Here is a 44,076-nt window from a genome sequence, read left to right on the forward strand (position 1 = left end):
ATCAATTTTAGGTTCGATTTCCTTTTTTGTCTTCCCTCTTAATTCAGCAAAGTAAATCAATTGCTCTTGAATCGAGACTTTTGGATATAACCCACGCTCTTCTGGCAGATAACCGATATCATTGTAATCTTTCCCACTTAATTGATGTCCATTCCACAATACCACACCACTATCTTGGGTTAAAAAGTCCAAGATCAAACGGAAAGTCGTCGTCTTGCCTGCTCCATTTTGACCGATTAATCCAAGGATTTTGCCATCTGGGATTTCAAAAGACATATTATCTACGGCTGTATAGTCCCCAAATGTTTTAACCAAATTCTTTACTTCTAACATTTTCCGTCCTCCTGTATTCAAATTAAATCAACTCTTTATAAAAAAAGTGAATTATTCATTTTATTGGGCGAAGATTTCTTCGATCCTTTATAAATTTTATCATGTATCAATAGTTTTTAAAAAGAATTCTTTAATAAGATACTAAGTAGCACACCTACGACAAAACCGATGATTGTTAAAAATATAGCATCTCTAACAATTTTTTGTCTTTTCGCAAAACGCTCTGGCTGATTATAATATTTTGTGCGATCACTGTAGATAACTAATGAAAAAAGCACACTGATGACTACGCCAATCGGCAATGCTGTAAACAACGTACCTAAAAACAGCAAAGTACCTCGAACAACTATGTTTGATAACATACTATTTTCAGTTGCTTTTGTTAACAAAAGCAACACCAGAAGACCAATTCCCACAGGTAAGTAGATAAGCGTCCGAACCAATAGCCACAGCCATTCCTTCTTCATACGAATCCAGTAACTTTCGGAATCGGAATAAATCGTTGGCGTATCACAATCAGCTTTAAAATAAAAATATTTGTCTTTATAATTCGTTATATATTCCCAACCAGCCTGTTCATAGATTACCAAATATTCAGACAATTCTTCCGATGAACCATCAAAAAAATCTACCGAGAACGCTTTTTCTTCCGATCGTCCTTTTTCAAAGACAAGAAAACCAGCTTGATTCATTTTTTTAAACTGCCAACCCTTTTCTGCTTGCTTTTTTAAAACTTGCATTTCTTTCTCAGGATAAAATGCAACCCCTCTAGAACAAATATATTTTTTCCCCTTAAACATGTTCATTCATTTCTCCCTTTTTCAGCTAACAGACGGTTTCCAGCTTGGTAAAGAAGTTTACGACGCTTGATATCTCGCTTTAAATTTTCAAGACCCTTCTCCGTAATTAAATAGATCTTCTTTCGTTCACTGCTCTCCTCTAATGTAATCAATTCACTTTTCTGTAACTTTTTTAAAATTGTATACATACTTGCAGGACCAATATCTACCTGCCCGTTTGTTAAACTGTTCACTTCTTTCATGATAGCGTAGCCATGTTGCGGTTCTAGCAAGGCCAGTAGAATCAAATAAGTGGAATCCGTCAGTGTATCTTCCAAGATATCTTGCCCCTTTATATCATTCAGTGATATATCATCTAATGATATAGTATCGCGTGTTACTAGCTGTGTCAAACTTTTTCTCAGAAACAAGCGTTTTTCTTGACAAGTTTTTTTATACATAAAAACGAAAAAAACTAAAGCCATTTTCATGAGCTTCAGTTTTTTATTCAATGATTAAGTCGTTTCCTCTGAATCAGATTCTTTTTGATGTAAATGATCATACACATTCTTAGCGACATTTTTCGGTAATCCAGAAGCGTTTAGTTCTTCGATTGAAGCGGCTGTAATATATTTCAATGACTTAAATTGCTTTAGTAATTCTTTTTTCCTTTTTGGTCCCAATCCTTCTATATCATCTAAACGTGAGGCAAAACTATTTTTACTACGCAGTTGACGATGAAAAGTAATTGCAAATCGATGTACTTCATCTTGAATACGCTGCAATAAAAAGAATTCTTGTGAATTTCGTTCTAAAGGAACAACGTCTAAATGAGGACCAAAAAGCAGTTCGCTGGTTTTATGCTTATCATTTTTAGCAAGTCCAGCTATCGGAATATCTAAGCCTAATTGGTTATCCAAAACTTCTTTGGCTGCATCTATTTGCCCTTTACCTCCATCGATCAAAATCAAATCAGGAAATGGCAGATTCTCTTTTAGCACTCGTGAATAGCGGCGATAAATCACTTCACGCATTGAAGCGTAATCATCTGGACCTTTAACTGTTTTGATTTTGTATTTACGGTATTCCTTCTTATCTGGACGGCCATCAATAAAAACAACCATTGCGGAAACTGGATCGGTTCCCATGATATTCGAATTATCGAACGCTTCAATTCTTATAGGCGTGGGGATATTCATGGCATTCCCCAACTTCTCGACCGCTCCAATTGTGCGTTCTTGTTTTCGTACAATTAAATCAAATTTTTCCTGTAGTGCAACCGTTGCATTTTTGCCAGCTAATTTGACTAATTTCTTTTTTTCTCCACGTTGTGGTTGCAACACCTTAGTTGAAAGCATTGCTTCTACACTCGCAACGTCGATATTATCTGGAATCAAGACTTCTCTAGGAATAAAGTGTTCGTTTTCTTGGTAAAATTGCCCGATAAAGGTTAAAAAATCTTCTTCTTCTTCATTGTAAAAAGGAAAAATTGAAACATCTCTTTCAATTAATTTACCTTGACGGATAAAGAAGACCTGAACACACATCCAGCCTTTATCAACAGCATAACCAAACACATCACGATCCACTAAGTCCGCGCTTGTCATTTTTTGACGGGTCATCACAGTTTCGATTGCTTTGATTTGATCACGATATTCTGCAGCTTTTTCAAATTCCATGTTTTCCGCAGCTTCATTCATTTTTCTTTGTATCTCTTCTTGAATCACTGGATGGCCACCGTTTAGAAAACTTTTGATTTCAGCGACCATCTTAGTGTAGGTTGATTTAGGAATATCAAAAACACATGGCGCTAAACATTGTCCCATATGATAATAAAGACAAACCTCTTTCGGTAATACTCGACATTTTCTAAGTGGAAACAGCCGATCAAGTAAACGTTTTGTTTCATTAGCCGCTCCCACATCAGGGTACGGACCAAAATATAGTGCTTTATCTTTTGAAACTTTTCTGGTAATCAATAATCGTGGATAATCTTCATTTGTTATTTTGATAAACGGATAACTTTTATCATCTTTCAACATGATATTATACTTAGGATTATTTTTATGAATCAAATTAATTTCCAACAGTAGCGCTTCAATGTTGGATTCTGTCACAATATATTCAAAATCTTCAATTTCGCTGACTAGCCGTTCTGTTTTAGTATCATGGCTACCAGTAAAATAAGAACGTACACGGTTTTTTAATACTTTTGCTTTCCCAACGTAAATGATTGTACCATTTTTATCCTTCATCAAGTAACAACCAGGTTGATCAGGAAGCAATGCTAATTTATTTTTGATTCTTTCGTTCATAATACTTCCTTTCTAATCCATTGATAAAACATATTATACCATTTTCTTGATGCTTAGACATAAAAAATAGGATGAAGAACTTCTCCATCCTACCTTTAATTTTACAAATATTTGTCGATCATTGCACGTAATTGTTCTTTTGAATGAACACCTACTGCTTTTTCTACAACTTCTCCGTCTTTTTTCAAGAGCAATGTTGGAATACTCATAATGCCAAATGAAGCTGGAGTTTCTGGATTTTCATCAACATCCATCTTCGCAATTTTAACTTCACTTTCATCATATTCTTCACTTAATTGTTCTAAAATCGGTGATTGCATACGACAAGGACCACACCAAGTCGCCCAAAAATCAATCAATACAAGACCGTTATCTGTTTCAGTTGAAAAATCTTTATCAGTAATTACTTGTGTCATATTATAGACCTCCTACTTATTAAAGCTGAACAGGCTCGCCCAGCCTTGACAGAAAAATAGGAAAAAATTGATTGAGCTACTTTTTGTCTCACTCCATTTTTATCTTTTTTCCGAAAGGTTAGCCTGTGAAGCTTGATGATGATTTCTAAACCAATTATAACACTCGTTTACTTATCCGACTAGTTTCCTGCTTACTAAAGGTAAGCATCCTATTTAAATTTCACGATCGTTGCTCCATTACCACCTTGATTTCCTGGAGCAAATTCATAACTGCTCACACTACGATGATTCTTTAAATAATCCGTAATCCCAGTGCGTAAAGCCCCGGTTCCCTTACCGTGTACAATCGTTACTTGAGGATAACCGGCTAAGATTGCAGCATCTAAATACTGATCAACTTCGGCCAACGCTTCTTCATAACGCTTCCCGCGTAAATCTAATTGGTTCGCTACGTGGCTAGTTTCACTTGAACGAATAGCCGTCACTCTTTGTGTCGGTTCTTTTTCTGGTGCAACGGGTGTCATATCACTTTCGTCAACAGACATTTTTAAAATCCCCAACTGCACTTGCCATTCATGATCGCTGGATTTACGGATCAAGGTTCCACGTTGTCCAAAGGTATTAACGATGACTTCATCACCTGATTTTAGTTTCTTTTGTTCTTTCGCTTTTTTCAAGACTTTATTTTTTTCTAAATGCGTTTCTTCCTGATGAAGTTTGGAAAGCTTAGACTTGGCATCAATCAACTGATGCTCTTTCACACCACCTTGATTTCCACCTGTCAACTGCATTTTGCGAATGTCAGAGATAATGCCACTGGCTTCTTCTTCTGCTTGGGAGACAAGTTCATTGGCTTTTTGACGTGCTTTTGCCATTTCTTTTTCTCGTTCATCAAAAAAGTATCCGTAAGCTTCTTTTAGTTCGCTATGCAGTCGTTTTGCCTCATCTACATAATGACGAACTTCTAAATATTCCGTTTCTGCCATTTTACGACGATTTTCTAAATCAGCAATCATTTCATTGAGATCTTGGCTTTCGCCATCCATGATGTGTTTTGCTTCATCGATGATCGTGGTATCTAAACCTAGACGCTTAGAGATTTCAAAAGCATTACTGCGTCCTGGAACGCCAATCAATAAACGATAGGTCGGACTCAAGGTATCTACATCAAATTCCATACTGGCATTAATAGTACCAGCACGATTGTACCCGTATACTTTTAATTCTGGATAATGAGTTGTAGCCATTACATATGCACTTTTACTACCTAACGCATCTAAAATCGAAATAGCTAAAGCAGCACCTTCTTGTGGATCCGTTCCGGCACCTAGCTCATCAAACAGCACTAAACTGTGACGATCAACTTTCTTTAGCACATCAACAATATTTGTCATATGGGACGAGAAAGTACTTAAACTTTGTTCGATCGACTGCTCATCGCCTATATCAGCAAAAACCTCATCGAAAATACCCATGCGGCTTTCTTCACCAGCTGGGATGGGTAAACCTGATTGTCCCATCAATTGAAGTAACCCTAATGTTTTAAGTGTGATGGTCTTACCACCAGTATTTGGTCCTGTGATCACAATTGCTTGATATTCTTGACCAATAGTGATGTCATTTGGAACAGCTTTCTCTTGATCAAGTAATGGGTGTCTAGCTTGTTTGAAGTAAATATGATTCTCTTCACTAATTTCAGGCACCACTGCCTTTATTTCTTTACCAAAACGAGCTTTAGCATTGATAAAATCCAATTTACCTATGACATAAGCATTATGCATGATATCGTTTCGATGAGGAACCAACTCAGCTGATAATTCAGACAAAATCCGCTCAATTTCATTGCGTTCGGCAATTTGATGCTGACGGAGACGATTATTTAAATCGACGATTTGTTTGGGTTCAACGAATAACGTTTGCCCTGAAGAACTTTGATCGTGCACTACTCCGCCAAAGACACTCTTGTATTCTTGCTTAACAGGAATAACATATCGTTCGTTTCTCATCGTCACGATTGCATCACTTAAATATTTAGCATTTTTCCCTCTGACAATGCCATCTAATTGTTCGCGAATCGTTTGTTCACTTTTACGAATATTGTTTCGTATGATTTTTAGTTCTGGTGAGGCTTCGTCTGTCACGCGTCCATCTTCATCGATCGACTCTTTCAAACGACGACTCAATTCTGGCAACACAATTAATTGATCGATCCAAGAATAAAGTCTTAAGAGTTCGATTTCACTATCTTGCAGATCATTGAAAAAGCGAATGATTTCAGAAGTTGTTGACAGTACGCGTCCCACATGTGCTAATTCAAGACCATTTAAGTCGGCACCGATCTCGATTCTTTTCATATGAGGACGAATATTCTCTAACTTAGGAATCGGGATTCCGCCGCGTAAACGTTGGATTTTCAATCCATCTTCCGTTTCTTGTAGCCACGCTTGGATACTTGTTGCATCATTTATAGGAACTAAGTGTTCGATCTCTTCCAAGCCTTGTGCTGTAACCACATATTGAGAAATCAGCTGTTTGACTTTATCAAAACCTAACGTTGTTAAAATTCGTGTGTTCATTTTTTCACCTTCTGTTCTTGTAATACTTGATAGGATATAATCCATTAGAAAATAGCCTTATTTAATCATCTGTTCAATCCACAAATGATAGATTTGTTTTGAGAAAATAGGTGTATCTTTGATGATATATCTTGCAAAGCCGCTATTTTTAAATTGATTTTGAACAGCGTCAACTGGTAACATCGATAACGTGCTCAATACTAAAAAGATGCCTATATACATCACTATCAAACTAATTAATCCACCAGCTAACCAATTTGCTTGCTTTAAAACAGGTACAAAAACCAGACCGTGAGCAAAAATCGCCAAAAATCGGACAACTAGCCAGCCTACTATTAAAATAAGTAAAAAGGCTATAGCACCATAAAAAGCTTGATCCAAATCAAGTGTAAGCTCCTGATTGAAAAAGACCAATTTAGTATCAGCTGTTGGTGAAGGATACGGAATGTATAACTCCAGATGAGAGGCTAAACTCTTATAATACGTTCTAGCTATAAAATAGGTACAAAAATAACCAACTGTATATAAAACTTGTAGAATTAGTCCGCGTCTAGCGCCTGTATAAAAGCCAATGGCTAATAGTAGTAAAATGAGTAATGTTAACATCCTGTCATCCTCTCAGATTATTGGTCTTGAGTGCTTTTACTCTGAATCTGTTGTTTGCGATTTTCGTTTAAGATTTGCTGAGCTTCCATATGGTTATGGATTTCGACATCTTCTTGACCATTCTTTTTCAGCACGCCTCTTGCTTCCTCTTCGATTGCTTCAATTCGCTTGATGCGGTTTTCAAGTTCAGCCAATCTGATTGTCCGTTTTTTCAGTTCAGCCACTTCTTGTTCTAAATTAAGCACTTTTTCTTGTTTTTTAAGCTGATCAGAAATAGCATTGATTGCTAATAAAACAGATGCTTGTTCATCATTCGTTTGTGGTGAAATATGTTTTAATTCAGCTAATTGTTCATTGACTAATTTTGTCACCAAATCCATATGTTGTTTGCTTTCTTGTCCGATAATCGTATACGTATGATCGGCAATCACAGCTTTATATCTTGTCTTTTCTTTAACCATGATGGTGTCCCCTCCTATAATAATCCATTATGTTATTGTACCATGAAAATCATAGTCTGTGTTTTTTCAAATAACCCTTTCTTATTATATGCTACTAAACCGAAAAATTAAAGGTTTAGTGTTATTATTACAACTTTTATTAGATTTTTGTTCCTGCTCTTAACTTAAAGAACCTACTATAAAAAAATTAAACAAATGGATCTGGTGCATAACCTTTCAAGTTATGTACCAGATCCATACAATTAAATAAATGTTCGACAAAAATTTATGCCTCATTTATTTGTCAAAATTAAACATTTTTGATTATTTCATTCCTTTTAAAGCATATCAAACAATGACAGTTGATTTTCATCAGGTAAGTCTTTCAAAACACCATTTTCAGTCATATACTCAATCAATGTTTTTGAAACTTTACCGCGACTAGCAAGATCTTCCTTAGACAAGAACGGTTCTGCTCTGGCTTCAACGATTGATTTAGCCACGTTGAGACCTAGACTGGGAACAGCTCTAAACGGAGCAATCAACGTGTCACCATCAATTACAAAATTTTCTGCATCCGATTTATACAAATCGATCATACCGAATTTAAAGCCTCGCTCGATCATTTCATTCGCAAGTTCCAAAACAGTCAACAGATTTTTTTCTTTAGTCGAAGCTTCCAGACCTTTATCCTGAATCTCTTTCATACGCGCTTTCACCGCTTCTTTTCCTTGTGACATCGCAACTAAATCAAAGTCATCTGCACGGACAGAAAAGTATGCGCAGTAATAAAGAATTGGAAAATACACTTTAAAGTAGGCAACTCGCAAAGCCATTAAAACGTAAGCTGCCGCATGGGCTTTCGGGAACATATATTTTATTTTTGAACAAGAATCGATATACCAATCTGGCACATTATTCTCTTTCATCGCTGTCAAATATTCATCTCTTAACTCATCAGGAATTTTATTCCAAAGTCCTTTTCGCACTGTTTCCATGATTTTAAATGCCATACCACTATCAAGTCCAGCATGAATCAAGTAAACCATGATATCATCCCGACAACCAATCACTTCAGCAAGATTGGCTTCTCCTCGACGAATCAATTCTTCCGCATTACCCAGCCAAACATCCGTACCATGAGACAGCCCTGATATTTGCAATAACTCAGCAAAGGTCGACGGATGTGTCTCTTCCAACATGCCTCGGACAAAACGTGTACCAAACTCTGGAATCCCCAATGTTCCAGTCTTAGAATATATTTGTTCTGGTGTTACACCTAGAACTTCAGGACCTGCGAAAATCCTCATCATCTCAGAATCATCAGTGGGAATGGTTTTGGGATCAATTCCTGATAAATCTTGCAACATCCGAATAACAGTTGGGTCATCATGCCCTAGGATATCAAGTTTTAAAATATTATCATGAATTGAATGGAAATCAAAGTGAGTCGTTTTCCATTCAGAATTTTGATCATCCGCCGGATATTGGATCGGAGTAAAATCATAAACATCCATATAATCAGGAATAACGATGATTCCTCCGGGATGCTGACCGGTCGTCCGCTTCACACCAGTCGAACCTTTGGCTAAACGATCCACCTCAGCTCCTCTAAAATGAAGATTGTGATCGCGCTCATACCCCTTTACATAACCGTAAGCCGTTTTATCTGCGACTGTACCAATTGTTCCTGCACGATAGACATACTCCTCACCAAACAAGACTTTCGTATAGTTATGGGCTTCTGCTTGATAATCACCAGAGAAATTCAAATCAATATCAGGTACTTTATCGCCATGGAAACCTAAAAAGGTTTCAAAAGGAATATCGTGACCATCTTTAAATAAACGCTGACCACAATTTGGGCAATTCTTCTCAGGCATATCAAAACCTGAACCGTATGATCCATCTTCAAAAAACTCAGAATGCTTGCAATTAATGCAATGGTAATGCGGTGCCAACGGATTAACCTCAGTAATCCCGGTCATTGTAGCTACAAAACTTGAACCTACAGAACCCCTGGAACCAACTAAATAGCCATCCTCCATACTTTTATGCACTAATTTTTGCGAAATCAAATAGATAACCGAAAAGCCATTTCCGATAATACTATCCAATTCTTTTTTCAATCGTTTCTCAACTATATCTGGTAATGGATCACCATAAAGTTCTTTGGCACGAGTGTAGCTTAAATTTCTGATTTCATCTTCTGAACCAGGAATTTTCGGCGTATATAGATCATCTTTAACAGGCGTGATTTCCTCACACATATCAGCAATTGCATTAGGGTTTTCCACAACAAGCCGATGAGCCGTTTCTTCGCCTAAAAACTGAAAGGCTGTTAACATTTCGTCTGTTGTTCTAAAGTGAACTTCAGGCAGGCTGTGGCGATTCAATGGATTAGCTCCACCCATCGACCCTACCAAAATTTTCCGATAGATGCTATCTTCTTCGTTTAAATAGTGAACGTTTCCGGTTGCGACTACTGGTTTTTCCAGCTCATCTCCGATTTTCACTAGATTTGCGATGATTTCTTCTAAGTCGGCTTCACTTTTCACCAATTCTTGTTCCAACAATGGTGCATAGACCGCTTTTGGCATGACTTCAATATAATCATAAAACTTCGCTCGATTTTTTGCCTCTTCTACACCTTTTTGCATCATCGCTTCAAAAATCTCACCACTTGAACAGGCCGACCCAATAATCAAACCCTCACGCAATTTATTTAGTTGAGAGCGTGGAATTCTGGGGATTCTGAAAAAATAATTGATATTCGACATTGAAATCAGCTTAAAGAGATTTTTCAAGCCAGCTTGAGTCGTTGCCAAAATAGTTGCATGAAACGGTCTCGCACGCTTGTATGAATCCCCTTCGCCAATGTGCATGTTCAATTCATCATGATAGTTCATATTATGATTTTCTTTTGCGTCTTTCAAAAAGATCCAACATAAATGCCCAGTTGATTCAGAATCATAAATTGCTCGGTGATGTTGCTCCAAGTTAACACCGAATTTTTTAGATAAGGTATTTAGTCGATGACTCTTGAACGTTGGATTTAAATAACGAGATAATTCCAATGTATCGATTACTGGATTTTCAGCTTCTGGAATGTCATATTTTCCATAGCTAGTATTTAAGAAACCCATATCAAAGGAAGCATTGTGCGCAACTAAAATCGTATCTTCAGAAAACTCTCTAAACAAGCGTAATACTTCTTCTTCTGATTTAGATCCGCGAACCATCTCATCTGTGATCCCCGTCAAGTTGATTGTTGTTTGAGATAAGGGATGACCTGGATCGATGAATTCTTCGAAGGTCTCAATAATATTTCCTTTGTGCATTTTAACAGCAGCCAGTTCAATGATCGTATCATATACAGCTGATAACCCCGTTGTTTCCACGTCAAATACTACATAAGTCGCTTCACTTAATTCGATATGCGCTTCATTATACGCAATTGGCACACCATCATCTACGACATTGGCTTCTACACCATATAAAATCTTGACTCCTGCTTTTTTTCCAGCACTATGCGCATCGGGAAATCCTTGTGCTCCGCCATGATCAGTGATAGCAATGGCTTTGTGGCCCCATTTTCCAGCTTGAGCAACGTAGTCAGCAACGTTGTTTGTCGCATCCATTGTACTCATATTGCTGTGTAAATGTAGCTCTACACGCTTATCCCCTTCTGGCGCATAATCTTTACGCGGCGCATGTTTGACTTCCATCAAATCTTGACAGTTCATCACTAAATCACGCATGAATGTATCTTCTTGGATGCTGCCGCGAACACGAATCCAGCTATGTTTTTGAATCGCATCGAACACTTGCTCGTCTTTTTCTCCGTTTGAGAATTTTTTTACGATAAAAGATGACGTATAATCCGTAATCTTCAAAATTAAAATTTTTCGTTTGGAACGTAATTCCCGCACTTCTACATCAAAAACGAAGCCTTCAATTGTCACTCGACGTTCTTCTTCTAAGATATCCCCCATTGCCATGATCGGTTCATCATTTGGAATATTACGGCCAAGGCGGATGGGACCTTCAAGTGCCGGACCTTGCTGTTGCTGTTGTTTTTTCTTTTGTTCATGTTTAATGAGCGATTCTGCTGCTTGTTGCTGGAAAGCCGCATCTTGTTCTTGCTTACGTTCTTCAAACAGTGCCAATACTCGTTTTGCTTGCTGTTCATCCATTTTAGGTTCGATATGGAATTTTTGAAAGCCATAATTGATATATAGATCTTCAATAATCGGTAAATACTGTTGTTTCAAATAAGGAATAACCGCTTCGTTATCAACCGGTAAAATAATTTTTTTATCTTCAATAATTGGCGTTTGCGTTTTGATCACGCGTTGAACTAGCGGAGTATCACACTGACTATTCAATAGTGCTAGTTGCCAATAATCGGTCAATTGTTCTTCTGTAAATTCACTTTTGTCAGCTGATATTTTTACAGTCACACCAGCGATTTGCTGAAAAGAAAGCTCCAATTGCTGAATAAATGACTGATAAAGCATCACAGGCAAAATCTCAGTGAAACCTAAATGAAATTCCCATAAACGGCTTTGTTGATGCACCACTACTTTGTCAATTCTTCCTTGTTGAATGAGCGGATGCTGCCGCTCTTGTTCATTTAATTGAATTTGATCGATCAACTTTGCAAATAATTCTTGTGCCTTCTCTGCCACTAAATGAACCTCCTTATAATAAAAGCGGAACAGGCTCGTTCAGCCTTGACTGAAAAATAGGAAAAAACAACTGAGGTGTTCTTTACCTCATTTATTTTTTATCTTTTTTCCGAAAGGCTAGCCTGTAGAGCTAGATAAATAAAAGCGGAACAGGCTCGTTCAGCCTTGACTGAAAAATAGGAAAATAGAACTGAGGCGTTCTTTGCTTCATTTTTATTTTATCTTTTTTCCGAAAGGCTAGCCTGTAGAGCTAGATAGATAAAAGCGGAATGAGCTCGTTTAGTTCTGACTGAAAAATAGGAAAAATTAACTGTGGCGTTTTTGCCACTTTTAATTTTTATCTTTTTTCCGAAGAACTAGCTCATGCAACTCAATATAGTCAAAATCCACCAGTTTTTAACTGGATATCTTGATAAGAAAGAGGCCCTTAGACATTTCTGTCAAGTGCCTCGCCACAGTTAAGTATACTATTTTTTCTTCCGAAATACAATGTAAACAAGAAGTGAGCTGATAGCATTAATTCGATGCAGTAACAATCAAAGAAAACAAAGTTGGGACATAACTCTTTGAGCTACATCCCAACCTCAATTTCAAATTTAGTCTTTATCTGCATTCAATAAAATAGATAATGTGCTTTCAAGCTCTTCCTTACGAACTTCGACCATTTCACCCGTCCGTTTGATTTTCACCTCTACAACACCGTCAACAGCCTTTTTACCAACTGTAATTCGGATTGGACAACCAATCAAATCTGCATCTGCAAACTTCACGCCTGCGCGTTCATTACGATCATCAACTAAGACCTCGTAACCTGCTGTAGACATCATTTCTTCCACTTCATGAGCTAGGCTGGTTTGATATTCGTCTTTTATGTTCATTTGAACAACATGTAAATCGAATGGCGAAATACCTGCTGGCCAATTAATACCATTTTCATCGATATTTTGTTCAACGATTGCAGACAATAAACGACTAACACCTATACCATAACAACCCATGATCACATGTTTTTCTCTGCCGTTTTCATCCAGGACTGTCGCACCCATGGCTTCGCTATAACGAGTACCTAGTTTGAAGATATGACCAATCTCGATCCCTTTAGTAAATTCTAACACGCCATTACCGTCAGGAGAAGGATCACCTTCTTGGACAAAACGTAGATCTTCATAACTAATTGGTGTGAAATCGCGTCCTGGATTTACATTGCTTAGGTGGAAACCTGTTTCATTCGCTCCAGTAATTGCATTAGCTAGATCTTGGACATGAAGATCTGCGAACAACTTCACTTCTTCAGCTAATTCAACTGGACCGACTGAGCCAAAGTCAGCCCCTAGATATTTACGCGCATCTTCATCTGTTGCTTCTTCCAAGAAATCAACACCTAAGAAGTTTTTCAGTTTAACATCGTTCACTTCGTGGTCACCACGAACTAAAACTAAAACAGGTTCCTCATCTGCCATAAATAAAACAGATTTGATGATTCGTTGCGGTTCAACATTGAAAAATGCGGCAACTTGCTCAATCGAGCCAACATCTGGTGTTGCTATTTTTTCAACTTCCAATTGTGTTTCATGTGATTTTTTAGGTGTATATAGGCTGGTTGCCATTTCCAAGTTTGCCGCATAATCACCATCTGTAGAGAAACAAATCGTATCTTCACCGATTTCAGAAATCGCCATAAACTCTTTAGAATCTTTGCCGCCCATAGCGCCACCATCACCAATAATCGCACGGAAATTTAAGCCGCAGCGTTCAAAAATAGCTGAGTAAGCTTTTTCATAATCACGGTATGATTGATCCAGACTTTCTTCATTAGCGTGGAAAGAATAACCATCTTTCATGATGAACTCCCGGCCTCTTAACAAGCCAAAACGTGGTCGTTTTTCATCACGGTATTTTGTTTGAATTTGATATAGATTTAAAGGTAAACGCTTATACGAATTGATTTCATCACGAATCAGTTCAGTAAATGTTTCTTCGTGTGTTGGACCAAGAATATAATCACGCTCATTGCGATCTTTTAAACGATAAAGATTTGGACCATACGTTTCATAACGTCCCGATTCTTTCCATAATTCAGCTGGTAGTAATGCAGGCATCAACATTTCAATAGCATCAATCTTATCGAATTCTTCCCGCATGATTTTTTTCAATTTTTCAAGCACTCGATTTGCGAGTGGTAAATAAGAATAAATTCCCGCTGATACTTGGCGAATATACCCTGCTCTAAGTAACATTTGGTGGCTCAAGACTTCTGCGTCATTTGGCACCTCACGTAAAGTTGGGATTAGCATTTTTGACTGTTTCATTAGAACTCTCCTTTGTTTAAACGAATGTGTTGAAACTCCTCAAGTGATTCGCTAAAAATCAAATTAATTATTTAAAAGAAAAAACGTTGAATATCATTCCAGGTCACTAACACCATCAATAACATAATGAACCCAAAACCAATAAGTGTTAGCAAGCCTTCTTTTTCTTGACTTAAAGGTTTTCCTCTAAGTCCTTCGAAGATGTTCAATACGATCTTACCACCATCTAAAGCTGGGATTGGTAATAAGTTGATGATACCAAGATTGACTGATAACATCGCCATTAGCCAGATTACCATATTCAATCCTGCTTTTGAAGCCTCTGAAGACATCTGGAACATCATTACTGGACCACCCAATTTGTCTAAACTAAATCCAGTAAATAATGATTTAAGAGCTTTAAAAATCTGCATAGAATTATCAATCGTCGCTTGAATACCACCTAGTAATTTGTCTGCTAATCCAGTTTTCATAGGAGGTACAATGCCAATTATACCGATTTCTTGTTTGCCAGACTTCTCTTTTTTAGGCGTTATATCAACTTCTCTAGTTTTACCATCTGACTCAACAAGTAAGTTTAATTCTTTTCCTGGACTATCTTGAATGATTTTTGTGAAATCAGTCCAATCAGAGACCGACTTTCCATCGATAGACACAATTTTATCATCTGCTTTTAAACTAGCTTTAGCTGCTGGACTATCCGCTTGGACTCCTCCAATCAAATTTGTATTCGTGTATGTCACTCCACCTTGCATAAAGACATACACCGTAAATAATACAAAAGCCAGAATGAAATTATTCATAGGTCCGGCAAAATTGGTCAACATCCGCTGCCATAACTTAGCTGATTGGAATTGGACATCAATTGGCGCAATTCTAACTTCGGTTCCATCTTGTTCAATGATCGTTGCATCATGGTTTACCTTATACGTGATTTCTTCTGATTCATCACCATTAACATATCCTTTGATAAATAGTTCTTTTTCAAGATCCGCTTCCAACATTTCCATTGGAATGCTATTAGTCAGTTGGACTTTTTTACTTGTATTGATTTTTACAACTTCTTCTTGTTCATTTAGCTCAATAGACAACGTCATGCCAGGCGGCAATTCCGTATCTTCTTCCCCTTGTCCTGCCATACGTACATAACCGCCGATAGGTAGAATCCGAATAGTATACGCTGTGCCGTCTTTCCCTTGATGAGCAAAAATCTTTGGTCCCATCCCAATCGCAAATTCACGCACTAAAATGCCTGAACGCTTTGCGAAGAAAAAATGTCCAAATTCGTGTACTAAGACAAGAATCCCAAAGACAATAATAAATGTAATGATTGTTTTCATAACTGACCTTCTTCCTTTATCCATCTTTCTACGATAGTTCTTGTTTGTTTATCGATTTCAATCACTTCTGTTAACGTGACTTCAGTAGTTTCACTGTAATTATCTACTGCTCGTTGAACCAACTGTTCAATTTGCAAATACGAAATTTTACCTTCAATAAATGCGGTCGCGGCAATTTCATTTGCAGCGTTATAAACTGTTGGATAAGCGCCGCCTTTTTTTCCAACTGTAAAAGCTAAAGCCAACATTGGAAAACGGTCAAAATCCATCGGTTCAAAATTTAGTTGACCGATTTCTGTTAAATCAAACTTCTTTTCATTTTTGATTGGCAAACGCGTGGGATACGTCAATGCATATTGAATCGGCTCGCGCATGTCGCTTGGCCCCAATTGTGCTAGATATGCACCATCCTTTAAAACGATCATTGAATGAACAATACTTTCTTTATGTAAAACAACTTTTATTTTATCATAATCTGTACCAAATAACCAATGGGCTTCAATAACTTCTAACCCTTTATTCATCATTGTTGAAGAATCTATCGTGATTTTTTTACCCATTGACCAATTGGGATGTTTCAACGCCTGCTCTAAAGTGACAGATTCTAGCTCTTCACGAGTCAAATCTCTAAAGCTTCCGCCAGATGCTGTGATCACTAACTCTTTTACACTGCCCTCTTTTTGTCCTTGTAAACATTGAAAAATCGCGGAGTGTTCGCTGTCGACTGGCAATATAGTTACATTCTTCTTTAAAGCTGCCGCCATGACCCATTGGCCTGCCATGACCAAAGTTTCTTTGTTCGCTAGAGCGATATTCTTTCCCGCGTCAATCGCTGCCATCGTCGGATTTAGCCCTACACTTCCTGTAACAGCGGTCAAGACAACATCGACTGCTTCAAGCGTAGCAGCTTTTACAAGACCTGTTTCACCTACACCGAATTCAACTTCTGGAAACCGGCTGGCTAAATCTGTTTTCATAGCTTGTGAGCCAACACCTACATATTGTGGTTTTAATTGCTCTATCAACTGCGCACCTTTGTCACTATTCGAATGAAACGTCAGTGAAACAATTTGAAATCGTTCAGGATAAGCTAGGACTACATCTACTGTGTTTGTACCAATCGAGCCTGTCGCCCCTAATAATGCGATTTTTTTCATATTAAAAAGAAAAACCCTGAACATTCAGAGTTTTTCACCTTCCCTTCTTGTTAGAAATTAAAATAGTCCGAATAAATGCATGATTGGAAAAACAAAAAGTAAGCTGTCAAAACGATCTAATATGCCACCGTGTCCTGGTAAAATAGTTCCTGAATCTTTTACATCATAATGTCGTTTGATCGATGACTCCACTAAATCACCAAATTGACCTACAATTGAAAAGACTACAGTTATCAGTAGCATGATCGGTAAATTATATACGAATAACTCTTTATTTGGCGTCAATAATAAAAATAACAGTGCTACAACAACCGCACAAAGAATACCACCTAATGAGCCTTCGATCGTTTTGTTAGGCGAGACTTCTGGCCATAATTTTCTTTTACCAAAACGTTTTCCGATAAAGTATGCACCAATATCGGTTGCCCAAACAACAAATAATGCATAAAGCAACACGACAAAACCAGTATCTCTAGCACTTACAAAGTTTTGAAAACCAACACCAACGTATAAACTTGTAATAACTGGAAATCCCGCTTGGGAAATGGTATACATATTTTTAGAAGCAACTAGTCCGCCTAATAATACCATCACAGTTAAATAGAATAAAATAAAATTATCCGCTTTTTCTGGTAAAAAGAAAAACCAGCGATCTTTTGGTAATACGAGAAATACTGCTCCTAAGGCCGAAAGCACACCTTCAAAACTAGTGATTTCTAAGCCCTTCATTCTAAATAGTTCATACACTCCAACCACTGCCAGTAATGCGGCTGCCAATTCAATCACAAAACCGCCATACCAAATGATCGGTATAAAAACCACCAAGGCTACGGCCGCTGTAATAACACGCTGTCTCATTTCTCTTCCTCCTCAGTTTCTTTTAGACCGCCAAAACGACGATTTCTATTTTGAAAGGACGCTAAGGCATGCTCCAATAATTCATCATTGAAATCAGGCCATAAGGCATCCGTAAAGAACAATTCACTATAGGCAATCTGCCATAATAAAAAGTTGCTGATACGCTCTTCGCCACTGGTTCGAATCAATAATTCTGGATCTCTTAACTCCTCAGTCAAAAAACCTGTCATTAAATGTTCGGCAATCGTTTCATCCGTAATATCTGCTGGTGAAAGCTCATTGTTTGCCGTTTTTTCAGCAATTTCTTTTACAGCGGTAATAATTTCTGCTCTTGAGCCATAATTCAATGCAAAATTTAGCACCATACCAGTATTATTTTTGGTTTGCTCAATTGCCCGTTCCACTGCATCTTGGGTGTGTGCTGGTAAAAATTCCTTGTAGCCCATTACATGAACTTTCACATTTTCTTTGATCAACTCTGGCACAAATGTATCAAAAAAATCAACTGGTAATTGCATCAAAAAACTGACCTCATCGGTTGGCCGTTTCCAATTTTCAGTAGAAAATGCATATAAGGTTAGGACTTTGATGCCTAGTTTACTTGCATGTTTCGTGATTTTTTTCACTGTATTCATACCTTCTTTATGCCCAGCAATTCTCGGTAAACGACGATTTTGTGCCCAGCGTCCATTACCGTCCATGATTATTGCAACATGTTTAGGGATCACCCCATCGCTATTAAAGGTAAATGAACTCTCTTCTTGTATGTATTTATTCTTTTGCGGAAAAAAACGTAACATATTTTCCCCTCCATTCAAAAAATCTATCTAGACTATTATAGCAATATCTTTCAGAAAAGCCTATGCAAATGAAAAAATTTCGACATTATTTAATAATTCTATGGCAGATTTACCATGATTTGCAGCTTTTTTTGTCGATCATCGGTCATCTAGCCAATCAGTCATACATAAAAATTAAAAAAAGAAAGTGAGGCTAAACGTAAAAAGCGTTTTGCCTCACTTTCTAAAAATAAGTTTCACACTGAAACATCATAGTAATTTGATTATTCTTCTTTATCGGCAGGTTTATTTTCTTCAGGTTTTAAATTCCCTTTACTGATACCGATTTGGATAACAGAATTAATTGGGATAAATTCATTATAGTTACTCATCTTAACAACCGTTCCTTTTGTCACAGTAGAGTCTACATAATAAACTTGATAGGTGATATTCGCACCTTTTGATTGATATTCTTCATAAAAAATCTTTTGAAGATCACCTTCCAGCGTATTATCACGTAAATCTTTCATATACGGCTTTCCAAATGAATAAACCACTTGAATCACCGGTTTTTCATCTTTTTCAGTATATTTTTTGCCGACTTCCACAGATTGACTGATAAATCGGCCATATGGAATCTCATCATTGAACAGTTGCTTCACTTGAACTTGCAGACCATTTGCTTTTGATTCAGCTTCTTCAGCAGTAAATTGTGAAAAGTCTGGCACTACTAATGCTTTACCTGTTGAGGCAGTGATCGACAGTGTATCTTTTTTGGCAACTTTCGTGTCTTTTCCAATACTTTGGGAAATCACTTTGCCATTTTCCACAGTGTCAGAGTCTGCTTCTTCTACATTTAGCGTAATCTCATTTTTCTTAGCCCATTCTGTTGCTTCTTCTTTGGGCTTGCCAGCAAAATCTGGCATTGAAATGTCTTTTTCAAATACTTCTTTTCCTTTAGAAAAATAGAGTTTCGCTTTGTCCTTGCGTTTATACGTATCGAATTTGACATCTTTATTTGTGATTTCAAATTTCAGATAGTCTCCTGCCGGTACTTTATCACTATACTCTTCGATGATTGCTAAATTATCTGCTTTGTGTTCATTAATCCAGCTTTTAGCATCTTTGAGTTTCATTGGTTTAAAGTCTGGTAAAGCTACCGCTTCCTCTGGATCTGCTCCTAAACTAGCATCCACCGTTAATTCTTTGCCCTTTTGGATCTTTTTGTTTTTCACCGTCTGATGAATGATCAAATTCGCTTCTTTATCAAAATCATATTTTTGCTCTACTTGAAGTTTCACACCATTTTCAGCGGTCCACTCACGAACTTCAGATAATTCCTTACCTTCAAAGTCTGGTACTTGAACATGGGTCATTTGATAATAACCAAAATACAATAAGGCAACGGTTACCAGGCTGCCTAATCCAATATAAATATATTTTCTGATTTTTTTATTTCTATATGTCGGGTCAGTCTCAATCACTTCTTCGGTATTTCTGGACTGATCTATTGCGACTGGCTCAGAAACTTTTGCTGTTTCTTTTTTAGGTTCATACTTTTTCTTTTTTGTTCGTTTTTTAGTATAAATTATCTCTTCGGGATGCTCTGCTTTAGAAACAGAATCAGGAGTCACTTCACTTTGTTTCATAGTTTCTGGCGCATTGTCTGGACTATTTTGCGGCCCGATTGCAACATCTGAACTGATGTCCTGCTGCTTTTCAGCACGTTCACTCTTATCTGTCGGCCCTTTTTCTGACCTTGTTTTCTTTTTTTGTTCTTGTTGTACTGTCTTATCTTTTAATTCGTTTTTTTCCTGGCGGGTTTTATTATAATTTTCTCCGCTGAAATTTGATAAAAAATCACTCATACTTTTTTAACACACCTTTTTTCAGGTAATAGGTCTCGTCAGATTGATCTGCAATATCATTTGAGTGCGTTACGACAATCACACACTTATTATGAACTTTAGCAAGATTTTGAAAAATATCGACAATCTCCTGTTCCATTCCTTCATCTAAATTTCCTGTTGGTTCATCTGCTAAAATGATATCTACATTCGTAGCTAAAGCTCTAGCAATCGCAACACGTTGCTGTTCACCACCAGAAAGCTGATTCACCAGCCGATCTGCTTTCTCACTTGTAATACCAATATAATCTAAAAGATTGTAGGCAACTTCTTTTTGATTCGGTGGCAGTTCATTATCTGTAATCGACATTGCTACCAAAACATTCTCTAAAGCTGTCAGGTAAGGAACTAAATTATAACTTTGAAAAATAATACTGATAGCATCACGACGATATTTTTCATAGCCGATTGATTTAATATCTTTTCCGTTTAATAAAACTTGCCCTTCCTTTGGTGTGTCTAAAGCACTGATCAATGAAAGAAACGTTGTTTTTCCGGAACCAGATTGTCCTAAAATACTATAAAATTTTCCTTGTTCAAAGGAAACATTGGTATCTTTTAAAATGAAACGGCGCTGATCGCCATCTTGATAAAAATAACTAAGATTTTTTGTTTCTAAAATCGCCATTTTCCATACCTCCTACATCATGATTTTCTTTGGATTCAAACGGACAATATACAACAATGGTAAAATTGCTGCCAACAATACCGTACCTAATCCAACAACTAAATACGTGATTATATATCCTAATGAGAATTTTACTTCATAAGCATTCATGATGTCATCTGTTGTAAGCTCGGTCGAACCTAACCCATCAAAGCCCATAAACATATTCATTTGATCATTCGTACTACTCAAAATATCACTATTCAATAAAGATTCTGAGACCATTTTTCCTAAAAAATTACCTGTAATCAATGAAAGAATCAAAGCGATTCCACTGATGATCAGCATCTCTATAATAATTTGTCCCATGACATGACTACGCTTATCCCCTAAAGACAGATAGATACCCAGTTCGTGTTTACGATCACGCATGAATAATAAAACAACCAATGAAATGATCAATAACGTTGCAATAACTGCAATCAAGACAACATAGCCTGAAATTTGAGACATTTTTTTCATACTGCCGCCAATTTGCTCATACTGATCCGTTGAGGCGCTTACTGTATATAATTTTGGCAAGAGCGGTTGTGTTTCTTGCTTAAAAGCCTCTACGTCGTCTGGGCTATTGAGTACGTAAACAGGTGTATAGTATTCCCCCTCATCGTCATCTGATATAAATGGACTTTCTGGATTAACTTTTTTTAGTTTTTCTAAATAGTCTTTATTGATTTCCAAGACCGTTTTATTCGGCAAATAAACTGTATTAATCTGCTGCAATGACATGTATTGCTGATTCATATCTTGCTCTTTTTTTTCTTCTTTATCTTTCATCTCGACCGATGTTGGTTCAAAAATTCCGATGATTTGGATTGGTATATCTATTTTAAATAATTCTTTTTGCCCACCATCTTCACTATAGTCATAGCCACGGCTATCTATGACCATTTGGTCGCCGACAGATAATCCGTTTTCGTCTGCAACTTTTGAAGAAATAAGTCCGACATTTTTTCCATTGTCAATATCTTCTTGAGTGAAAACCTTACCTTCAACTAATTTGACTCTATTTTCCTCAACATCCAAAATTTTATGATAGTTCGAACCTTTTAAGTTAAGTCCTTCCATCATTGCTCCGGATTCCTCTGAATCTAATGTCGCACTTTTCAGCTCTTTTGTTTGTACCATCGTTCCGGCGTTATAATCATAATATTTTACATAAGAAGACTGCCCAATTTTTTTCATCAAATCAACTTTAAGTGGTTCAATTTTTAGATCTTCTTTGGCAAATTCATCTTGGTTATTTTCATAATCCAATTGAATCGTAGCCAATCCACCCAATTGTTTTTTGACGCTTTTTTCAACATTTTGTGTAGACTGCTGGATCGCGATTGATCCTGCAATAACATTACCCAATACAAATATCACTGCAAATAAAATGAGTGATTTTCCCTTTTTTCTAGTTACGCTGCACAGCGCACGCTTCATAAAATTCACTTTCTCATCTCCCTTTAAGAAAAAATATAGTTACTATCATTATTCCATAACAGTTGAGGTTTAACAAGATGTTTTTTACACTCTCGCTTAAACTAACAATTTCTTTAGATCATAATTTTATAACCACATATTATATATCGTTAAAATAACAATTATATTTAAAAAAATAAAAAAACACCCTCACTTTTTTAAAGTGCGGATGCTTTTCTTCTTACTTTTAATGAAATTATACTTCTAGAAGTTCTTTTTCTTTTTCAGAAGTGATCGTATCAATGTTTTTCACACTATCATCTGTTAATTTTTGCGCTTCTTTTTCTAGATTGCGCAACTCATCTTCAGTGATATCATTGCTTTTTTGTTGCTTTTTCAATTCATCAATAGCATCACGACGAATGTTACGAACAGCGATTTTTGCATTTTCAGCCGCTTTTTTCACGTCTTTTGCTAATTCTTTACGACGTTCTTCCGTTAATTGTGGAATTACTAAACGAATTACTGTGCCGTCATTTGTTGGGCTAATACCGATATCGCTAGCTTGAATTGCCTTTTCGATATCTTCAAGTGAATTTTTGTCAAAAGGTGTAATCATTAAGACACGCGCTTCTGGAATATTGATTCCAGCAAGTTGGTTCACCGGTGTCAGTGCGCCATAATAATCTACTTGAATTCTGTCCAATAGACTTGCGTTAGCACGTCCTGCACGGATTTGGCCAAGCTCACGTTGTAAGCTTTGTTCTGCTTTGCTCATTTTCTCTTTTGCTGTTGCTAATACAGTTCCACTCATTTTTTATTTCCCCCTTACGGTTGTTCCAATATTTTCACCTAAACATGCACGGCGAATATTGCCTGTTTCATTTAAATTGAATACGACTAATGGAATATCATTATCCATACTTAGTGAGCTTGCCGTTGAATCCATTACTTGCAAGCCTTTTGAAATCACATCTAAATGTGTTAATTCTTCAAATTTAACAGCATTTGCATCTAGCTTAGGATCAGCAGAATACACACCATCAACATTGTTTTTAGCCATTAAAATGACATCCGCATCAATTTCTGCTGCACGTAACGCTGCAGTTGTATCTGTTGAGAAATAAGGATTTCCGGTACCACCAGCAAAGATCACGATACGACCTTTTTCCAAATGACGTTCTGCACGGCGGCGGATATATGGTTCTGCGATTTGACGCATCTCGATTGACGTTTGAACGCGTGTTGGCACTCCAAGATTTTCTAATGTATCTTGTAAGGCTAATGCGTTCATTACAGTTGCTAACATTCCCATGTAATCTGCTTGTGCGCGTTCCATACCCATTTGAGCACCGATTTGTCCGCGCCAGATATTGCCACCGCCAACAACGATTGCCATTTCAATTCCTAATTCATGTACTTCTTTGATTTCTTCTACAATCTCTTTGATTGTTGGAGGTTTAATTCCAAACCCATCTTCTCCGGCCAAAGCTTCGCCACTTAACTTTAATACAACGCGTTGATATTTAGGTTTTACCATTTTTGTTTTCCCTCCACCATTTGTCTAAGAACATTTTAACATACTCTGCAGATTCTGCCAGTCTATTTCTTTTGATTTGCCTAAAAAAAGGGAGCGCATCTCAATGCGTTCCCAACTGTTACCTAAGCAACAGATTTATTTTTTGATTTGGCTCATTACTTCATCAGCAAAGTTATCTTCACGTTTTTCAATTCCTTCGCCAACTTCAAAGCGGATGAATGATTTAACTGTTGCGCCTTTAGATGCAACGTATTTTTCAACTGTCATATCAGGATCTTTAACGAATGGTTGATCCACTAATGAAATTTCAGCTTTAAATTTGTTTAGGCGACCAATCACCATTTTTTCAACGATATTGGCTGGTTTACCTTCGTTTAATGCTTGCTCAGAAAGAATCGCTTTTTCATGTTCTAATTCTTCTTGAGGGATTTGTGATTCGTTCACATAACGAGGGTTGATTGCTGCTACGTGCATTGCAACGTCTTTCGCAACTTCTTCGTCAGTTGTTCCTTCAAGTACAGTTAAAACGGCAATACGTCCGCCCATGTGTAAATAAGCACCGAAAGCAGCGTTATCGTCTTTTTCAACTAATTCAAAACGACGGAAGCTGATTTTTTCACCGATAACCGTTGTTGCTTCGATCAATTCAGTTTCTAACGTTCCTTTATCTGTTTTAAGAGCTAAAGCTTCTTCCATGTTTGCTGGTTTGTTCGTCGCAATCTCAGTTGCAATTTTTTTAACTAAATCTTGGAACATTTCGTTTTTAGAAACAAAGTCAGTTTCAGAGTTTACTTCAACGATTGCTGCAAAGTTGCCGTTTGAAGCAACATTTGCTAAACCTTCCGCTGCAACACGGTCATTTTTCTTAGCTGCTTTAGCCATACCTTTTTCACGTAGGTGATCAACAGCTGCTTCTATATTACCTTCTACTTCTACTAACGCTCTTTTTGCGTCCATCATACCGACACCAGTCATGTCGCGTAGTTCTTTAACTAATTTTGCTGAAATATCTGCCATTTTTTGTTCCTCCTAAGTTTTGAAAGCGTAGCAGGCTCGTTTAACCTTGACTGAAAAATAGGAAAAATTGATTGAGACGCTTTTTGTCTCACTCTATTTTTATCTTTTTTTCCGAAAGATTAGCCTGCATAGCTAGATAGTTTTAAAAGCTGAAAGAGCTTGATCAGCCTCGACAGGAAAATAGGAAAACATGACTGAGGTGTTCTTTACCTCATTTCAGTTTTTATCTTTTTCCCGAGGAGTTAGCCCGTGAAGCTAAATCATTTAAGTGTAAAATTCGTTTTAAAAAAGCTATCTCAAAGGAGAATCAGGCTTTTTTTCGCCTAGCCTTCGAGACAGCTCCGTTATTTTAAATTATTCTGCTGAATCGTTTGTGCCTTCAACAACATCAACGATTTCTTCGATTGAAGTTGCAGCTTCTGGTGTTTCTTCAACAAAGATTTCTTCTACAGCTTGATCTTCACCTTGGTTTCCTTCGATGAAAGCGTCAGCCATTTTAGCAGTGATCAATTTAACCGCACGAATCGCATCATCATTTGATGGAATTACTACGTCGATTTCGTCTGGATCACAGTTAGTATCAACCATCGCAACGATTGGGATGTTCAATTTTTGAGCTTCTTGAACAGCAATACGTTCTTTACGAGGATCAACAATATACATTACATCTGGAATTCTAGGCATATCTTGGATACCACCTAAGAATTTTTCAAGACGTTCACGTTGTTTGTTTAAACCAACAACTTCTTTTTTAGGAAGAACATCGAAAGTTCCGTCTTCTTCCATTTTATTGATATCTTTCAAACGTTTAATACGTTTTTGGATTGTATCCCAGTTAGTTAAAGTTCCACCTAACCAACGGTGATTTACAAAGTATTGACCTGAACGAATCGCTTCGTCTTTGATCGCTTCTTGTGCTTGTTTTTTAGTTCCTACGAATAATGCAACACCGCCGTCTTCAGCAACATTTTTCATGTAATCGTACGCAGCATCTACTAATTTGACTGTTTTTTGCAAGTCAATGATGTAGATTCCGTTTCTTTCTGTGAAGATATATTTCTTCATTTTTGGGTTCCAGCGACGAGTTTGGTGTCCAAAGTGTACGCCGGCTTCTAGTAATTGTTTCATAGAAATTACTGCCATGTGTTGTTTCCTCCAATTTGGTTTTTATTTGTTCCCTCTCCAGTTCTCATTTTTGTAAGGAACTACTAACAGTAGCACCGCCTTACAAATCGAATCAGGATGTGGATTTAGTGTTTTAACACCGTTTTCTAGTATACAATATTATTTAAAAGATTTCAACCTAATTAACTACTTTTTTGTTATCTTTTATTTGCTTATTCATCATGTTCTAAAATAACTCGATTATTTAGAGATTGAATATTTCTATTATTATGGTCATAAAACTCTTTGAATTTTTTAATTTGATTTTTTGATACTGGTACAGGGTTCTTAAAAATGTACCACTCAACATTTTCAGTTAGCGGTGGCGTTGTTAGTGAGCCTAAGTAATGATAAAAACGTTATTGTCGTAAGTAACTTTCTTTTCATCCCTTGTTCCTTCTTTCAACTCTCTTTTGCTAAAAAATAGTAGACACTTTTTTACGAAAAATCGTTGTATGATGTATTAAACCAATTATTCAGCTTATTTTATTATATCGTATTTACAACTGGTATAGTACAAAATATAAAGAAAATTGAAATAAAACTGGAACAAATCCATACCTAAGCATGATTTGTTCCAGTCTGACTTAATTATTATTTTCTAAATGGTACATTAAGATTCCAGCTGCAATTGCAACATTCAAGGATTCTGCCGCTCCTTTAATTGGAATATAGATGTTTTGGTCTGCCTTCTCTAAAAATTCAGTTGCAACTCCTTGCCCTTCATTTCCCATGATCAAAGCATAATCTTTGCTATTGCTTAATTCCCGATAAGAAACAGCTTCTGGATTTAATTCCGTGCCGTACACTGGAACCTTGGCTTCTTTGAATCTGTCAATAGCTTCTGCTAATGGTTTTCGTATAACAGGCAAATGATAGTTACTTCCCTGCATTGCCCGCAATACTTTCGTACTATAAATGTCGGAACTGCCTTCCCCGAGTATCACACCAGCAAGTCCCGCAGCATCTGCCGTTCGAATCATCGTTCCAACATTCCCAGGGTCCTGGACGTTATCTAAAAGCAGCCAACCACCAGAAAAATCGATTTTTTTCTCGTCATCAGGCATCTTTACAATGGCTGTCATCCCTTGTGGTGTCGGCAGCTCTGACAATGACACCAGCACTTCATCAGAAACATATATCAACAGCTCACTAGGTTGTTGCCCTAACCAATCAGACCACTCCGTCTTCCCGCGCTGATTAAAAAGGATCCAATCAATCTCAGCTCCCGCTTTAACAGCTTCTTCGATCAGATGAAACCCTTCAATTATATACTGTTGCAGCTCTTCTCTATATTTCTTCTTATGTAATTTTTTAAATTCTTTGATTGTTGCATTTTTCGTCGATAAAATTTCTTTCATTTCTACACCTCACCCGATCATTATACCATGATTTTTTCCAATCAAACAGTCACTATTTCACTTGCCAGAAGCTCAAAAAATCGCTATCATTAATTTAACTAAAAGCGAGGTGTACAGCTATGAGAAAAGTACGGATGAATGTACAAGGAAGAGTTCAAGGCGTTGGCTTTCGATACATGACTAAAATGGTCGCAGATGAACTAGGGATTTATGGCACGGTGCGAAATGAAGACGATGGTTCAGTCTCAATTGAATCTTTGGGTGCTGACGAGGCAATGAAAGTATTTATTCAAAAAATCAAAGATTCTCCCAGTCCGGCAGGACGTGTCACCTATGTTGATATACAAGAAGATCCATTGATGGAAGAATATATCAGCTTCAAAGTCACAAATTAATTCAAACAAGAGGAATCTTCCTCCGTCTTGAGGCGGATTCTTCTGATTTTTATTGAAAAAAAACACGTTTTCAAGTATAGTTAACCTTGTGCAAATTTTTTAGAAAAGGAAAGAATAAAATGAGAAAATTAAATAAGTGGCTACTGAGTTCTGGCCTATTCACTTTGGTCCTATTTTTATCTGGATGTGTGAAAACAGGCTCTGATGGTCAACCAACTGGTGAAGGAATCATCTATAATTTTTTAGTAAAACCAATGAGTAGCGCTATTACATACCTTGTTGATAATTTTGATTGGAATTATGGCTGGGCAATCATCTTTATTACGATCATCGTTCGATTAATCATCATGCCATTAGGCTTGAATCAATCGAAAAAAAGCATGATCCAAACAGAAAAAATGCAAGCAATCAAACCGCAAATTGATGCAGCTCAAGCGAAAGTCAAAGAAGCGACGACTCGCGAAGAACAAATGCAAGCTCAAGCAGAAATGCAGCAAGTTTACAAAGAAAATAATATGAGTATGATGGGCGGTATCGGTTGTTTACCTTTATTGATCCAAATGCCAATCTTCTCCGCCTTATTCTTTGCCGCTCGTTATACAAAAGGAATCGGCGATGCATCATTTTTTGGTGTCAACCTAGGTCAACCAAGTATCATATTTGTTGTTTTAGCTGGTGTCGCCTACTTACTACAAGGTTATCTATCTACGATCGGGATTCCTGAAGAACAAAAGAAAACAATGAAATCAATGTTGATCGTGTCACCTTTAATGATTGTGTTCATGTCAATCAGCTCTCCAGCTGGTGTCACATTATACTGGGTAGTCGGTGGGATTTTTAGTAGTATCCAAACATTGATCACAAACCAATTCTTAAAACCAAGAATCAAAGCTCAAGTAGCGGAAGAATTAAAACAAAATCCGCCTAAACAAGTGATTACACCTCGCAAAGATGTAACACCAACCAAAGAACAAACAGTCAAAAAAACAGCAGTTCAACAAAATACTTCTAATAAAGGTAGAAATGCTGGAAAACAAAATAGAAAATAAAACAAGAACCAATGCAAAGTGATGACTGCATTGGTTCTTGTTTTATTTATTTTTTTGACACCCCAAAAACGAAGAGATCGACAACTTGAGCAATACTTAACGATGAGCTACTTTGCTCTGTTTTGATATATGGGGATAACGTATTGAGAAAATGTGTCGTTGCAACTTCTGGTGTCAAGCCTGTACGTATAGCAAAATCACTTTTTTCAAAGAGACTCAACAATGGCTTTTTGTATGACTGATTCCACAATGTAAACAATTTAAGTTGTGTTTCTTTTGTTAACTTTGTTCTAAAATCATGCATCATTAAATCAAAATCAAATGGATGCTTTGTTTTTAGACATTCAGCAAATTTTTGTAATTTATTGATCGTATCAAGATTTTGATCTTCAACAATGTTCACTAATTCTTCATTTACATCTCCAAGTAGACTTTCAATAACCCCAACATAAACTGCCTCTTTATTGCTAAAATGATGGTACAAATTAGGTTGCGTCACTTCAGCTAACTGAGCTATTTGTCTAGTTGATGTGCTTTGATAGCCATTATCCATAAATAACCGCGTTGCTACTTGAATAATTTTTGCTCTTGTATTGTTCGTTTCTTTCTCCATTACTTAGCCACCTATAGTTGATTTCATTACTATTTTAACAGAAGCCGGCAAAGAAACATATACTAGATAACATTCTTTTTTCGTTTAAATGATAAAACGAATTCATAAATACAGACTAGCGCTAATATAGTTAAGCAAATCATAACCGTAATGATAATAATTGGATAGGTTCCGTCCCAGCCATCAGTTGCTTGATGCTTATTCAAAATCCCATAATAAGCCCACAACGTTGCCAATCCATAAGCAATATCTCGATTACGAATGATTGTTGCACTGATAATTAGTAATCCAATAATCAATATAGCAATCGTCCAAAAGACTTGATTATTTTGAAACAAAGCTAAATTTTTATCTACTAAAAATGCGGTAATATTAGCTATCGTAGCAATTGTGATCCAACCAAAGTAAACACTAAAAGGTAATCTCACAAAAAGATAGTCCTTTTTAGTTAGTACTGCCGTTGCTAAAATACGATTTATATAGATCAACACGATCAATAACGCTAACATAATCACTACAGACAAGTCGATTTGAAGGTATTGCCATGCGAACAACCAAATACTATTTAAGATAGATGAAACAATAAATAAATTCCGCAATTTAACGCTGATTTGCTGCTGTGCTAGGATCGATTGGATCGTTGGTTTAAACCATTGATACACTACAAACCCGGCCAATAACAAATAAATGACTGACCAAATCGCAAAGGTTACTCCTGCTGGAGCAAACAAGTTAGGATACGTATCTGAGACTTCTTGTGTCGTCATTCCGTTTAAAGGCAGTAAAATCGCTGCCGCATTCGTAGCAATCATTACAAAATAAATAATCGTAACGAGCCATTTTGAGACTAGAGATTCATTTTTATCCATGATACTTCCTCCTTTACAGTCCTTTTTTTCCAATAAATGGCACAAATTTTGGTGTTTTATGTGCGTAAGCAATAAAATCCGATCGATCTTTGTATTTTTTTTCTAATAAAGGAACGCCAGATACAAATAACAACAACAAGGTAATCGCCATAGGTCCAATAATCCCCCAAATATTTCGTGTATCATTCAAACTCACAAGAAAAATTCCCCACCAGCTAAGTGCTTCACCGAAATAATTAGGATGCCTTGTCGTAGACCACAAGCCACTCGTCAACAGTTTTCCATGGTTGCTCTTTGTCTTTTTAAATTTCGCTAACTCATAATCGCCAACTGTTTCATAGGCAAATCCTACAAGCCAAATCCCGACACCTAATCCATTCCACCAATAAAATGTATTGACTGAACTTGTCATCACCAATAGAATCGGCATTGAAACAACTAATAATAGTACCCCCTGTAAAACAAACACATTAAGATATGCCTTTAGCCTTGGCCAATGATTCCCCCAACGCTTTCTCATATTTACATACCGATAATCTTCCGGTTTTCCGATATTTCGTTTAGCCAAGTGGAAAAACAAACGGACTCCCCATATAGTTACTAATACAAGAATAATTGTACTAACCGTTGTTTTTGTTGGCATAATTAAGTAACCAGTAATGGCTACAAGGACAAACCCAATTCCCCAAGCCAAATCAACAATAGAATTGTTATGCAGGTATTGTGCTAAAAAGAATAACAACGTAAAATAAATAAAAATGACCCCACTAATGATCCAAATGCTCATATTAATCCCCACTTTCTTCGATTTCAACCGCTACAGCCACACTGCCTTGACCAGCACTCATCGCAATCACGGTTGAAATATCCATCATATAATTTGGCTCAAAACCAAATTGTTCGATCAACTTACTTTCCCAGTGCGTCGCTCTACCTTGAGCATTAGCATGAATGACTGCGTAGCGTTTTATGTTATTTTTTTCTTGCAATTTTTTCAGTTGCTGTAACACCTTTATTTCATTTTTTTCCAAACTGAATGCAAAATTACTTAACTTTCCTTCCCCTTCTCCATTTAAACTAACAATAGGCTTTAAATTAACTTTTTTTGCTATTTTCCCTATAAATTGAGGGATTCTACCAGAATCAATCATCGGATCCAAATTATCGACACTAACAAGGATTTTAAACTGATTTCGTTTTATTTCCACTTGTTTCACTAATTCATCAAAAGGTAAACCAGCTTGAATCCATTCATTTGCTCTCATAACGAGTAAGCCTTGAGCAGCAGAATTTTGTTTAGAATCAATCACTTCGATCCTTGTGCTGGATGATGTCATCCGTTTAGCTGCTTCTTTCACTGTATGAAATGTTCCACTCAATTTCTCAGCAACTGTAATAACCAATATTGCTTCATACTTCGTTTCTAAAAATGAAAACAGATTTTCTATGGTTTTCAATGTTGGTTGAGCACTAGTTGCTCTTTCGCTTTGATTTTTATTCAGTTCAAAAAACTGATGACTTTGGATTGTTACTTTGTCGATATAGCTAGTATTTCCGATCAAGATATTCATTGGCAACACATGGATTTGGTTACTTAGCACATATTCAGCTGGCAAATCAGCGATCGAATCTGTCACTAAGGCGATTGGCGCTTTTTTATGTGTATTTACTTGATATTGTAATAACATGTCATCAGCTTTTTGCTGAACAGGTTGACCGATCGTATTTAAGTAGCTCAACACTTGATCTGGCTGATTGGAATGGATATGGATCCTAGCTTTCCCACGATTCACAGCAACAATCAATGAATCGCCATAGGTACTTAATTTTTCTTGAATTTCTTCTTTGGTCTGTGTTACTTGTTCCAATAAAATTTCGGTACAATATCTGTAGTTGGGTTTTACAGCATTCGAATGTCTTGATTCAGAAACCTCTATTTTGACTGAATCATCATCCTGTATCATAGTTTTAACAGCTGTTTGCTTATTGACAAAAGCTCGTGTAAAGCCTTCTATAAATATATAAAACCCTTTTGCTCCAGCATCGACTACTTGATTTCTTTGTAAAATTTTTAATTGCTTCGTAGTATTTTTCAGCGCTTGCTCAGCTTCAGTTAATGCTTTTGGTAACAATTTTTCTAACCCATGTCCATGTATCTGCTCATCATCATTGAGTGCCTCTGCCCACGTTCGAATAACCGTGATAATGGTCCCTTCAACTGGATTACTAATGGCTTGGTATGCTTCTTTGATTGCCAGTTTCACACTTTTCACAAAGCTTGCAACAGAATCTTTTTCTTCTTGAAGCAATAGATTGTTATAAATACCATTAAAATATTGAGCAAAAATAATGCCTGAATTCCCCCTAGCCCCTAGTAAAGAGGCATCTGCAATTTTTTCAAGAACATCAATAACAGATGTTGATTCATCTTTAGTTTCTTCAAGAATTGTCTGCATCAATGAAGCTAAATTACTTCCAGTATCTCCGTCTGACACGGGAAAAACATTGATTTGATTGAGTTCTTTCTTTTCATTTATTAGTTGAACTGCTCCTTGTTGAAAAGCAAACAACAATTCTTGATAATCAATAGACTGACCGTTCATTCACCATTTACCTCCAATTAAAATGCTGGGCTACAAAAACTGTAATACCACTAGTGGTTGCAGTAACTGCGGCTCCCCAGATTAAATCAATAACCGTTACCAAAGCAGGCCAACCTTTGATCGTAGCGAGGTTCGTCAAATCATATGTTGCATAACATAATAATCCAAGCAAGGCACCTGCTAAAAGAGCGTACATCAAGCTATTTTTTTCAAGCGCTGGATAGACAACAAAGAAGAGTAGACCGACCAGATATAACACGTAAAATATAGCCGCTGGAATGATTTTTGTTGTACCTAACAAATTACCTAACTGTTCTTGATACATTTTCCGAGCAATGAAAAGCAACCAGGCAAAATCCAAAACTAAAAATGTTATTGCTGCGACACTAAATAATTTCAAAAAATGATTCATCTTCTTTCCTCCTAATAAAACATGGTATGATCACCTTATCGTTCGATAAGTCAATCGTACCATGTTGAAATAATTTATGAAAAAATTTTGCTTACAAAAATGATTCATTCGTTGTTTTTATTATTATTTATAGGAGTTTAGCTTAACAAAAAAAGGGAAAAGACCCTTTGTTACGGACCTCTTTCCCCTTTGACTCATTTTATTTTACGATCAACAAATCAAGACTAGCTAATGATAACGACATTTTCGCGATTCGATTAAGTTCGTTCAAGCGATTGATCTTCACTTGTTCGTCTTCCACCATGACCATTGTTTCCTCAAAATATTGTTCGATCAATGGACGTAACTCTACCAATGCTTGATAGTTCTCCGACATCGTATTTTCATTAAACTGCTCTTCAATTTTATTCACTGCTTGATGCAAGGCTTTCTCAGCCTGATTTTCAAACAATGCTACATCGACTTTGTTTTCTTGATTTAATAACTCGTGACCTTTTTTGGCTAAGTTGATCACTCGTGTTAAAGCTTCCATTGACGGTTTAAAATCTTTATCCAGCAAATGTTTTTTTAGAATAGTTGCTGATGAAAATAGTTTTGTTAAGTCTTTTTGTTCAGAAGAAATTACGGCATCGATCACATCATGACGCACATTTTTGGTTGCTAACAACTGACGTAAACGTGCTTTTACAAAATCGATCACTTCTTCTTGTCCACTTGTTAGCTGAATACCATATTTTTGGCTATCTGAATTGACTGCTGCATCAATATCCATTTGTAATTGAACTAACGGGAACTGCCAGTTTTTATTTTCAATAATTCTGATTACACCATACGTTTGACGACGCAATGCATATGGATCGTTTGAACCACTAGGTATCATTCCGACGGTAAAGAATGAAAATAGACTATCCAGTTTATCCGCAATGGCCAGAACTGCTCCAATAGAAGAAACTGGCAAGTCGCCCTCACTCGATGTTGGTAAGTAGTGTTCACGAATTGCTTTTGCTACTGCAGTTTTTTCTCCTTGTAACAATGCATATTTTTCGCCCATGATTCCTTGTAGCTCTGGGAATTCACCAACCATGTTTGTGACTAAATCAAACTTATAAATTTCAGAAGCGCGTTTTAAATCTGTCAGTTCTTCATCTGATAAGCCCACTTCTTTTCCAATGATTTGTCCAATAACACCGACACGTTGCATCTTTTCATAGATCGTACCAATTTTTTCATGGAACGTTACATTTTTTAATTTATTGACACATTCTTCAATTGACAGCTTTTTATCTTCATTGTAGAAAAACTCAGCATCTTCTAAACGAGCAATCAAAACTTTTTCATTTCCTTTGATTACATTTTCAATATGAACACTATCACCATTTCTAACTGAAATAAAATGCGGAAGCAACAATCCTTGATCATTACGCACATCGAAATAACGTTGGTGTTCTTTCATCGACGTAACTAAGACTTCGTCAGGAACAGAAAGATACTTTTCATCAAAAGCCCCTACAAATGCAGTTGGGTATTCAACTAAATTGTTAACTTCTTCCAATAATTTCTCGTCTAAATCCAGCTTCCAATTATTTTTATCAGCCAATTGATTTGCTTGGTCAACGATCATTGTTTTTCTTTCGTTAGAATCAACAATTACAAACTGTTCTTTCATTTTTTCTTCATATTCATCGGAATGGTTAAAGGTTACATCATCACCTAAGAATCGATGGCCACGAGAACTGTTTCCTGTCGTTACATCTAGTACAGAAAATGGAATCACTTCATCATCTAATAAGGCCACAATCCAATGAATCGGACGAATATACTCAAAATCATAGTCTGCCCAGTGCATCGTAACCGGGAAAGTCAAACTTGTAATAACATCTTTCAAACCAGCTAATACATCAATCGTTTGTTGACCTTTATTGTGTTTTGTCACGTAGACGTATTCTACGCCATTTAGCTCTTTAAAAGTAATCGCATCTGTCGTCAGACCCTGACCTCTTACAAATCCTTCAGCCGCCTTACTCCAATTTCCCTCGGCATCTTGCGCAATTTTTTTAGCAGGTCCTTTTACCTCTTCTTGGGTATCTTCTTGTTGTTCCGGCAATTGCGTCACACGTATGGCTAAACGGCGAGGTGTAGAAAAGCTTTGGACTGTCTCATACGTTAAGTTATGTTCATCTAAGAATTTCACTATCTTGTTTTCTAATTGTAAACGACTTGGGCTGACAATATGAGCTGGCATTTCTTCCAAGCCAATTTCAAGTAATAAGTCTTTTGCCATGTTATTTTGCCTCCTTCGTCGGTTGATTTTCTTTATTTAAAAGTGGAAAGCCTAATTTCTCACGTTCTGCGACAAATATTTTTGCGACAGCTTTTGCCATGTTTCTGATACGAGCCAAATACCCAGCACGTTCTGTTACTGATACTGCACCGCGAGCATCTAATAAATTGAAGGTATGGCTGCATTTTAAAATATAATCATACGCTGGGTGAACTAAGTTTTCATCAATACAACGTTTCGCTTCTTTTTCAAATTTATCAAAGTTTTCTAATAACATGTCTTGATTGCTAACTTCAAATGAATACTTTGAATGTTCATATTCAGGCTGATTGAAGATTTCTCCGTATTTAACGCCCTGTGTCCACTCTAAATCGTAAACACTTTCCACTTCTTGAATATATGAAGCTAGTCGCTCGATACCATAAGTGATTTCTGAAGTAACTGGATGACAGGCTAGTCCACCTACTTGTTGGAAATACGTAAACTGAGTAATCTCCATCCCATCAAGCCAAACTTCCCAACCGAGACCGGCACAACCCATGGAAGGATTCTCCCAGTTATCTTCAACAAACCGGATATCGTGCGCTAAGGGATCTATGCCCAATAACTCTAAACTTTCTAAGTACAATTCCTGAATATTTTCAGGAGAAGGCTTCATTACAACTTGGAATTGATGATGTTGATATAAACGGTTCGGGTTTTCTCCATAGCGACCATCAGCAGGTCTTCTTGATGGTTCTACATAGGCTGCATTCCAAGGCTCAGGTCCAATTGCTCGTAAAAAGGTATATGGACTCATCGTTCCGGCCCCTTTTTCTGTATCATAAGACTGCATCAGCATACAACCGTTTGAAGACCAGAATTTTTGTAATGTTAAAATCATTTCTTGTACCGTAAGTTTCTTTTCCATTATGTTCCTCCTTAAATTTAAAAAACTGGCAAACAAAAAGTCCCCATGCCTCTAAGAGACATAGGGACGAATAATCGCGGTTCCACCCTACTTCCGATATTCACCATCGGCAGCTTCGTTTAAGTATACTCAAAAGCGCCCTTCAAAAGTTGCTTGTATCTGGCTCACACTTTTCCAGACTCGCTATAACAGCAGTTCTTTTTACTCTTCTTTTTCAACGTATGTATTTAATTACTCTTTATGATAATCTTAGATAAAGAATATGTCAAATCTTTTTTATTTTTTCATAGTGTCACAACTAACAAACTATAGATTGCCTTCAATTGGGGAATCTTATATACTTGATACGTAGTAAGTACGCAGTTATTTATTACACAATTCATGATCATCTAAACATGTTTATATTTTAGTGATCAAATCTAGATAAGGTGAGTGTAAAAATGAAAAAATCATTCAGTTTTGTTTTACTTGTTTTAGGGGTATTTATTTTTGTAGGGTGTTCTAACTTAAAAGCGGATCTTACTGCGAACGATTGGTATCTTGAAACCGCAGAAAAATCAGATAATGATACAAAATTTGTATTGTCTTTTGATGATAAAAAAATGACTATGAGTCCAGAAGTGGAAAGTTCAGGCAATAATCTTGCTGACAGTTTTGTTGACGCATTTGCTAAAGGCATCACCTTCACATATGACTACACAGTAAAAGGAAATACACTTACACTAAAAAATAGTGAATTAAAACAAGAAATAGTTTTAGATTTAAAGAAAAATAATAAAAACGTTAAGCTAACAGAAAAATCTTTCAAGTTGGATGGCAAAAAGAGCGATAATAAATCAGGATATGATCAAGCAATCCTTGTACCTAAGGAAAAAGATAAAGATAACAAGTAGCTAATCAAACAACGGAATTTTCAATTTAACATGAAGATTCAAAAAAAACAATACTATAATTGGCTATATATGAGATTATGCAAAAGCGAAATTCATTGTAGCTGTCTTATCTAAAATCAAGCAATTGCTCAACTTATTTGTGCAATCAACTCTAAAAAAACAAAACAATTCTGGTAGCTTCAGAAATTGTTTTGCTTTTTTCTCTACTAAGATATCGTTGTATCCCTTTCCTCATCTTTTTTCTCTCTTTTAGGCAGTTTCAACGTATCTTCCCAGCTCTTCATCTGATCAATAAATTTTTTACTTTTTAGATTGATACCGACATATTCGTCATACAATTCATCAATCGTTTGTCTAATCGCGGTTTTCGTCTCTGATTTAACGTTGATGTCTTGAACTTTATCATAAGAAATAGTCGAAAACAGACGAATGAAATGGACAGCTCGAGGATCTGCATGATACCGATGACTATCCAAATGCCAATGTCGTTCACACAAAACACCGCTATATTTCGACGAGTAATCAAATTTCCCTCGTGTCTCCTGGCAAACGCAACAGTGTCGCCACTCAGGCGTAATACCAAAACGACTTAACAATTGGATTTCGAAAATATTCGTGATGATTTCGGCATCTTTATTGTCATTCAGTAAGCGCAAGGCTTGCTGAACAAAATAAAATAGGTTCGGATCATACGTCCGATCTTCTATAGCCGCATCGACTAAATTCAAAATATATGTCGCATACGCATTAACAAAGATGTCTTCTTGAATCACTCGAAGCGGGTAGACTTTCTTGCTTCCGTTCAGAAATGATAAGCCATCTTCTCTAAAATCACCAATGTATACAGCTTCTGTAAAAGGCAAAAGAGCAGAACCGATCGGATTATTTTTTCGATGAGCTCCTTTTACGAAAAACATCAATTTACCAAAAGACTCTGTAAATATCTTGACCAATTTATCTTTTTCTTTGTAATCTTTGGTAAATAAAATAATCCCTTTTGTTTCTCCCAAAGTCATATTTTAGCCTCCTCTTTGCTCAACTCTATTTTAGCAGAGATAGAAGTAAAAGAACAATTCCGTCGTAGCACAGAATTGTTCTTTTCCCACTTATTAATAATCGTCTTTACGGTAACCAAAATCCTGTAAATGAACCTTTTTATCACGCCAGTCTTTTTGGACTTTTACCCAAAGTTCCAAATAGACTTTATCGTCTAACAAATGTTCAATATCTTGTCTGGCTTTGGTTCCGATCTGCTTCAGCATCTTACCACCTTTGCCGATAATAATCCCTTTTTGACTATCACGCTCAACGATGATCGTTGCTTGAATATGCACTTTATCATTGTCATCCCGTTTCATTGAATCGACCACAACAGCAACAGAATGAGGGATTTCATCGCGCGTCAGCAACAATACTTTTTCACGAACTAATTCTGAAACAATGAAATACTCAGGGTGATCCGTGACCTGATCATCTGGAAAATACTGTGGTCCTTCTGGCATTTGATCAATTAACACATCCATCAAGCGATCTACATTGTTTCCCTCAGTCGCTGAAATCGGTACAACTTCTGCAAACTCCATCTGATTTGAGTAATCTTCAATAATCCCTAATAACTGATCAGGATGAACAGTATCAATCTTATTGATCACAAGATAGACTGGGCTGCTCATTGTTTTAAGTCGCTCAATGATAAAGTCATCCCCACGGCCTCTTTTTTGGTCAGCGCTGATCATAAATAACGTGGCATCTACTTCACGTAGAGCACTATAAGCTGTTTCAACCATAAAATCACCTAAACGATGTTTTGGTTTATGAATACCAGGAGTATCAATGAAAACGATCTGGGCGTTTGGCACTGTATAAATTCCTTGAATCTTATTTCTAGTTGTTTGAGCCTTATCGCTCATTATCGCAATTTTTTGTCCGACGATTCGATTCAGTAAAGTAGACTTTCCAACGTTAGGTCTACCTACAATCGCTACAAATCCGGATTTATGTGCTTCTGTCATTGTTTCTCTCCTCTATAAAAAATCTTGTATTATTTGCCAAATTTTGGGGGCAAACAACAATACTCCCACAACCACTGCAAATCCTGTTGTTAGAAGGACTGCACCTGCAGCCATATCCTTAATCTTTTTACCAATTGGATGAAAATGAAAATCCGTTACCATATCGACCACATTTTCGAATACCGTATTAATAATTTCCATTGCCAACACCAAAAAAATTGCCAAAAGTAACCACAACCATTCTGATATAACCAGTTGGAAAATAAAGCCAGCAATAATAGCCACAATCCCCATAAAAACATGCGTCCGCATATTTCGTTCTTCTTTGAAAACTGTTTTGATTCCTTGAAGAGCAAACTCTAAGGATGCGACAAAATGCTTGTTTTTCGTCGTTTGTTTATCTTTTGAGTCCATAGGCATCTAAGATCTCTTTCTGTAAACCAAACATTTCTTTCTCATCATCAGGTTCCATGTGGTCATAACCATTTAGGTGTAAAAAACCATGAACAGCTAAAAAGCCTAACTCACGTTCGACAGAATGGCCATATTCCGTTGCTTGTTCAACAGCTCGTTCAGTCGATATCATAATGTCACCAAGGTTTCTTGGAAACGCTGCTTCTTCATCTTCAAAAATGATTGGCAGTTCGTCTTCGCCTTCTTCCTCTAGCGCAAAACTAATCACATCTGTCGGCACATCTTTACCGCGATAGTCACGATTGATTACTTGAATCCCGGCATTGTCCATAAATGTAACAGACATTTCTGCATCTTTAGATATTTTGAGGAAATCTGCCGCAAATTGCAGCAGATTCTCTATTTCTTCTAAGTTTGTTTTCGATAAGTTCTTCGTTTCATCAATAAATGAAATATCCATTAGTCATCTCTCTTTTCTTGTTCATCTTTCATTTTCTCAGCTTCTGATTTCATTTTTGGATACTTGATTCTTGAGTGGAAAGTACTGCACAAGCCATTGACCAGAGACTTTTCAACAATTCTTATCTCTTTCATTGTTAAACCACAGTCATCTAATTGTCCATCAGAAATCCGATCTTGAATGACATTATGAACAAAGGCTTGAATCTTTTCGTTCGTAGGATGATCCATCGCACGAACAGCTGCTTCACATGTGTCAGCAATACTGACAATCCCAGCTTCTCGTGTTTGAGGTTTGGGACCAGGATAGCGAAAATCCGCTTCAGAAATATCAGCATTTCGTTCTTTAGCTTTCACATAGAAAAATTTCATTAAAGTTGTGCCATGATGTTGGCGACAAATATCGATCACCATCTCAGGCATATGATACTCTTCCAATATTTTAGCACCATCAATCACATGCCCAAAAATAATTTGTTTACTATCTTCTGGCAATAAGAAATTATGCGGGTTTTCAGCTCCAGCCGGCAAGTTTTCCACGAAGAAATTAGCATGTTTGATCTTACCGATATCATGATAGTAACAAGCAACACGTGTCAACAATGAACGTCCGCCGATTTCTGCTACCGCATTGGCGCTTAAACTTGCAACCATCATACTATGATGATAAGTACCAGGTGCTTCTTCAAGTAATTGCTTCAGCAACGGATGATTTGGATTACTTAGTTCATTTAAAATAATTACACTATCATCCGTTACAAGTAATTCAATATATGGATGAAGACCCATCGTAGCAAGGAAAGATAAGACAGTCCCAGCTAAAGCACAAATCATCATCGTCCATGATTTACTATCCCAAAAATTCATCCCTTGATAGATCATTAAAACAAAATCCAAACAAACAGGGAAGATAATCACCCAAAAAACAGCAACTAACCCTTGTTCACTGATTCGCGTCCGTTTGACAACTGTTGCTAATAGACCGGAAAACATATAGCTGACTAAAATGATCGTCAGTGAGTTTGTTCCTATCGAATTATAAAAAACGAAAAGTGAAAAAATCACTTGGAAAACAGCTGCCAGAACTCCAGCTCTTCTGCTCACAAAATAATTAAGGACCAAAGGTGTAAATGCTGCCGGAAAGAACAATGATATATACATCATTTGTTCTGTTTGGAAAATCTGGAAAAACTTCATTAATAATACGCTTAATGACATTGCTCCCACATAAAATAAAACGAAGTGTCTGCGTCTGCCTTCTTCTGTTACTTGCTTTGTAAAGAACAACAACACTAAAACCTGCAAAACGATGGCCAAGGCTAATGCAACCATTGGAAATAATGAAGTGCTTTGATTGGTCAAACCAAGTAATTCAAGCTTTTCCATTGCTTTACTGTCGATTTGAGTCCCTTCGCGAACAATAATTTCTCCTTGGTAAATCATAGCTGGCGGAATTGCATCCATTGCATTTTGGCGCAATTCTTTCGTCTTTTTATCATTGGCAAAATCGTTAGCTACGATCCCTTCATTGACGATATAACGAATTTCTTGTTGCATAGCTCCCGTGACGTCAAGAAATTGAATTTTCTCGATTGCACTTTGACGAATATTATCCAAGTCGGCTTCACGAACGTGATCTTTCATCTTTTCATCGACGATTTTTAAGCTTTCAGTCTTAACTTGTTGAATCTGATTGGCATCTAATGAAAAAATATTTTGATAAAAAACGTTAGGAAATTTTTGATAAAAGGAAACTTCATCTTGATCCAACGATTCGAACTGAGCTTTTAGATTAGCAACTCTTTCTTCTATAGTTGGTTTAGGAATCGTTTCATCTTTCTTAGCTTTTGCTTTGTTCTCTTCATATTCTTTATCTGTTTTTTCATTGGCAGTCACAATTAATTTAAATAACTTTTCGATGCGTTTATGCTGAACTTCTGCTGTTTCTTCCTGATAAATATATTCAGGTGTGACTGCTTCAGCAGCTAGCTTTTTCTTTTGAGTAGTTTCATACGTATTTTCAACGTTTTTATTTGCCCGAATAGTATTCTCAGCTAATTGCCCCTCTTTTATTTCTACTTTATTCTGATGAACGCTGCCAAACATAATAATAAATAGAAAACATGAAAAAACAAGTAGCAATATGGGAATATACGCTTTTCCCAATTTATCACGTAATTTTAGTAACGAGTATTTCAACGGAATTTTCACTCCTTTCCGTAAATTTAAATCTATTTTTGACTTTCTTTATCATATGCTCGAATGATTTGGGCAACAACTGGATGCCGCACAACATCTCCTGCATCAAAATGAACAAACGCAATCTTATCGATCGAGCGCAAGGTTTTTTCTGCATGAATCAAGCCGCTGGCAACCCCTTTAGGTAAGTCCACTTGGCTTGTATCACCGTTTACAATCATTCTTGAATTAAATCCTAATCTAGTCAAAAACATCTTCATTTGAGCAACGGTTGTATTTTGCGCTTCATCTAAAATAACAAAAGCATCATCCAACGTCCGTCCTCTCATGTATGCTAGTGGTGCGATCTCAATTACACCACGTTCCATTAAGCGATTTGTATGATCCATACCAAAAACTTGGTACAGCGCATCATAAACTGGTCGCAGATATGGGTCGACCTTTTCTTTTAAGTCACCAGGTAAAAAGCCTAAACTTTCACCTGCTTCAACAGCTGGGCGAGTTAAAATAATTTTTTGGACCTCCCCTTTTTTTAATGCGGAAACAGCCATAACTACTGCTAAGAAAGTTTTACCTGTTCCTGCCGGACCAATCCCGAAAATAATATCACGGTTTCGTACCGCATCAATATACTTTTTTTGACCAACATTTTTGATGCGGATCGCTCTACCGTGATGATCTTTTAAAATTTCTTGTTCATACATGACAACAAAGGCATCCAAATCACCGCTTCTAGCCATTTTCAAAGCTGAAACTACATCCGGTGTGCTTATCTTGATACCGCGTTGGATGAGCACTTGCAAGGTTTTAAGGACCGCAGCAATCAATTGGACCTCAGTCTCTGCTCCAAGTAATTGGATTGTTTCGCCGCGAGTATTGATCGTTACTGCAGCATTGTCTTCTAAATATTTTATATGTTTATCATGGGTTCCTAAAAGCATACTCACGTCATCAGAATCATTTAATTTCAATTCCAATGAGATTGACTGATTTTCTGTCAAAAAACACCCATCTCCTTTATTTTTTCATTCCCTATAATCATACCATATTATTTATTTATTAAAAAGAGAGCGGATTAAATCTAGTTAGAGGATGAGACTGAAGTGTTTGATTTCGAGGACTAACTAGGTATTTTGGACTACCAACTCGTACCTTGTTGTGTTTTACAGTCATTTCAAATTGTTTTTGAAGGAGTGACTTCTATACCATCGTTCATTTGTACTTTAGCGCTGAAACAAAAGGGACTTTTTCTTTTCTCTCACACCCGCTCTTTATTCGGCTCTATACTTTCTGATGTTGGTGAGAAAT

General features: G+C 36.7%; 38 protein-coding genes and 1 pseudogene (1 of these 39 running past the window's edge). 3 read left to right on the forward strand and 36 right to left on the reverse strand.

The window, feature by feature from the left end; genetic code table 11:
- The 23 genes and pseudogenes from RV15_RS06795 to RV15_RS06905 form a co-directional block, all read right to left on the reverse strand.
- Positions 1–333 carry the start of an ABC transporter ATP-binding protein gene (locus RV15_RS06795; protein ID WP_071877299.1) on the reverse strand. Its footprint begins 567 nt before the window's first position, so the window shows 333 of its 900 coding nt (coding positions 1–333); its start codon is at positions 331–333; its stop codon lies off the left edge, out of view.
- Positions 334–449: 116 nt separating this feature from the next.
- Positions 450–1,139 (reverse strand): DUF2812 domain-containing protein, encoded by a 690-nt coding sequence (locus tag RV15_RS06800; protein ID WP_083429123.1) that lies wholly within the window; start codon positions 1,137–1,139, stop codon positions 450–452.
- Entirely contained in the window at positions 1,136–1,573 is a 438-nt protein-coding gene (locus RV15_RS06805; RefSeq protein WP_425429267.1) for a PadR family transcriptional regulator, read from the reverse strand. The genes RV15_RS06800 and RV15_RS06805 overlap by 4 nt, the downstream gene beginning before the upstream one ends.
- A gap of 54 nt (positions 1,574–1,627) precedes the next feature.
- Positions 1,628–3,427 (reverse strand): excinuclease ABC subunit UvrC, encoded by a 1,800-nt coding sequence (gene uvrC / locus RV15_RS06810; RefSeq protein WP_071877300.1) that lies wholly within the window; start codon positions 3,425–3,427, stop codon positions 1,628–1,630.
- A 101-nt stretch (positions 3,428–3,528) separates the two neighbouring features.
- A complete protein-coding gene (gene trxA / locus RV15_RS06815) occupies positions 3,529–3,843 on the reverse strand; it encodes a thioredoxin (RefSeq protein ID WP_025868832.1) in 315 nt (104 codons plus the stop codon).
- Positions 3,844–4,052: 209 nt separating this feature from the next.
- Entirely contained in the window at positions 4,053–6,419 is a 2,367-nt protein-coding gene (locus RV15_RS06820) for an endonuclease MutS2 (RefSeq protein WP_071877340.1), read from the reverse strand.
- 57 nt (positions 6,420–6,476) lie between these two features.
- Positions 6,477–7,025: a CvpA family protein gene (locus tag RV15_RS06825; protein ID WP_071877301.1), complete on the reverse strand. Its 549-nt coding sequence runs from the start codon at positions 7,023–7,025 to the stop codon at positions 6,477–6,479.
- A gap of 17 nt (positions 7,026–7,042) precedes the next feature.
- Positions 7,043–7,486: a cell division protein ZapA gene (gene zapA, locus RV15_RS06830; protein ID WP_010761227.1), complete on the reverse strand. Its 444-nt coding sequence runs from the start codon at positions 7,484–7,486 to the stop codon at positions 7,043–7,045.
- A 317-nt stretch (positions 7,487–7,803) separates the two neighbouring features.
- On the reverse strand, positions 7,804–12,156 hold the full coding sequence (locus tag RV15_RS06835) for a PolC-type DNA polymerase III (RefSeq protein WP_071877302.1): 4,353 nt from the start codon (positions 12,154–12,156) through the stop codon (positions 7,804–7,806).
- A 596-nt stretch (positions 12,157–12,752) separates the two neighbouring features.
- On the reverse strand, positions 12,753–14,465 hold the full coding sequence (locus RV15_RS06840; RefSeq protein ID WP_071877303.1) for a proline--tRNA ligase: 1,713 nt from the start codon (positions 14,463–14,465) through the stop codon (positions 12,753–12,755).
- A gap of 71 nt (positions 14,466–14,536) precedes the next feature.
- The gene (gene rseP, locus RV15_RS06845; protein WP_071877304.1) at positions 14,537–15,805 is read right to left on the reverse strand and encodes an RIP metalloprotease RseP; all 1,269 of its coding nucleotides are present in this window, start codon (positions 15,803–15,805) and stop codon (positions 14,537–14,539) included.
- A complete protein-coding gene (locus RV15_RS06850) occupies positions 15,802–16,962 on the reverse strand; it encodes a 1-deoxy-D-xylulose-5-phosphate reductoisomerase (protein ID WP_071877341.1) in 1,161 nt (386 codons plus the stop codon). The genes rseP and RV15_RS06850 overlap by 4 nt, the downstream gene beginning before the upstream one ends.
- 57 nt (positions 16,963–17,019) lie before the next feature.
- Positions 17,020–17,820 (reverse strand): phosphatidate cytidylyltransferase, encoded by an 801-nt coding sequence (locus RV15_RS06855; protein WP_071877305.1) that lies wholly within the window; start codon positions 17,818–17,820, stop codon positions 17,020–17,022.
- Entirely contained in the window at positions 17,817–18,620 is an 804-nt protein-coding gene (locus tag RV15_RS06860; protein WP_071877306.1) for an undecaprenyl pyrophosphate synthase, read from the reverse strand. Before RV15_RS06860 ends, RV15_RS06855 begins: the two co-directional genes overlap by 4 nt.
- A gap of 263 nt (positions 18,621–18,883) precedes the next feature.
- Positions 18,884–20,467, reverse strand: coding sequence for a PASTA domain-containing protein (locus tag RV15_RS06865; protein WP_071877307.1), 1,584 nt, complete (start codon positions 20,465–20,467; stop codon positions 18,884–18,886).
- Complete coding sequence (locus RV15_RS06870) at positions 20,460–21,134, reverse strand: ABC transporter ATP-binding protein (RefSeq protein WP_071877308.1); 675 nt, start codon at positions 21,132–21,134, stop codon at positions 20,460–20,462. Before RV15_RS06870 ends, RV15_RS06865 begins: the two co-directional genes overlap by 8 nt.
- Positions 21,135–21,146: 12 nt before the next feature.
- Complete coding sequence (locus tag RV15_RS06875) at positions 21,147–22,607, reverse strand: ABC transporter permease (RefSeq protein WP_071877309.1); 1,461 nt, start codon at positions 22,605–22,607, stop codon at positions 21,147–21,149.
- A gap of 226 nt (positions 22,608–22,833) precedes the next feature.
- Entirely contained in the window at positions 22,834–23,391 is a 558-nt protein-coding gene (gene frr / locus RV15_RS06880) for a ribosome recycling factor (protein WP_071877310.1), read from the reverse strand.
- 3 nt (positions 23,392–23,394) lie between these two features.
- Complete coding sequence (gene pyrH, locus RV15_RS06885; protein WP_071877311.1) at positions 23,395–24,117, reverse strand: UMP kinase; 723 nt, start codon at positions 24,115–24,117, stop codon at positions 23,395–23,397.
- A gap of 135 nt (positions 24,118–24,252) precedes the next feature.
- On the reverse strand, positions 24,253–25,134 hold the full coding sequence (tsf, locus tag RV15_RS06890; RefSeq protein ID WP_071877312.1) for a translation elongation factor Ts: 882 nt from the start codon (positions 25,132–25,134) through the stop codon (positions 24,253–24,255).
- A 354-nt stretch (positions 25,135–25,488) separates the two neighbouring features.
- Positions 25,489–26,277: a 30S ribosomal protein S2 gene (rpsB, locus tag RV15_RS06895; RefSeq protein WP_071877313.1), complete on the reverse strand. Its 789-nt coding sequence runs from the start codon at positions 26,275–26,277 to the stop codon at positions 25,489–25,491.
- A 194-nt stretch (positions 26,278–26,471) separates the two neighbouring features.
- Positions 26,472–26,654: pseudogene (locus RV15_RS06900) on the reverse strand (carbonic anhydrase family protein); the annotation flags it as partial.
- 231 nt (positions 26,655–26,885) lie between these two features.
- A complete protein-coding gene (locus RV15_RS06905) occupies positions 26,886–27,659 on the reverse strand; it encodes a TrmH family RNA methyltransferase (protein WP_071877314.1) in 774 nt (257 codons plus the stop codon).
- A 119-nt stretch (positions 27,660–27,778) separates the two neighbouring features.
- Here RV15_RS06905 and RV15_RS06910 point away from each other — a divergent pair, with 119 nt between their 5' ends.
- Both RV15_RS06910 and yidC read left to right on the forward strand, forming a co-directional pair.
- The gene (locus RV15_RS06910) at positions 27,779–28,054 is read left to right on the forward strand and encodes an acylphosphatase (RefSeq protein ID WP_071877315.1); all 276 of its coding nucleotides are present in this window, start codon (positions 27,779–27,781) and stop codon (positions 28,052–28,054) included.
- 119 nt (positions 28,055–28,173) lie between these two features.
- Positions 28,174–29,103: a membrane protein insertase YidC gene (yidC, locus tag RV15_RS06915; RefSeq protein ID WP_071877316.1), complete on the forward strand. Its 930-nt coding sequence runs from the start codon at positions 28,174–28,176 to the stop codon at positions 29,101–29,103.
- 46 nt (positions 29,104–29,149) lie between these two features.
- Here yidC and RV15_RS06920 read toward each other — a convergent pair whose 3' ends face one another.
- The 7 genes from RV15_RS06920 to glyQ form a co-directional block, all read right to left on the reverse strand.
- Positions 29,150–29,716, reverse strand: coding sequence for a TetR/AcrR family transcriptional regulator (locus tag RV15_RS06920; RefSeq protein WP_071877317.1), 567 nt, complete (start codon positions 29,714–29,716; stop codon positions 29,150–29,152).
- 62 nt (positions 29,717–29,778) lie between these two features.
- A complete protein-coding gene (locus RV15_RS06925) occupies positions 29,779–30,585 on the reverse strand; it encodes a tryptophan-rich sensory protein (protein WP_071877318.1) in 807 nt (268 codons plus the stop codon).
- Positions 30,586–30,598: 13 nt separating this feature from the next.
- The gene (locus RV15_RS06930) at positions 30,599–31,372 is read right to left on the reverse strand and encodes a DUF1295 domain-containing protein (RefSeq protein ID WP_071877319.1); all 774 of its coding nucleotides are present in this window, start codon (positions 31,370–31,372) and stop codon (positions 30,599–30,601) included.
- Between the two features lies 1 nt (position 31,373).
- Positions 31,374–33,188, reverse strand: a complete 1,815-nt coding sequence (locus tag RV15_RS06935; RefSeq protein WP_071877320.1) for a DegV family protein — start codon at positions 33,186–33,188, stop codon at positions 31,374–31,376.
- Between the two features lie 7 nt (positions 33,189–33,195).
- Positions 33,196–33,600, reverse strand: coding sequence for a DUF2177 family protein (locus tag RV15_RS06940; RefSeq protein ID WP_071877321.1), 405 nt, complete (start codon positions 33,598–33,600; stop codon positions 33,196–33,198).
- A 199-nt stretch (positions 33,601–33,799) separates the two neighbouring features.
- Positions 33,800–35,881, reverse strand: coding sequence for a glycine--tRNA ligase subunit beta (glyS, locus tag RV15_RS06945; RefSeq protein ID WP_071877322.1), 2,082 nt, complete (start codon positions 35,879–35,881; stop codon positions 33,800–33,802).
- Between the two features lies 1 nt (position 35,882).
- Positions 35,883–36,791, reverse strand: coding sequence for a glycine--tRNA ligase subunit alpha (gene glyQ / locus RV15_RS06950; protein ID WP_071877323.1), 909 nt, complete (start codon positions 36,789–36,791; stop codon positions 35,883–35,885).
- Positions 36,792–37,231: 440 nt separating this feature from the next.
- On the opposite strand from glyQ, the gene RV15_RS06955 reads away from it, so the two are divergent.
- The gene (locus RV15_RS06955) at positions 37,232–37,684 is read left to right on the forward strand and encodes a hypothetical protein (RefSeq protein ID WP_071877324.1); all 453 of its coding nucleotides are present in this window, start codon (positions 37,232–37,234) and stop codon (positions 37,682–37,684) included.
- A gap of 206 nt (positions 37,685–37,890) precedes the next feature.
- On the opposite strand, the gene recO is transcribed toward RV15_RS06955, so the two are convergent.
- From recO to RV15_RS06985, 6 genes are all read right to left on the reverse strand, one after another.
- The gene (recO, locus tag RV15_RS06960; RefSeq protein ID WP_071877325.1) at positions 37,891–38,700 is read right to left on the reverse strand and encodes a DNA repair protein RecO; all 810 of its coding nucleotides are present in this window, start codon (positions 38,698–38,700) and stop codon (positions 37,891–37,893) included.
- 93 nt (positions 38,701–38,793) lie between these two features.
- Positions 38,794–39,696, reverse strand: a complete 903-nt coding sequence (gene era / locus RV15_RS06965; protein WP_071877326.1) for a GTPase Era — start codon at positions 39,694–39,696, stop codon at positions 38,794–38,796.
- 12 nt (positions 39,697–39,708) lie between these two features.
- Positions 39,709–40,116 (reverse strand): diacylglycerol kinase family protein, encoded by a 408-nt coding sequence (locus RV15_RS06970; RefSeq protein WP_071877327.1) that lies wholly within the window; start codon positions 40,114–40,116, stop codon positions 39,709–39,711.
- Positions 40,094–40,570 carry an rRNA maturation RNase YbeY gene (gene ybeY, locus RV15_RS06975; protein ID WP_071877328.1) on the reverse strand — a complete coding sequence of 159 codons (477 nt, stop codon included), beginning with the start codon at positions 40,568–40,570 and terminating at the stop codon, positions 40,094–40,096. The genes RV15_RS06970 and ybeY overlap by 23 nt, the downstream gene beginning before the upstream one ends.
- Positions 40,570–42,768, reverse strand: coding sequence for an HD family phosphohydrolase (locus RV15_RS06980; protein ID WP_071877329.1), 2,199 nt, complete (start codon positions 42,766–42,768; stop codon positions 40,570–40,572). The genes ybeY and RV15_RS06980 overlap by 1 nt, the downstream gene beginning before the upstream one ends.
- A gap of 32 nt (positions 42,769–42,800) precedes the next feature.
- Positions 42,801–43,769 carry a PhoH family protein gene (locus RV15_RS06985; RefSeq protein ID WP_071877330.1) on the reverse strand — a complete coding sequence of 323 codons (969 nt, stop codon included), beginning with the start codon at positions 43,767–43,769 and terminating at the stop codon, positions 42,801–42,803.
- Positions 43,770–44,076: the final 307 nt, after the last annotated feature.

The sequence above is a fragment of the Enterococcus silesiacus genome (assembly GCF_001886225.1).
Lineage (GTDB): Bacteria > Bacillota > Bacilli > Lactobacillales > Enterococcaceae > Enterococcus_L > Enterococcus_L silesiacus.

Excerpts from the sequence above, each read along its gene's own strand:
- RV15_RS06920 (WP_071877317.1), bottom strand. The coding sequence starts at position 29,716 with ATGGAGAAAGAAACGAACAATACAAGAGCAAAAATTATTCAAGTAGCA.
- RV15_RS06855 (WP_071877305.1), bottom strand. The coding sequence starts at position 17,820 with ATGAGACAGCGTGTTATTACAGCGGCCGTAGCCTTGGTGGTTTTTATA.
- RV15_RS06935 (WP_071877320.1), bottom strand. The coding sequence starts at position 33,188 with ATGAACGGTCAGTCTATTGATTATCAAGAATTGTTGTTTGCTTTTCAA.
- era (WP_071877326.1), bottom strand. The coding sequence starts at position 39,696 with ATGACAGAAGCACATAAATCCGGATTTGTAGCGATTGTAGGTAGACCT.
- RV15_RS06805 (WP_425429267.1), bottom strand. The coding sequence starts at position 1,573 with ATGTATAAAAAAACTTGTCAAGAAAAACGCTTGTTTCTGAGAAAAAGT.
- RV15_RS06870 (WP_071877308.1), bottom strand. The coding sequence starts at position 21,134 with ATGGCGATTTTAGAAACAAAAAATCTTAGTTATTTTTATCAAGATGGC.
- RV15_RS06905 (WP_071877314.1), bottom strand. The coding sequence starts at position 27,659 with ATGAAAGAAATTTTATCGACGAAAAATGCAACAATCAAAGAATTTAAA.
- RV15_RS06910 (WP_071877315.1), top strand. The coding sequence starts at position 27,779 with ATGAGAAAAGTACGGATGAATGTACAAGGAAGAGTTCAAGGCGTTGGC.
- RV15_RS06955 (WP_071877324.1), top strand. The coding sequence starts at position 37,232 with ATGAAAAAATCATTCAGTTTTGTTTTACTTGTTTTAGGGGTATTTATT.
- recO (WP_071877325.1), bottom strand. The coding sequence starts at position 38,700 with ATGACTTTGGGAGAAACAAAAGGGATTATTTTATTTACCAAAGATTAC.
- RV15_RS06865 (WP_071877307.1), bottom strand. The coding sequence starts at position 20,467 with ATGAGTGATTTTTTATCAAATTTCAGCGGAGAAAATTATAATAAAACC.
- rpsB (WP_071877313.1), bottom strand. The coding sequence starts at position 26,277 with ATGGCAGTAATTTCTATGAAACAATTACTAGAAGCCGGCGTACACTTT.
- RV15_RS06820 (WP_071877340.1), bottom strand. The coding sequence starts at position 6,419 with ATGAACACACGAATTTTAACAACGTTAGGTTTTGATAAAGTCAAACAG.
- RV15_RS06970 (WP_071877327.1), bottom strand. The coding sequence starts at position 40,116 with ATGCCTATGGACTCAAAAGATAAACAAACGACGAAAAACAAGCATTTT.
- RV15_RS06840 (WP_071877303.1), bottom strand. The coding sequence starts at position 14,465 with ATGAAACAGTCAAAAATGCTAATCCCAACTTTACGTGAGGTGCCAAAT.
- ybeY (WP_071877328.1), bottom strand. The coding sequence starts at position 40,570 with ATGGATATTTCATTTATTGATGAAACGAAGAACTTATCGAAAACAAAC.
- zapA (WP_010761227.1), bottom strand. The coding sequence starts at position 7,486 with ATGGTTAAAGAAAAGACAAGATATAAAGCTGTGATTGCCGATCATACG.
- glyQ (WP_071877323.1), bottom strand. The coding sequence starts at position 36,791 with ATGGAAAAGAAACTTACGGTACAAGAAATGATTTTAACATTACAAAAA.
- trxA (WP_025868832.1), bottom strand. The coding sequence starts at position 3,843 with ATGACACAAGTAATTACTGATAAAGATTTTTCAACTGAAACAGATAAC.
- glyS (WP_071877322.1), bottom strand. The coding sequence starts at position 35,881 with ATGGCAAAAGACTTATTACTTGAAATTGGCTTGGAAGAAATGCCAGCT.
- RV15_RS06925 (WP_071877318.1), bottom strand. The coding sequence starts at position 30,585 with ATGGATAAAAATGAATCTCTAGTCTCAAAATGGCTCGTTACGATTATT.
- RV15_RS06860 (WP_071877306.1), bottom strand. The coding sequence starts at position 18,620 with ATGTTACGTTTTTTTCCGCAAAAGAATAAATACATACAAGAAGAGAGT.
- frr (WP_071877310.1), bottom strand. The coding sequence starts at position 23,391 with ATGAGTGGAACTGTATTAGCAACAGCAAAAGAGAAAATGAGCAAAGCA.
- pyrH (WP_071877311.1), bottom strand. The coding sequence starts at position 24,117 with ATGGTAAAACCTAAATATCAACGCGTTGTATTAAAGTTAAGTGGCGAA.
- RV15_RS06800 (WP_083429123.1), bottom strand. The coding sequence starts at position 1,139 with ATGAACATGTTTAAGGGGAAAAAATATATTTGTTCTAGAGGGGTTGCA.
- tsf (WP_071877312.1), bottom strand. The coding sequence starts at position 25,134 with ATGGCAGATATTTCAGCAAAATTAGTTAAAGAACTACGCGACATGACT.
- RV15_RS06850 (WP_071877341.1), bottom strand. The coding sequence starts at position 16,962 with ATGAAAAAAATCGCATTATTAGGGGCGACAGGCTCGATTGGTACAAAC.
- RV15_RS06940 (WP_071877321.1), bottom strand. The coding sequence starts at position 33,600 with ATGAATCATTTTTTGAAATTATTTAGTGTCGCAGCAATAACATTTTTA.
- yidC (WP_071877316.1), top strand. The coding sequence starts at position 28,174 with ATGAGAAAATTAAATAAGTGGCTACTGAGTTCTGGCCTATTCACTTTG.
- RV15_RS06930 (WP_071877319.1), bottom strand. The coding sequence starts at position 31,372 with ATGAGCATTTGGATCATTAGTGGGGTCATTTTTATTTATTTTACGTTG.
- RV15_RS06825 (WP_071877301.1), bottom strand. The coding sequence starts at position 7,025 with ATGTTAACATTACTCATTTTACTACTATTAGCCATTGGCTTTTATACA.
- rseP (WP_071877304.1), bottom strand. The coding sequence starts at position 15,805 with ATGAAAACAATCATTACATTTATTATTGTCTTTGGGATTCTTGTCTTA.
- uvrC (WP_071877300.1), bottom strand. The coding sequence starts at position 3,427 with ATGAACGAAAGAATCAAAAATAAATTAGCATTGCTTCCTGATCAACCT.